Source organism: Pseudoalteromonas sp. ECSMB14103 (genome assembly GCF_000813065.1).
GTDB classification, from domain to species: domain Bacteria; phylum Pseudomonadota; class Gammaproteobacteria; order Enterobacterales; family Alteromonadaceae; genus Pseudoalteromonas; species Pseudoalteromonas marina.
Window position 1 is genome coordinate 57,672 of the sequence record NZ_JWGY01000001.1, and the last position, 57,671, is coordinate 115,342.

Consider the following 57,671-nt stretch of genomic DNA (forward strand, 5'->3'; position numbering starts at 1 on the left):
TCTCCGCGCTTACAAATTTTGTCTATTTCATCGATAAACACAATACCATTTTGCTCTACAGCAAATATAGCCTGCTCTTTTAGCTCTTCTGGGTTTACTAATTTGCCCGCTTCTTCTTCGGTTAGTAACTTAAAGGCTTCCTTAATTTTGAGCTTGCGCTTAGTGCGCTTATCGCCACCCATGTTTTGAAACATGCCCTGTAGCTGGTTGGTCATTTCTTCCATACCAGGAGGCGCCATAATTTCTACGTTTGGTTGTACTTGTGCTAAATCGATTTCAATTTCTTTATCGTCTAGTTGACCTTCGCGAAGCTTTTTACGGAATGTTTGGCGTGTTGATGAGTTTTCATCACGCTGAGTTTCACCGTATTGATCTTTAACAGGTGGTAAAAGTGCATCTAAAATACGATCTTCGGCCGCTTCTTCTGCGCGGTGTTTAAACTTTTTAGTTTGTTGTTCACGTGTCATTTTAATAGACACTTCAACTAAGTCGCGAATGATGGTTTCAACTTCCTTACCAACATAACCCACTTCGGTGAACTTGGTTGCTTCTACTTTAATAAAAGGGGCATTAGCAAGTTTGGCTAAGCGGCGCGCAATTTCCGTTTTACCAACACCTGTAGGACCAATCATTAAAATATTTTTTGGCGTTACTTCTGCACGTAAATCATCGTTTAATTGCATACGGCGCCAGCGATTACGAAGTGCAATAGCAACGGCTTTTTTTGCGTTAGCTTGGCCAATAATATGTTGATCTAACTCGTGAACAATTTCTCTTGGGGTCATAGCAGACATAGCGGTTCCTATTATAATTCTTCAATAGTTTGGAAGTTGTTAGTAAATACGCAGATATCACCTGCAATAGTTAGGCTTTTTTCTACTATTTCACGAGCGCTTAAATCGGTGTTTTCTAATAACGCGGTTGCCGCCGATTGGGCAAAGTTACCACCACTACCAATGGCAATTAAGTCATTTTCTGGCTGAACGACGTCGCCGTTACCGGTGATAATTAAAGAGGCAGTTTCATCGGCTACAGCTAAAAGGGCTTCTAACTTTCTGAGTGCACGGTCACTACGCCAATCTTTCGCCATTTCGACAGCAGCTTTGGTGAGATTACCTTGATGCATTTCTAGTTTGCTTTCAAAACGTTCGAACAGGGTGAAGGCATCAGCAGTACCGCCGGCAAAACCTGCGATTACTTTGCCATTATAAAGGCGTCGAACTTTACGGGCGTTACCCTTCATTACGGTATTACCCAATGAAACTTGGCCGTCGCCACCAATTACAACTTTGTTGTCGCGGCGTACACTTACAATAGTGGTCATGTTATTCCTCATCATCGAGTTGCAGGGGCAACTCGTTAAAAACGATTATGATGAGGTTATATGGGTGAATGGTTTATTTTCAAGTCCAGCCCCAAATTCCGCAGCCGACGACTTTGACACGCTTGAGTTTATTTTTATCACTTTCTGCTTGGCGCTTCGTTTTATAAGGCCCTAAACGTACTTTATACCAAATACCTGTTTCGCCTTTGGTTTCTCTTATTTCAGATATAAGACCAGCAAAGGCTATTTTAGCTTTTAACGATTCAGCCTGTTCATGAGTCCTGAACGAGCCGCATTGCATAACATAAGGACCTTTTTGTTCAATTTCTTTTACTTCTACTTGCACTTCATGGTTTCTGATTTCTTTTATAAATTCAGGCGCACGAGGAACGACCACTTCTATTTTTTCTTTTTCGGCTGGGTTAGTTTGTTTTTCAACAAGCTCGGGGTCGGCATTATTTTTAATAAACCATAATCCATAGGCAAAACCGCCCACAAGCAAAGCTGCAACAATTACCAAAAGATAAGGGAATGGCTTTTTAGCAGGTTCTTTTTTGGTGTTTTTTCTATTTTTTGGTTTTTTATTAATGTAATCGTGCTGTGCCATAGCGTTATTTTGGCCTTAACCTAAATCATATCTATAGGGTCTACATCTAAACTCCAGCGAACTTTTTGTGCAAGTTTACTGGTGCTTAAATAATCAACCATTTGCGCAAGATACTGATGTAATATGCGGCGATCTTGCGCTTGAATGTGCAATTGAAACCGATACATACCCGCAATTCTTTCTAATGGGGCAGGGATCGGACCGAGCAATTGTATACCAGATACCCCGTTAACTGGAACCAAATCTGTCAAAAAGTCGACGACTAGTTTAATACTTAGCCCTTGTGCGCGGACTATAGCCATATTTGTGATGGGAGGTAAGTCGGCGTCATCACGCTCGCTTAACGCAAAGCGTGCAAAATCTTGGTAACCATTATTGACCAAATCTTGTAAAAGAGGATGTTCTGGGAAATGTGTTTGTAATAACACCTGGCCAGGCTCTCCTGAGCGACCAGCACGTCCTGCTACTTGAGTCACTAACTGCGCTAAATGTTCCGTTGCTCTGAAATCGCAGGAATATAGGCCGCTGTCTACGTCTAAAATTATGACAAGGCTTACATCAGCAAAGTGATGACCTTTTGCAAGCATTTGCGTACCTACTAATATGCGCGCTCCACCTAAATTAATTTCGTCTAGGGCTTTTTCTAAACTGCCTTTACGACGAGTTGAATCGCGATCAATACGGGTTACTGGCGTATCAGGAAACTCGTTTGTTAAAAACTCTTCTATTTGTTCAGTCCCTTTGCCATTAGGGAATATTTGCGTGCTCCCGCAATCAGGGCATTGATGAGGTACTTGATGTTGGTCGCCACAATGGTGGCAAATCATTTGACCAATCGCTTTATGGAACGTGGCACTAGTACTGCAACGGTTACATTCACTTAACCAACCACATTCATGGCAAATAAGTGTAGGTGAAAAACCACGACGATTTAAAAATACCATAACCTGTTTACCACGATTCAAATGTTGGCGCATAGTAGCAAGGCTTGCGTGAGCAATACCCGCCTGATCGGGCTGGCCTTTCATGTCGAGTAATTTAAATTGGTTATCGGTTGAGGTTTGAGCGCGCTCAGTCAGGCTTAATAGTTGGTACTTATTATTAATGGCTTTATGCAAGGTTTCGAGCGCTGGAGTAGCACTGCCGAGTATAAGTGGGATTTTATGCTGGAATGCCCGATAAGCTGCTAAATCTCGAGCATGGTAACGAAGGGTATCTTGTTGTTTAAATGATGAGTCATGTTCCTCGTCAACTACAATCATACCGAGCTTTAAAAAGGGTAAAAAAATACTTGAGCGCGTACCTATTACAATAGCGCAACTCCCTTTTTCGCAAAAGCGCCATGTTTGTAGGCGTTCGTTATCGGTAAGTGCAGAGTGCCATAACATGATGGGTGTATCTGGAAAGCGGCGACGAAAACGGTTTACCGTTTGAGGGGTAAGGCCTATTTCGGGGACAAGCACTAAGGCTTGCTCACCTCGCTTTAATACTTCTTCAAGACATTGAAGATAGACTTCGGTTTTCCCACTACCGGTAACCCCTTCTAATAAAAACGTGTTAAAGCCTTTACTTTGATTAATTGCAGTGCAAGCTACGGCTTGCTCTTTATTCAGTGTAGGCTTACTACCCACTGTTGGTGCAGTACTTTGCCACTGATTATCATGTTCTATGGTTTGTGTAACAAGCGCTTTTGCAATAAGGCTATCGATAGTTTTTTTACTAAAGCCGAGTGCTTTAAGCTCGGTTAATGATGATTTACCTGACTGTGCAAGTTGCTTTAATAAGTTAAGTTGAGTTTTTGCTTTGAGTGACGGAAGCTTTGATCCTTTTTCTGTCAGCATAACCATATTGATACTGGTTTTATCCGGTGACTCACCTTGGCGCAGCGCGCTTGGTAGCGCTATATGAATTGTTTCGCCGAGTGGGTAGCAGTAATAGCGAGATGTAAAACTCAAAAGCGCAATGTGCTCAGATGATAAAATAGGCGCGTCATCAATTACTTCGATGATGGATTTTATTTTGTTTTCGGGGACGTCGGTTTTGCTTTTAATAGCTAAAACAACGGCGACTTTTTTTTGGTTACCAAAAGGCACCAACACACGCATACCCGGTTTTAGTGGTGATGTCATGCCATCGAGTTGCTTATCTACTTTATAATCAAAGGTGCGCGGTAAGGGGACTTTTATAGCGACTTCAGCAAAACACATAGCAACTCAACTCATAAAATTAATGATGTAATGTACTAAAAATAACGTTAAAAACCTACTAGCAAATATTGCTTGCTTGAGTGTCTGCCTACTTTTTTAGCAAAACAGTTAATAATAGCTTGTGTGTTTGATGGTAGTTGGATAAAATCCGCGACCAACAAATTTGTTTTAACGACGTATGGTGCCAGACTTCGGGTTTGGAGAGCGATGCGGCCTTAACTAGAGGTTTCTATGAAAGAAGGTATTCACCCTAAGTACGAAGTAATTTCTGCAACTTGTTCATGCGGCAATAAATTCGAAACAAGCTCTACTTTATGTAAAGACATTCACCTTGACGTATGTTCAGCGTGTCACCCTTTTTACACTGGTAAGCAAAAAGTTTTAGACACTGGCGGACGTGTTGATCGTTTCAACAAGCGTTTCGGTGCACTTGGTAGCAAGAAGTAATTTTTGCTGTCTTGTTAAATTAAGCACCTTAGGGTGCTTTTTTTATGCTTTTAATTTAGTTATACCAATTTAATAGTAATAACGTTTCGATTTAAAAAATTAAGTTTTACACGAACGGTGTCAATGTTTTTTAATATAGGACAACTAAATAACAAATTATTTAGCTTATTGCTCGATTTTCATATTTCTCTGCTATGCATAACTATTTCCTGTTCTTATTCTGAATATGCATAAACCTTTACAGACAAACCGCAAATTATTCTCTATATTTTTAATTAGTTCATTTTTTAACTAAGTAGTTAAATGTAGCTAACGTGAAGTTATATGTTTTTAAAGTATGTGAATAAGTCTATTTTTGCTTATTTTTATAGTACTTTATTAAGATATTTTATAAAAAATAATGAAAGAACAAATGTGCCTTTAGAATCCGTTATTGGATGAATTTTTATTTATAAAGTGTCGATATAATTTACAAAAGTTATTGAAAAACCTCTTAAAATTAATCGAACTAGCATATAACAGGATAGACCTGATATTGCTTGGAATTTAAAAATAATAAGGGTATCGTAGCCTAAACTTCACCTCTCACTTTTACTTTAATTGCAGGATACAATCGCGTTATGTCAGACTTTCGTGAACAAGCACTACACTATCATTCGCATCCCGTTCCAGGAAAAATTAGCATTGAACTAACAAAGCCTGCTGAAACGGTAAAAGATCTCGCATTAGCATATAGCCCAGGAGTTGCAGAACCCGTACGTGAAATCGCTGCAGATCCTGCAAACGCTTATAAATACACAGGTAAAGGGAATATGGTTGCGGTTATCACTAATGGTACTGCAATTTTAGGCTTAGGTAATTTAGGCCCACTTGCTTCAAAACCTGTAATGGAAGGTAAGGCGTTACTGTTTAAGCGATTTGCTGGCCTTGATTCTATTGATATCGAAGTGAAACACCGCACTACTGAAGACTTTATTAATACAGTTGCTAATATTGCCGACACGTTTGGCGGAATTAACCTTGAAGATATTAAGGCGCCAGAGTGTTTTGAAATAGAAAAAGCATTGATTGAGCGCTGCAGTATCCCGATATTTCATGATGATCAGCACGGTACTGCCATTGTAACTGCTGCGGGTATGTTGAACGCGCTTGAGGTGCAAGGCAAGTCTATCGAAAATGCGACTATTGTGTGTTTGGGTGCTGGTGCTGCTGCGGTTGCTTGTATGGAGCTGTTAATTAAGTGTGGTGCTTTGCGCGAGCACATTTATATGCTTGACCGTAAAGGTGTTATTCATACTCGTCGTGATGACTTAAATGAATACAAAAAACTTTTTGCTAACAATACAGACAAGCGCACGTTGCAAGATGTTATTGAAGATGCAGATGTATTTGTTGGTGTATCGGGGCCTAATCTATTAGCTGCCGATGATTTAAAATTAATGGCAGAAAAACCAGTTGTGTTTGCTTGTTCAAACCCAGATCCAGAAATTGATCCTGCACTGGCTCATTCTGCTCGAAACGATCTAATTATGGCAACGGGTCGATCAGATTACCCTAACCAAGTTAATAATGTACTGTGTTTTCCGTTTATATTCCGCGGTGCTCTTGATGTACGCGCCAGTGCAATAAATGATGAAATGAAAATTGCAGCTGTAGAAGCGATAAGAAGTATTGCCAAAGAGCCTGTACCTGCTGAAGTACTGACGGCTGCGGGTGTTGATAAGCTGGAGTTTGGTGATAAGTATATTATTCCAAAACCAATGGATCCTCGTTTATTACCACGCATTGCAAAAGCGGTTGCAATAGCTGCTGTAGAGTCAGGTGTTGCACAAATTGATTTACCAGAAAACTATATGGAATAACGACTAAGTCGTAATTTAGATACAAAAAAACCTCAATTAATTGAGGTTTTTTTGTGTCTAAATTACGTTTAGTCTTCGTTTAAAACAGGCACTTCTAGCCCCATTTCTTGCATTATTTTTTTCACTTCTTCAGGCACTTTTTCGGCGTTGTCTTTACGTAAGTCGTCGTCGTTAGGCAAAGGTTGACCGGTAAATGCATGTAAAAATGCTTCACAAAGTAATTCACTATTTGTTGCATGACGTAAGTTATTAATTTGACGACGCGTGCGTTCGTCCGTTAATACCTTTAATACATTTAGTGGGATTGAAACGGTAATTTTTTTTACTTGTTCTGATTTTTTCCCGTGTTCTGCGTATGGGTGAATATACTCACCATTCCATTTAGCCATAAGATGTATCGTCGCCTCAGATTAATAATTGCTCATATGCACTACAATGCATATGAATATGCGTGAAATTCTATCGATTTAAAAAAGATAGTCAAATACTAGTTGTTTAGCCATCTGGAGCTTTAAATGTTTTGACATCTTTAATAAGATAAATTACTCTTTTAGACGTCTAAACATCCAAATTAAATAGGTGACGAATATGAGCGAAAAAAATAAAGCAACCATTGCAGTAAGAAGTGGTGTTGAAGCAGACAAACATCATGGCGCAGTTGTCGCACCTATTTACTTATCAACCACCTATTCGTTTGCCGACTTTGATACAAAGCGTCAATACGATTACGGGCGAAGTGGTAACCCCAATCGTGATATTTTAGCCGAAACCTTGGCTGAGCTTGAAGGCGGCGCACGCGGTATTATTACTGCTACGGGTATGTCTGCCGTTCATTTGGCTACGCAAATCCTGAATCATGACGATACGTTAGTGATCCCACATGATTGTTACGGCGGAAGCTATCGTTTATTTACTTCACTGCAAAAGCGCGGTTTGCTCAAGCTAGAAGTTTTAGATTTAACACAAGCACAAAGTTTAGATAAAATTTTAGCAATTAAACCTAAGCTAATTTGGATAGAAACACCAAGTAACCCATTACTACGCTTAACTGATATTAAAGCAATAACCGATGTTGCTAAACAGTGCGGTGCTTTAGTCGCCGCCGATAACACATTTTTATCACCAGCATTACAAAACCCTATTAAATTTGGTGTTGATATAGTTGTACATTCCACCACCAAGTACATCAATGGTCATTCAGATGTAGTGGGCGGTGCGGTGATTGCTGCTTCACAAGAGCTGGGCGATGAACTGGCATGGTGGGCAAATAATATAGGTATTACAGGTGCGCCATTTGATAGTTATTTAACATTGCGCGGGTTGCGAACACTAAATGTGCGTTTAAAGCAGCATCAAGAAAACGCATTAGCGATTGCTAAATACCTAGAAAAGTCGGAATTTGTTCGCCAAGTTTATTACCCAGGTCTTGAATCACACCCACAGCATGAATTAGCCAAAGCGCAGCAACTAGGCTTTGGTGGCATGGTGAGTTTTGATATTAAAGGAGACGTAAACGATGCTGCGGCGTTTTTAACCAGCTTACGTGACTTTAGCTTGGCAGAGTCTTTGGGCGGAGTAGAGAGCCTAATATGCCATCCTGCAACCATGACCCATGCTGGCATGGAGCCTAAAGCTCGTCTTGAAGCGGGGGTGGGCGATACACTTATTCGAGTTTCAGTAGGTATAGAAGATATAAACGACTTATTAGCTGATTTAGAGCGCGTGTTTCAGCTTGTAAAGCCAGGCAGTAAAGCAAATTTAAACAAAGGAGCAGGCGGTGACATTAAATTAAGTGCCGCTCATCCAGCGCTTTGGTGAACAATATGACACAAACAGTACATAAATTTGGTGGTTCAAGCCTTAGTTCGGCTCAGCGGTATGAGCGGGTTGCGAGTATTATTTTAGAGCATACTCAGCCGGGCGATTGTGTTGTTGTATCTGCGGCGGGAAAAACAACCGATACTTTAGTAAAGTTATGGCAAAGCTATCAGCAACAAGATACGCATGTCGTTGCTGATATATTGCTGCAATTAAATAATCATCAAACTGATTTAATCACACAGTTACTTCATGCAGATCTTAAGCGAACTGCTTTAACGCGTTTGCATAGTGAACTAACAGCGATTAGTGAATTGATAAAAAACCAAGGCTTGAAAGAGGCTCCCTTGCTTGCTCATGGTGAGGTATGGTCTGCACGCTTATTGGCGCTTTACCTTACGCAATTAAATATTAATGCTTGTGACCTTGATGCTCGAACACTTTTTACATTAAATAATGGGCAATTGTTACATACCCAAAATGCGCAGCAATGTGCGAAGTTTATAACCCCAGGCTGCATTAATGTTGTTACAGGCTTTATTGCATCAAGTACGTTGGGTGATACGGTTACACTTGGCCGTAATGGGAGTGACTATAGTGCAACCTTACTCGCTAATTATTGCCATGCTAAGCAGGTGTGTATTTGGACTGATACACAAGGTGTATACAGCACAGACCCTCGCAAAGTTAGTAAAGCGGTTAAATACAATAAAGTATGTAGAGGTCAAGCTAACCTATTAGCGCGATTAGGTAATCCTGTTTTACACGCTAAAACGCTTTCTCCTTTAAGAAGCAGCGATATAAAACTATCTGTTCGTAGTAGTTTTGATGTGCAAGCAACGCCTACAGATATAGTTAAAGAAGGAAATGTAAAACAAAAGCGTTTTATTACCACGTTAAACAACATCGATTTATTAACAGTTGAAAAGCTGGCCGAAGGCGAAGTCGCAGATGTTAGCCAGCTTATTCAACACAGCATTCATCACTTTAGTCAAAATGGTGAAACTTATTTAGTTGTCCCCTCTGCTTCAACATATAAAGTTGTTAGTTATTTTGAGGGTAGAGCAAACATTAGCGAGTCGAGCTTAAATGGCTGTGCGGTTGTAGCGCCTGTTAATGATATTTCAAAATTGAATGTATTGGCTATTGATACGTTAAATGCTCATGCCATCGAGCCCCGCTTTACTCACCAAGACAGTGGATACATTTTACTATTAACGGATCAGGTTATAGATAGCGATATACTCAGTGTTTTACACGATAAGCTTATTAATAAAGGCCAAGAAGTTGCTTTAATAATCGCGGGCCTTGGAAATGTGGGAGAGGTATTTATAGAGCAGCTGTCAGCTCAATTCGAGCGTTTCTCTGATGACTTTACAATTAAATTGGTTGGGTCAATACGCTCTGAAACGTTACTTTTTAATCCCAGTGGTATAAACATTGCTGATTGGAAAACGCATTTTCTCTCACAAAGCAAAGCTTATAATAACCAAACATTACTAAACATAATTAGTGAACTTGATTATGAGCATAAAGTGGTTGTTGATATTACCGCAAGCGAGGCATTTAGCCAGCTATACCCGGAGTTTGTTGCATTAGATTGCCACTTGATCAGTGCTAACAAATACGCTGGAACTGCAGATACAGCATGGTATAAAGCTTTGCGTACGAGTATTAGTGAGCGAAATTTGCATTGGCGCTACAACACAAGCGTAGGTGCAGGCTTGCCTGTTAACTTTGCATTGGCAGATTTGCAAAACAGTGGTGACAAAATCACTCGTATTGAAGGTGTTTTTTCAGGCACGTTATCGTGGTTATGCAGTAAGTTTGACGGAACAATACCATTTTCTGATCTGGTGCTTGAAGCACAAAAGATGGGGTTCACAGAGCCCGATCCGCGTGAAGATTTATCAGGACGTGATATGCAGCGTAAACTGCTTATACTTGCCAGAGAGCTTGGTTTAGAACTCGACCTTGATGATATAAGCTTATCAGCACTCATGCCCGAAACGCTTGCTATAGGAAGTTGGGACGACTTTTTAGCTAATGAATCCACACTCAATGACTTTATTGACGCTCATGCTGCAAATGCCAAAGCACAAAGTTCCGTACTTCGTTACACGGGTTTACTTGAAATTACGGAAAACAAAGTAACCGCTCAAGTAGGTATTACTTATACTCCTATTGGTGATGCGTTAGCTAATTTAACACCTGGCGATAATATTTTTGTCATTAATAGTAAGTGGTATAGCGCTAACGCTCTTGTGATTCAAGGGCCTGGTGCGGGTAAGGAAGTAACCGCGGCGGGTATTCATTCTGACTTATATTGGCTGGTACAAAATATAAAATAAAGGTTACAAGGGCCTTGTATCAATCCGCAATAATACCTAATCATTTTGCGGGGCTAAACGTGTCGCTACATGCGTTAAAAAATTCTTATTTAGAACAGCTAAATTTGGTATCAACTAAAAACGGCAGCCAATGGCTGCCGTTCTTTATTTAAAACAGTTCTTCTTCTGTTTTAGTGTCTTCTTCAAATATATCTGTTGGTTGAGACATTACGTATTTTGTGGGGGCGGTGCCTTTGTCAAAATACTCAAAGCGACTGGTGTAATCATTTTTATGACTTAATAAACCGGTTTCTAAATCAATCCGAATAGACACTAAACCTTCTGGCGGCTCTATGGGGGCTTCAGGTTTACCTTCAAGCGCAACTTTCATAAACTCAACCCAAGCTGGCTGTGCTGTTTTAGCGCCAGATTCAGCCCCTGATATTTGCCCGTTATCAAGATTATTATTGTATGAAGTTCTGCCTAGCGGGTTGCCAGGGTTATCAAAACCAACCCATACCGAGGTCATAACATTTCGATTAAAGCCACTAAACCAAGTATCTACAGAGTCATTAGTTGTGCCTGTTTTTCCTGATAGATCACGACGGCCTAATGCTTGAGCGCGCCAACCTGTTCCTGACCAACCCGTTTTATGTGACCAGTTTCCACCTCCCCAAACAGCGCTATGCATTGCTTGAGCAATTAAAAATGCATTTTGTTTTGATATGACCTGAGGGGCACATTTTAATTGTGGCGTATCAGTATTTTGTTGTGGGAATAATCCAGTAGCATTGTCTGGGGTTAATGACTGATCTGAAGTGTCGTCACACACTACTGAAGGATTAGCTTTAAACAAACTGTTACCGTAAGCATCTTGGATTTCTGAGATAAAGTACGGCTCAATCAAATGCCCACCATTCGCAAATGCACTCATACCGCGAGCTAGTTCAATTGGAGTAATTGAAGCACTGCCCAGTGCTAAGGATTCACTGCGGTTGATGTCTGAATTTTTAAAGCCAAATTTTAGTAAGTGATCTGCTGTTCGTTGCAAACCAACACCTCGGAGCAAACGAACTGATATTACGTTTTTAGATTGTGCTAACGCGCGACGAATTCTAATCGGGCCATTGTAAACAGCCGGACTATTCTTAGGTCGCCATGCCACACCTTGGCTTTTATCCCACTGATTAATTGGCGCATCGTTTAAAATTGAGGCGAGCGTATAGCCGTTTTCAAGCGCAGCAGAATAAATAAATGGTTTTATGTTTGACCCCACTTGGCGCTTTGCTTGAATAGCTCGGTTGTATTGGCTCTGTTCAAAGCTATAGCCGCCAACAATGGCTTTAATGCGGCCATCTTGTGGGTCAAGTGAAACAATTGCGCTTGATGCTTCAGGTAGTTGGCTTAGTTCATACTCGTTATTGCTGTTCTTACGCACCCAGATTTGCATTCCTGGCGTTAATATTTCAGTTGCCGTAGTTGGAGCAAAACCTTGGCGATAACGAGTTATGTATTTGCGTGCCCATTTTAAGTTGTCCCAATTCAGGTTTATTTGCTCTGCATTTTTAAGCAATACCGTGGCATTTTTTTCATCCACGTTAATAACAGCAGCTGCTTTTAACGTTCCTATCTCTTTGGCTTCATTGAGTTTAGCTAGTATTTTCTCTTCACTTAGCGCTGATTGTTTTTCAGGATCCCATAAAATAGCGGTTGGGCCTCTAAAGCCATGACGCATATCGTAGCTATGAAGATTATTAACTAGCGCGGTTTGCGCCGCTTTTTGTACTTTAGACTCAACAGAGGTAAATATCTTAAAGCCTGAATTATATGCCTTGTCTATTCCGTAACGTGAAACCATTTCTGCACGCACCATTTCAGAAATGTACGGTGCGTATAAATCTATTTCAGCACCATGAAAGTAAGCGGTAATAGGTTGGCTTGTTGCATCATCATACACGTCTTGTGTTATGTAGTTTTCAGTTAATAAACGACCAAGTACAACATTACGGCGTGCTTTTGCACGGGTAGGGTTGCGAATTGGGTTTAACGCCGAAGGCGCTTTTGGCAAGCCAGCAATCATCGCCATTTGAGCAAGCGTTAAGTCTTTTAACTCTTTACCGTAATAAACTTGAGCGGCAGCTCCAATACCAAAGGCGCGGTTACCTAGCTCGATTTTGTTTAGGTAAAGCTCTAAAATTTCATCTTTAGTAAGTACATTTTCTATGTGTAGAGCGATGAATATCTCTTTTATTTTACGGATATAAGCTTTTTCTCGGGTTAAGAAAAAATTACGTGCAAGTTGCATGGTAATAGTACTAGCACCTTGTTTTTTCTCGCCTGTAGAAATAAGAACAATAGCAGAGCGAACTATACCAATAGGGTCTATACCTATATGGTCATAAAAGCGATTATCTTCAGTTGCTAAAAATGCATCAATTAAAGGTTGTGGGATTTCATCAATAGTGACCGGAATTCGACGTTTTTCACCAAATTGATTGATCAAGAGGCCATCTTTAGTGAATACTTGCATAGGAGTTTGTAATTGCACGTCTTTTAAAACTTGCACACTGGGGATATCAGGTTTAACGTAGTAATAAAGACTGACCAAAGTTATCAGACCGATTAACGTACAAATGATAAAAAATTGTAAAGTTCGTTTTAATAAAATCACTTATATTTCCCTAAATGGACTCCCAATTGCGAGTTTGGACTGATAGTATATATTGATTAAAAAATGAATAATATTTTTTCAGAAAAAAATTATAACTTGTTTATTATTAAAACAAAGGCCAAGTTGCAAACATGCTAAGTCAACTATTTCAAAAGCCGTCGCCAATGATGGTAGGAATTGATATCGGATCGCACTCGATTAAAGCGGTGCTTCTGAGAGAAATTGAAAGTGGATTTCGATTAGAGGCCCTAGCAATTGAGCCCATGCCTAAAGGCGCCATGAGTGAAAGAACGATTCAAGATATTGAAGCGATTGGTAATGTAATAACAAAATTAAAAAGAAAATTACCTAAGTCACTTAAAAATGCAGCAGTGGCGGTGTCAGGGCAAACGGTTATTACAAAAGTAATTTTTATGGATGTGTCGTTGAGCGATGCAGAACTTGAATCTCAAATTGAAATTGAAGCAGATAGTTTAATACCTTACCCACTCGATGAAGTTAGCTTAGACTTCGAAAAGCTCTCTACTAACGAAGCTGACCCGAGTAAAATGAATGTATTACTTTCAGCAGCCCGAACAGAAAGTGTTGAAGCACGTGTTGGCGCATTAGAAGAGGCTAATCTCGATACTAAGATTGTTGATGTAGAAAGTTACGCCTTAAGCCGTGCGATGGACGTTTATTACCAACAACTACCAAGCGATGCCTTCAATAAGTGTGTTGCTGTTGTAGATATTGGTGCCGTACTCATGCTTGTAAGTGTTGTGCAAGCTGGTGAAACTATTTATACACGTGACCAGGTTTTTGGTGGTGATCAATACACAAATAGTATTGTTAACTACTACAACAAAGGGTTTGATGAAGCTGAAATAGGTAAAACATCAGGCGACTTACCACCTAACTATACCTTTGAGGTATTAGCGCCATTTCAAACAGCGTTGCTTCAGCAAGTACGTAGAGCGGTGCAAATGTTTTTAACAACGAGTGGTAAAGAACAAATAGACTACATTGTGCTTACCGGTGGAACTTCTATGATCAAAGGGCTTGATCGCTTATTAATTGAAGAATTAGGTATACACAGTGTTGTTGCAGAACCGTTTGCAAATATGGAAATTTCGCCAAAAGTAGATCGTAATGTTATGCAGCGTCACCGAACACAGTTTGCAATTGCAACAGGTTTGGCATTAAGGAGCTTTTCATCATGCCACATATAAATCTATTGCCTTGGCGAGAACTGCAGCGCGAAGAATCTAAAAAGAAATTTGTAACCATACTAGTTGGAATTGTTTTAGCTTGTTTTTTAAGTATGTACTTATTAAGTATGTTTTACAGTGCATTAAAAGACGGGCAAAACTTAAAAAATAATTACTTAAGTTCTGAAATAAGCATGCTTGATCGAAAGATCAGTGATATTAGAGAATTAGACAAACGAAAAGAAAACCTACAGCAGCGAATGCGATTAATCGAAGAGCTGCAAAGTAGCCGTAACCTTGGCACACAAATTATGGATGAAGTAACAAAAATAGTACCTCAAGGTATTTACTTAACAAAGCTGGAGCGCAGAGGAAACCAGATTTATGTACTTGGCCGAAGTGAATCAAATAACCGTTTATCTACCATGATCCGCCAGGTACAAAGTTCATATTTGCTAGAGCGTCTGACTATGCAGGATATTGTAGCAGGTGATCAGTCTTCGCGTTTACTTAGTGACTTTAGTATGGAGTTTTACGTAAAACCATTTGACGAGATTGGTGAGGTACGTAATGAACCTTGATTTTAAAGCGCTTGGCGAAATAGATTGGAATGAAATTGAGTTAGACAATATTGGTGATTGGCCTGCTGCTGTAAAAGTAATTTGCTGTGCATTTGTTGCTGGGCTCATATTATTTTTTAGCTATAGCCTGTTAGTTTCTGACGAGATTGATAGCTACCATAATGCGGTATCAAAAGAGGTCGACTTAAGAAGTACCTACAGAACAAAATACGCTGTAGCGAGTAAGCTAGATATTTATCGCCAACAAATGATAGAAATGGAAGATAAGTTTTCTCAATTACTTAAGCGGTTACCGACATCAAACGAAATACCAGGCTTACTTGACGATTTATCTTATGTTGGCACAACGAGCGGTTTAACATTTTTAAAAATTGGTTGGTTACCTGAAGTAGAGAAAGAGTTTTATACCGAGCTACCTATCAAAATAGAAGTAGTAGGTACTTATCATGAATTTGGTGAATTTGTTGGCAAAGTTGCTCAGTTACCACGAATAGTTAGTTTGCATGACTTTTCTATTACGTCTTCTGGCGAAAAACAACTAACATTTAGTGTTGTAGCAAAAACTTACCGTTATGAAGAAGGAGTTAAAAAATGAGGCTCCTTCATTTAATGCCGCTATTGGCTGTTGTTGCGTTAGTGGGGTGTAACGACGATACCTCGGAACAAAAAGAATTTATTGATCAGGTAAAAGCAAGCACAACGCCTAAAGTTGAGTCGATTCCTGAACTTACTCAATTTGAGATTTTTGAATATAGTGCAGGTAATTTACGAAGTCCATTTGTGGCACCTCAACCTGAAATAATTCAGAACAAACTGACGCAAATAAAAAACTGTTTACACCCTGACCCAGACAGGCGCAGAGAGCCATTAGAAAAATACCCATTAGATAATTTAGCAATGAAAGGTACAATTGGTTCAAGTGGTCAAGTTTGGGCGCTTATAACTGCTGCAGATGAAACATTACATCGTGTAACGATTGGTAATTATTTGGGTAGTTACGATGGCAAGGTAAAAGCTGTGAGTAACGATTTTATAGAATTAGTTGAATTAATCCCTGATGGGTCTGGTTGTTGGAAAGAGCGCCTGACTAAACTGGAAATGTTAGAGGCGGCAACTGATGGCGCAAATTAATAATAAAAAAGGTAAAAATAACATGCATAAGGATGTTCTTTGGTTTAATCGCATTGCGAGAGCTTTATTTGCAACAGCCGCTTTGGTTTGTGCTAACAATGCTTTGGCAGGACCATTGCTTTACGATGTACGTTATAACCCATTACTTAAAGGTGAAACCGAACTACAGCTTGTTTTCGACGAAGAAATAACTTTAGAACCGCAAATTCAAGTATTTAACAGCCCAGCGCGTATTGAAATGTTTTTTGATACCGCAGAGTTAGAATTAGGATTAAATGACGTTGAAGTTAATCAAGCAGGTATTAGTAGTGTCACCAATGTGTTATCTGAGCAAGGTTTAAAGGTAACAGTTAATCTAGACAGATTAAAAATGTATGAAACAGAAGTTAATAACAACTTAGTTTCAATACGTGTATCGGATAACCCATTAACCGGTTCAGTAACTGAAGATGAAGCCGTTCTGACAGGTGATGTGAGTGGAAACTACATTAACCGCATCCAATCTATTGATTTTAGACGTGGTGAGAAAGGTGAGGCAAAGGTACTTGTATTTTTACAAGACACTCAAGCTGCTATAGAGGTTCACGAAAGTGGCGGCAAAATTTACGCAGATTTTCACCATACAGATATTCTGGACGATCTACTTTATGAGTTGGATGTTTTAGACTTTGGTACCATTGTTAGTACTATCGAAACGTTTAAAGAAGAAGGGCGAAGCCGCGTTGTTATAGAACCTAATGCCGAGTTTACATTCACGTATCAGCAAATAGACAATATTCTTACCCTCACAGTTGAAAAAGATGAAACTCAAAATGCTTACCTAGATGGTGGTAAAGAGTATCAAGGTCGACCAATGACCTTAAACTTTCAAGATATTTCAGTCCGTGCAGCATTACAAATTATCGCAGGCTATAACGACTTTAACTTAGTAACAAGTGATTCCGTTACCGGTAACATTACCTTGCGCTTAGATGGCGTGCCGTGGGACCAAGCACTTGATGTCGTATTACGTATAAAAGGGTTGGACAAGCGCATGGATGGCTCTATCTTAATGGTAGCGCCAGCAGAAGAGCTTGCAGCCCGTGAAGCAAAAGATCTAAAAGCAAAGCAGCAAGTTGAAGATTTAGAGCCGCTTTACAGCGAATATATGCGATTGAATTATGCCAAAGCTGAAGACTTTGCTGACTTACTTAAAACAGATATTAATAGCATCATTACCCCACGCGGAAGTGTGTCGGTTGATCAGCGTACTAACACTTTACTCGTTAAAGATACTGTTAAGAGCATAGAAAATATTAGACGTATGATTGAAACCCTGGACATACCGGTTCAACAGGTTGTTATTGAATCTCGTATGGTAACAGTGCGTGATAACGTAACTGAGGACCTAGGTGTTCGTTGGGGATTTAGCGATCAGCAAGGTAGTGATGGCATATCTGGTTCTTTAGAAGGTGCTGAAACCATTTCAAATGGGGTAATCCCTGACTTAACAGATAGATTAAATGTAAATCTACCTATTACAAACCCAGCGGCCAGTATAGGCCTCCACATAGCAAAACTCGCCAACGGGACATTAATCGATTTAGAGTTAAGTGCGCTTGAAGAAGAGAATAAAGGCGAGATTATTGCAAGCCCGCGTATTATTGCTGCCAATCAGCAAAAAGCGCGCATTGAACAAGGTACTGAAATACCCTATACAGAATCAGCTTCTAGTGGTGCAACAACGGTAAGCTTTAAAAAAGCAGTACTTAGTTTAGAGGTGACACCACATATAACGCCTGATAATAAAGTAATTTTAGACTTAATTATCACGCAAGATACACGTGGCGATACTGTACAAACAGGTACAGGTGAGGCCGTTTCGATAGATACTCAAGAAATTCAAACACAAGTATTAGTAGAAAACGGGCAAACTATCGTACTGGGTGGGATTTTCCAACAGCAGATAATCAACACTACAAATAAAGTGCCTGTGTTAGGTGATATTCCTTATGTTGGTAGGTTGTTTAAAAGCACCAGTGAATTTAATGAAAAGCGTGAATTGCTTATTTTCGTGACACCAAAAATACAAATAGATTAAAATAAGGTACTTTTTTGTTAATCAACGGGTGATTATTTAGTTTAATTGCTCGTTATGTGGCTTTTTATTCTAATTGACTTGAAATACCCCTGCAATTACTGAGATAATCCCCTCCTTAATTTTGGGGCCAGGTCGTTAGGCGGGGTTTTATTTCAAATTTTAGAGTTCGTTTGTACTAAAAGATATGGCTGAGAAACGTAATATATTTCTAATTGGCCCCATGGGGGCTGGAAAAAGCACAATTGGTCGTCACATTGCCGATCAATTACACCTTGAATTTGTTGATTCTGATCAAGAAATCGAACGCCGCACGGGTGCAGATATTGCCTGGGTATTCGATCTTGAAGGTGAAGAAGGCTTTAGACTTCGTGAAGAATCTGTTATTGGCGACTTAACTGAAATGCAAGGTATTGTACTTGCTACAGGTGGTGGTTCAGTAATGAGTAAAGAAGTTCGAAACAAGCTTTCGGCTCGTGGTATCGTTGTATACCTAGAGACACCTATTGAAAAGCAAGTTGCACGCACACAACGCGACAAGCGTCGCCCGTTACTGCAAACAGAAGAAGCACCTCGTGATGTACTAGAGCGCTTAGCAGAAGAACGCGAACCGTTATATAAAGAAGTGGCTGATTTTGTTGTACGCACTGATGAGCAAAGCGCTAAAGTTGTTGCAAATCAAATCATTGAGAAACTAGATTTTTAAAACCAATACATAATAAAGGATTAGCTGAGCATGCTTAAATTAACTGTTAATTTGGACGAGCGAAGTTATCCTATTTATATTGGGCAATCTGCACTTCAAGATAATGGCCGTCTAATTCATCATATTGGTGATTGTCGGCCTATCATCATTACTAATGACACAATTGAACCTTTATATCTACAAGGCTTACTTGATTCATTAGCTGAATTAAATCCTCTTTCCTTTATCATACCTGATGGTGAGCAATACAAGTCACTAGAGTGGTTTGAAAAAATATCCGCTTTTTTACTGCAAAATAATTGTGGTCGCGATACTTGTTTAATTGCATTAGGTGGCGGCGTAGTTGGTGATTTAACTGGTTTTGTAGCTGCATGTTATCAACGTGGCGTGCCGTTTATTCAAATACCTACAACACTTTTATCGCAAGTGGATTCATCTGTTGGTGGAAAAACAGCGGTGAACCATCCGTTAGGAAAAAACATGATTGGGGCTTTTTATCAGCCACAAGCTGTTTTTATTGATACTCAGTCTCTTCATACACTCCCAAAAAGAGAGTTTGCGGCAGGAATGGCTGAAGTTATCAAGTATGGTTTAATATACGATACCGAGCTTTTTACTTATTTAGAGCAAAATGTTGAAAACTTACAGCAGCTAAATGAAACATGCCTGCAGCATATCATTTACAGGTGCTGTGAAATTAAAGCGTTAATCGTTGCTGAGGATGAAAAAGAGCAAGGTCTCAGAGCATTGCTAAACTTGGGGCATACCTTCGGTCACGCAATTGAAGCCCAAATGGGTTATGGTAAGTGGCTTCATGGTGAAGCTGTTGCTACGGGTATGGTGTTAGCTTCTCAGTTGGCTCACACTCGAGGTGACTTAACGCAGCAGGATATAGCGCGTATTGTGGATGTTATTAAACAATATAACTTACCAACTGAAGTACCTGTAGATATGACGAGTGAACAATTTTTATTGCATATGCGCAAAGATAAAAAAAATAAAAAAGGAACTATCCGTTTTATTTTACCCACTCAATTTGGTCAATGTGCACTGGTAGACGATGTATCTGACGATCAAGTCCGAGCATTAATCGAGCACTAAATGCAGTCACAAATTTTACCAAGCCGTGCGGCTTTGGTGGATAGAATCGCACTGCAATTTGAATATGGTCAAAACCTTATTATTTTACTGGGCACATCAGGCCTAGGAAAAAGCTATCTGCTTGAAACCTTTATTACCGATAAATACAACGACTTTAATAAAGCATTTGTACAATCGAGTGCAAAATTGACAGACGCTCAGTTAATGAGCGATCTACTAGAGCAAAGCTTTAACAACCCGTTGGTTGATCATAATTTAAGTTTGTCTGAAAATTTTTATCAGTTACTTAATCAACAACAATCGGGCTCCTGTTTATGGGTTATTGACGGTGGAAGGCACTTATCAGAAGAGTTTTTAATTGAGCTGGAGCTGCTAGCTAAAAATAGCCCAATCACTCTTTATATTATGATTGCCTCAGCTGCAAAGTTGCCGGTTGAACACGCAGTCGAAATTCATCTTGAACGGCTTCCTCTTCATGAAAGTAAGCAGTTAATGGGGTGGTACTTTGAAAAGCTTCCTCACGATGAAGATCCTGTTTTCCAAGCTTTTTTAGCTGAAGCTAATGGTAATCCTAGTTTATTGCTTGCATGGCAACAGGATGAGTACATCGCAGATGTCAAAGTTAAAGATAAAGTATCATGGCGTGTACATTTACTGGTACTTATGTTGCTCATTATGTTCTTAATTATAGGCTTGTTATATAAGTCAGATATGAGTGATTGGTGGCAAAAGCATTATGAGCAAGGCACCATTGAGGTTGATAGCACTGCTATTCCAGTGAGCCAGGCTATTGCACCTATACCTGACACAGTAACAAAAGAAAAAGTAGCCGACATACAGCCTACCGCTGAAGGTGAAAGAAAAAACGATATATCCGCGATCATGCAAAGCTTAAATGCAGGCAACGAGATCAATGAGCCTATTAGCTCTGATACACTCATAAAAGATGAACCTGTTAAAGAGCTTGTGCAATCAAAAGTTAACAATGAGGTTGATGCATCATCAGTGCAACTGCCCATAAACGAAGTTAGCTCATGGTATTCTAAGCAAAATGATTCAAATACGGTGATTCAGTTACTTGCAGTAACACAAAAGCAGGTTGTAGATGATTTTATAGAGCAGTATGCACTCCAATTAACAGCGTACACTTATCAAACTCAAAGAAATGGTAAAACATGGTGGGTGGTGACAACCGGCAGTTTTACAAGCATGAATGATGCACAGCAAGGTATGAAAAACCTACCTGCAAGTATCTTAAAAAATAAGCCGTTTTATAAAAAAATTAGTAAAATAAAACAAGAAATTGCACGAGTTGATCAGTAATATAAATCGCTTTAGTGTAAAATCGCGCAACACCAGATTGAAGTAAAGAACCAATGCAGCAAAAGAGTAGAGCCTTCCTTAAATGGGCTGGCGGAAAATACAGTCTCGTTGATGATATTAACGCGCGATTAAACCAAGCAAGTTCGCATGCTGATACCTTGGTTGAACCTTTTGTTGGTGCCGGTTCCGTTTTTCTAAATAGCGATTTTAAGCATTATATTCTTAACGATATTAATGCTGATTTAATCAACTTATATAAAGAATTAAGAAATTCACCCGATGAGTTTATTAGTGATGCAAAAAAGCTATTCGTTGATTTAAATAACCACCCCGATGCGTACTACGAATACCGAGTTCAGTTTAATCAAAGCCGTGATGTATATGAGCGGTCAATGCTATTTTTATACATGAATCGTTTTGGTTACAACGGCTTATGCCGTTATAACTTAAAAGGCATTTTTAATGTACCATTTGGTAAATATAAAAAGCCTTATTTTCCTGAAAAGGAAATGTACTTTTTTGCTGAAAAAGCACAGCAAGCGACCTTTACATGCTTAGGCTACGATGACGTATTTAAACTAGTTCCTAATAACGCGGTTATTTATTGCGATCCACCCTATGTCCCTTTGAGTAAAACGGCTTCGTTTACTTCTTATGCTAAGGGCGGGTTTAATTTAGATGATCAGGCTAATTTAGCTAATTTGGCAGAAAAAGCGGCGTTTGAAAATAACACCCCAGTGCTTATTTCAAATCACGATACAGTATGGACACGGAAAATATACAGCCAAGCATCACTTGATCAAATTCAAGTCAAAAGGACAATAAGCCCTAAGGGCGGAACTCGTAATAAAGTAGGCGAGTTAATGGCTATGTACTTACCACTAAAACAACCACAGCATAAATTGAAAGCGCAAAAGCGATAAATAGTATTATCGCAATAGCAATGATTGAGGAAATAGAGTGTTCTTGAAAATCTGCGCGGCGCTTTTGTTCTGATTGAACACCAAAAAATGCGGCTAGCACACTTTGCAACGCGCTAATAAAGTGCCGCATTTTCTAGAATAAAGGCTTTAAAGAAGGTGTTTTCTTGCTGTCGTCTGAGCTTGTTAATAACTCAAGTAAATCCAAGTAGTGAAACTGAGCGCTGCGGCTATCACCAGTGATCCAAGAAAACCAAGAAGAGTCTTCTTCAAGTACATGTAAACAGGGTTTACTTGTGTTTATTTCGTGTGTTGATTGCGGAGCACAATTATTAACCGAGCTTAACTCTTGCCCTGAACTTGGCGTAAAATTTACTAACCCAATAACTAATAATGCAGATGCAATTAATATCCCAATTTTAAAAGCGCGCATGATTTGAACCTAATATTTTGTTACTTTTTTAAGCATAACAAAAACTGCTCAAATAACAAACTTGTTTCTAATAAAGACTATTAATTAAATGTCAAAAATAGCCACTTAAGCACTTCAAACGCAACAGTATTACGCCTTAGTTGCTTGGGTAACGTCATCAATTGAGTTACATTAACGTAATATTTTACTCATTGGTGAATCTGCTATGTTTAGCCCAGAACAAAAATACTTAATTGCCCCATCAATTCTTTCAGCTGATTTTGCAAAGCTTGGTGAAGATGTTGATAGCGTTTTAGCCGCAGGTGCAGATGTAGTGCATTTTGATGTAATGGATAATCACTATGTACCTAACTTAACGATTGGACCTATGGTGTGTAAAGCACTAAGGGACTACGGTATCACCGCGCCAATTGATGTGCATTTAATGGTTAAGCCTGTCGATAGCATCATTCCACAGTTTGCAGAGGCGGGGGCTTCAATAATTACTTTTCACCCAGAGGCGAGTGAGCATATTGATCGCACGATTCAATTAATCAAAGATCATGGCTGTAAAGCTGGCTTAGTATTTAACCCAGCGACCAGTTTAAGCTATTTAGATCATGTAATTGATAAGCTAGATACTATTTTACTCATGTCTGTTAACCCCGGATTTGGTGGGCAAAGCTTTATTCCTCATACACTTAAAAAGTTAGCGCAGGCAAAGCAACGAATTGTTGAGTCAGGTCGAGATATTCGACTAGAAGTGGACGGTGGTATTAAGGTGGATAATATCGCTGCAGCAGCTCAGGCCGGTGCAGATATGTTTGTAGCAGGCTCTGCTATTTTTAATCAGCCAGACTACAAAGTAGTTATTGATCAAATGCGTAAGCAACTTGAGAGTGTAAAATAATGCAGTACGATGCGGCATTTTTTGATTTGGATGGCACACTAGTCGATAGTGTATATGACCTATATATCTCAATTAACTTAACATTAAGCGACTTGGCATTCCCTATTGTAAGCCAACGTTTGGTCGAAAGCTGGGTAGGAAATGGTATAGATATGTTGGTAAAGCGGGCACTGAGTGGTGATATGCAGGTTAGTGAGCATTTAGATGAATCACTAACTAATAAAGCCATTGCACAGTTTCATAAGCATTATGAACAACAGGTAGGCCAATACAGCGTGTTATACCAACATGTTGAAACAGGGCTTGCAGCTTTACGTGGTATGCAAAAAGCATTGATAACTAATAAGTCTCGAATTTTTACTGAAAAACTTCTTGATAAGTTAGCACTTACCAATCATTTTGAGCTTATTATTTGTGGCGATGATATGGCAAAAAAACCGTCACCTAAGCCATTATTGTTTGCGTGTAAAAAGCTAAATATTGAGGCCTCTAAAGCAATAATGATTGGCGATTCTAAAAGCGATATACTTGCTGCAAAAGCGGCGGGTATTGATGTAATTGCAGTAGGCTATGGCTATAATCAAGGTGAAAACCTTGCTGATTATAATCCACAGTACCTATGCGATAACTTCTTAGATATAATACCTGTCCTAACACAGCGTTAAATATTAATAATTAAGTAAATAAAGGAAAATCATGAGTAAACCAGTAGTTTTAAGCGGCATTCAGCCAACCGGTGGTATGACAATAGGCAACTATGTTGGCGCTATTAACCAGTGGCTAAAGTTACAGGAAGATCACGAAAGTTTCTTTATGTTGGTTGACTTGCATGCTATCACCGTTCGTCAAGAGCCAGAATTATTACGCTCTCGTGTACTAGATGGCGTTGCATTGTATGCTGCATGCGGTATCGACCCTGAAAAGTCAGCGTTATTTGTTCAGTCTCAAGTGCCAGAGCACGCACAGTTAGCGTGGGTACTTAATTGTTACGCGCAAATGGGTGAACTTAACCGCATGACCCAGTTTAAAGATAAGTCGTCAAAGCATGCTAACAATGTAAACGTGGGCTTATTTTCGTACCCAGTTTTACAAGCGGCCGATATTTTACTTTATCAAGCCGATCAGGTACCAGTAGGCGAAGATCAAAAACAACACTTAGAGCTAACGCGTGACATAGCAACACGCTTTAATAACTTATACGGTGACGTTTTTAAACTGCCAGAGCCTTACATTCCAGAGTTTGGTGCGCGTGTAATGAGCCTACAAGACCCACTCAAGAAAATGTCAAAGTCTGACGAAAATCCAAACGGCTACATTATGTTATTAGATGAGCCTAAAAAGATTGAGAAAAAGCTTAAAAAAGCAGTGACCGATTCAGACGAGCAAGCGCGTATTTACTTTGACCGAACTGAAAAGCCAGGTGTATCTAACTTACTTACTTTATTAAGCGTAGCGACTAAGCGCTCAATAGAAGACTTAGTACCAGAGTTTGAAGGTAAAATGTACGGTCACCTTAAAAAAGATACAGCCGATGCAGTAGTAAGCATGATTGAACCAATTCAAGCTCGCTTTAAAGAAATTAGAGAAGATCAAAATTTACTTGATAACATAATGAAATCTGGAGCTGAAAAAGCCAGTGTACGTGCCGAGAAAACGCTTAAATCGGTATATGATGCATTAGGGTTTATTCCACGCGGATAGGTTTATTGAAATAAAAATGCCGCTTATTAGCGGCATTTTTCATATGGCACATATCAACATGATAGACCCAAATAAAAACAGTAGCGATACTGCTAATTTGTCTGTTTTATCCATTATTCGGCTCCTTTTACAGTTATGTCTTGTGCGTTATTAATGCTCACTAAAGAAACGCTGTAGCCTTTATTTTCAAGTAATGTAAGCAAGCTATCTTGGCCTACAAGGTGTCCAGCCCCAACTAGTACAAACTCACTACTGTCGTTATTAAACATTGCCTCTACTTTTGGTAACCAATTATTATTTCTATCTTTAAGTAGCTGCTTGTAGGTTTCTGGGTCATTTTTCTGAATATTTTCAACCGCTACCTTGTTTAGTGTGTCGGTATCACCTTCTCGCCATGCAGTTAATAATCCTTTAAATATATCATTATAGTTATTTAGCTCTGCTAGGTTACGTTTAATAAAGTCATTTTCGTTACCTTGACCCATTGTTTTAAATAACTCTAACTGAAACTCCACTGTTTCTAAGTAGTTTTTTGTTTTGTTGTCTTTAGTCGCTTTTTTTTCATAGTAAGCATCAACACCTTCTCCCATTAAGTTTTGTTTTTGCAGTTCCATCGACATTAAAACGATACTCACCATGGCTGGGCGAAAGCCATCTAGCTTAGCAAGGTTAGCGCCAAACTCGCTAAGCTTATTTTCGAGTGAAGCCTTAACCTCAGGCTCTAACTTTTCGCTTAACGTTTCATTATTTGTATATGAAAGCGCGCCAAGCATTTGCATTTGAGCATTAGTATCAGCTGGGTCTGGTACTGGCGCTTCAAAAACAATTGTATCGGCTTGTTCATAAGCATGATTAAACTCAACAGGTAATGGCATTTCAGCTTTAGGCAAAATATGTACAGTACCGCCAATAAATAACGAGTTATCTCCTTTGCTTACTTGCCATACTGAACTTTGTGCATGTGCTGTATTTGCTACCAAGCTACAACCAAGTAAAATGCTGGCAGACACTAATTTTTTTGTAAAATTTTTCATGATGATTCCTTAATGTAATTTCTAAATTTATTGTTTTTAGTTAGATAAAATATTGCTGAAATAAGCAGTGATTGACGATGTGACCTTTGAAAGGTTTTTATCTATTTGTGAGTTTATTTTGTCCATTGAAGAGTCAAGCTCCGCTGATATTTTTTCATCTATTGAAGAGAGTAGCGTTTGTGTATCACTATTACTTTTTAAAGACTCTGTAGCGTCTATTTTGGTTGTTTTTTGCTGCTTTACATTTTTTGAGCTAGTTATCATTGGGTTTTCACCAATCATGCATTGCTCAAAACTCCTTTGAGTGTTTTGTTGATTAGTGTCAGCTGCAATAGCTAAAGTAGTATTAAAAGCAGTGGCTAATAGTAAAGTAGATAGACCTTTTTTCATTGTGCTGTTCATAATTAAACCTTTTATATTTTTAATTGCAGCTAATTTAGAATCGCAAATGATTTTTAGTAAGCTGCTTGTTGATGACGGTTTAAAGAATATCGCTGAATTTACTGAGAGTCGCTTATCTAGTTATGAGCAATTAATAGATAAGGTTTTAATCGTATTTAATTGTTTTAATTTAATGGGTTAGCGTAAAACCTTATATTGTTGATATAAGGTTTTAAATGCTTTTTATACACAATAATGAGTTGATGTGGTACGGTTTATAAAAATAAAAATACCTAAAGACTATGAATTATCAAATCGGACCTTGGCAATTTATAAGTAATCGCTGTGTGATTACTTCAAATAACTTAGAAAGGGAATTAGATCCACTTTTAGTAAAGTTATTACTGCACTTTGTAAATAAGCCTCAACAAATAGTTTCCCGCCAAGCGCTAATCGAAAGTGTATGGCAACAAAGCTATGTAGACGATAACGCGATTAACCGAGCTATCTCAGAGCTAAGAAAACAGCTTGCTCATCCAACTGAAAAAGCACCGCTTTTAAAAACGCATTACCGTAAAGGATATAGCCTTACGGTAATACCTGAACAGTTAACACGAGAAAGCGTTACTGAAAAGCCTGTAAACTCAATATCTGACTCGGCTACTGACACTACAAATAGTGATGATTTTACTGCTGCGACTATTTCAAAACCTGTCCCAGAAAAGAACATCAAAACGCTTTTGGCTTATACGTTATTAGTCATCACCTGTATTTTCTCTATTGTGTGGTTGGTACTGTTTTATAAAAGTGAAGGCGCTGGTGATATAGTTAAACAAGTTACGGTAAATAAGGTTGCGAGTACGTGGAATATAGGTAGTGAGGTTCACCCTGAGCTATCTTCAGATAAACACTATTTAGCTTATACCAATGTTGAACCTGAACAGGATTTTAATCGTGCATTTGTTAAGCGACTTTCTGATCAGCGAGAAGTAGAAATTACATACCCTGGTTTTCAGGTATCTATTTTATCGTGGCAGCTAAACCAACATGCTGTGCTATTACAAGCGACAAACTTAAAACAGCAACAATGCGAAATGGTATTAGTTGATTTAAGCCAGTTTCCTATTATTGGAGACGCTAAACTTATAAAAAAATGTGACCTCAGATACACAGGTTATGCGCAATTAGATCAAAATGGTGAGTATATTTATTATACCGAATACAAAAATGAGCAAGATGGCTCAGGGTTATACAAATTTGATTTAGAATTACAAAAGGAGTCGATTGTTATTCCTCCGCCAGGTGTAATGTATGGTGTAATAATGCCGCGTTTATCTCATTCGGGTAATAAAATAGCGTACATACTAAGCCAAAAAGGCCAGCCATTTTCTGTATTTAGTTACGACTTTAACACACGTGAGACTAAGCGATTATTTAAGGCAAAGAGAAGAACCATCAGTTTCGCGTTCGATTGGCTTTCAAATGATAAAGGCGTTATTGTGTTTGAAGACTCTGATCTTTCAAGCATTACGTTTAATGAAAATAATATAATTAAACATACTCTGAATGTTACCCCCGCAATTTCACCTTATTATATTGCAGTTCAGTCTGCTAATAGTCTTTTTTACTCAGCAAATAAAACACAAGCATTTTCATTAATTAAAGCAACAGATACCTTTGGCGACAATCCAGCTTATGAACCTTTGTATAAAAGTGATAATGACGACTACAGTATTGTTGAAGTAATAAATAAAGCTGGGCCAGCGCATGTTTTTGTATCAGAGCGCTCTGGTAGCAGCCAATTATGGATTGCTCAAAATGGGCTAACTAAGCAACTTAGTTTTTTTAATTACGACGATGACTCCTCTACCTATAAATTAAGAGGGTTAAAAGTATCCCCTAATAAGAGGCGTATATTATTAATAAAAAATAAGCGCTTTTCACTTTATGACCTAAGTACGCAAAAATTCTACCCGTTAGAGATGTTAAGTGGGCGTAAAATAGAGAGTTACATTTGGTCAAAAAATAACGAAAGTATTATTTATATTGAGCAGCTTGATTCAAAAAATAGAGTCGTTGAGTTGAACTTGCTAACCCGTGATACTCACGTAATTGAAGACATTAAAGCCAATAAGCTTATTTCAGATAGTGAAGGGAACGCTTACGCAATAACATTTGATCAGTTAATTCGTCTCTCAGATAAGCAAAGCTGGCCATTACCTAAAAATGCCAGAAAGGCGAATGTATATGGAGTAAGCAAAGACTATTTTTATTACTCAGATTCTATCTCAAGAATTGCTAGGCTCAATTTAAAAGAGGGTACCGTGCAAGATACACACGTGGACTTTCGGCCTATCACTTTTGAGGTGAGTTCAGATAACGAAATTTTATTTACGGGTGCTAAATACAAAGATATGCAAATTATACAAATTAGTTGGGATGAATAAAAAGTTTATCAAGGACTAGCAGTTGGGAGCTAAATATAAAAAACACCAAGTAGTTAAATTACTTGGTGTTTTTTTATTGGTATTAAAGCAATGGCTTTAGGTAATGACCTGTGTGCGAGCGTTCACATTCGGCTACTTCTTCAGGCGTACCTGCAATAAGTATCTCACCGCCGCCAGCGCCACCTTCAGGGCCTAAATCAACCACCCAGTCTGCAGTTTTAACCACATCTAAGTTATGCTCAATAACCACGATGGTGTTACCGTGATCGCGCAGGCGATGTAATACAACAAGCAGTTGTTCAATGTCGGCAAAATGTAAGCCAGTTGTGGGCTCATCAAGTATGTACAGTGTTTTACCTGTATCGCGTTTAGAAAGCTCACGGGCAAGTTTTACACGCTGAGCTTCACCGCCAGAGAGCGTAGTAGCTGCTTGTCCTAAGCGAACATACGATAAACCAACGTCCATTAGCGTTTTAAGCTTACGGGCTATTGCAGGTATTTTATCAAAGTAGTCATGCGCGTCTTCAACGGTCATTTCGAGTACTTGGTGAATGTTTTTACCCTTGTATTGTACTTCTAGAGTTTCGCGGTTGTAGCGTGCCCCTTTACATACATCACAGGGGACATATACATCAGGTAAAAAGTGCATTTCTACCTTTATTACGCCATCACCTTGGCAGGCTTCACAGCGTCCACCTTTAACGTTAAAACTAAAGCGACCCACTTTATATCCACGAGAGCGTGACTCTTGTGTACCCGCAAATAACTCACGAATACCCGTAAAAATACCGGTATAGGTAGCAGGGTTTGAGCGTGGTGTACGGCCAATAGGGCTTTGGTCAATATCAATTACTTTATCAAAATGATCAAGACCACTAATTGATTTATACGGTGCAGCTTCTGCTGTGGTTGCGCCGTTTAATTCAGTATGCGCTAGTTTGAATAGCGTATCGTTTATAAGTGTTGATTTACCAGAGCCCGACACCCCTGTTATACAGGTCATTAACCCAAATGGAATTTTTAAATCGACATTTTTAAGGTTGTTACCTGTTGCGCCAAATAACTCAAGCCATTTATCGCCGGTTGGGTTACGCTCTTTTGGTACTTCTATTTTTCGCACGCCTGATAAAAACTGGCCAGTTACTGAGTCTTTGGTTGCTAAAATATCGTCGCGTGTACCTTGTGCGATAATATGTCCGCCGTGCACACCCGCACCTGGGCCAATATCAATAATATGATCGGCGGCGCGAATGGCATCTTCATCATGTTCAACAACAATAACGGTGTTACCAAGATCGCGTAAATGCACTAATGTTTGTAATAGACGGTCGTTATCTCGCTGGTGTAAACCAATTGATGGTTCGTCTAATACATACATAACACCAACAAGACCCGCACCAATTTGGCTGGCTAAACGAATTCGCTGCGCTTCACCACCAGAGAGGGTATCGGCACTGCGCTCAAGCGATAAGTAATTAAGGCCAACATTGATTAAAAACGATAAACGGTCGCGAATTTCTTTAAGAATTTTTTCTGCTATTTGTGCTCTTTGGCCACTTAACGATAAGCTCTCGAAAAAATCCATCGCTTCGCCAATACTCATGGTAGTAATAGCAGGTAAGTTAGTTTGGCCAATAAATACGTGGCGTGCTTCTTGGCGTAAACGTGAACCCTTACAGCTAGGGCAGGCTTGGCTGGTTTGATATTTAGCGAGCTCTTCACGTACCGAGTTTGACTCAGTTTCGCGATAGCGACGGTTCATGTTATTTAACACGCCTTCAAACTCGTGGTTGCGTGTGATTAAATCGCCTCTGTCGTTACGGTAGTTGAAGGCTATTTTTGTACTGCCTGAACCTTCTAAAATAATTTTTTGAGAATCTTTAGCCAGCTTTTCAAACGGTACGTCTAAATCAAATTTATAATGTTCTGCTACTGCTTGTAGCATTTGGAAGTAGTAAAAGCTGCGTTTATCCCACCCTTTTATAGCACCTCCGGCTAAGCTTAACTCTGGGTTATGCACTACGCGGTTAGGATCAAAGTACTGGCGTACGCCTAAACCATCACAACTTTGACACGCACCAGCAGGGTTATTAAACGAAAATAAACGCGGTTCTAATTCGGTCATTGCATAGCCACAGGTAGGGCAGGCAAAGTTGGCTGAAAACAGCATTTCTTCAATACTGCTGTCGTCCATGTAAGCTACATTTGCTACGCCGCCCGACATTTCAAGTGCTGTTTCAAACGACTCAGCTAAACGCTGCTGTTGACCGTCTTTTACCTTAAAGCGGTCAACAACCACTTCAATAGTATGTTTTTTATGAAGTTCAAGTGTCGGCGGATCTGATAAGTCGCACACTTCGCCATCTATGCGGGCACGAATATAGCCTTGGCTTGCAAGCTGCTCAAGTAATTTAACGTGCTCACCTTTACGGTCTTTAACCACTGGTGCTAAAAGCATCAGTTTAGTGCCCTCTGGCAGCGCTAAAACGGTATCAACCATTTGGCTAATTGTTTGTGCGGCTAAAGGTAAATCATGTGTAGGACAACGAGGTTCGCCCACACGAGCAAACATTAAACGTAAGTAATCGTATATTTCGGTAATTGTACCTACGGTAGAGCGCGGATTGTGCGATGTAGATTTTTGCTCAATAGAAATGGCGGGAGACAGTCCCTCAATATGATCAACATCGGGTTTTTCCATCAAGGATAAAAACTGTCTTGCATAAGCAGAAAGTGATTCAACATACCGGCGTTGCCCTTCAGCGTATAAAGTATCAAATGCAAGTGATGACTTTCCCGAACCAGATAGGCCTGTGATAACAATTAATTTATCACGTGGGATGGTTAGGCTGATGTCTTTTAAGTTGTGCGTACGGGCGCCTCGGACTTCAATGTTTTCCATGCTATCTCGTTAATTACCAAAATTATTTACTGAGTATCTCATAATACGCTGCAATATTAATCCTTGATCATGAAAAATCCTTAGCTTTAAGCGATTAATTATTGCCAAGCTTGTGGTAGAATCCTTGTCTAATTTTTTCACATCGTAAGATTTAGCTGATAATGACTGCATCTTCACTTAATTCACGAGAAAAGCGCGCCGCGGTATCGCTAGCGAGTGTGTTTGCATTTAGAATGCTCGGCTTATTTATGCTGATGCCGGTATTAGCGATTTATGGCCAGTCGCTTGACGGTTTTTCACCTATTTGGATTGGCTTTGCTATTGGTGCGTATGGCCTAACGCAGGCTGTGTTGCAAATACCTATGGGCCGTTTGTCAGACAAAATAGGCCGTAAAAAAGTTATTATTGGTGGCTTAGTTGTGTTTGCTATTGGCTCAGTCATAGCCGCATTAGCTGAATCTATCCAAATGGTAACTGTGGGGCGTGCATTACAAGGCATGGGCGCTATTGCTAGTGCTTTGCTTGCATTTGCCAGCGACTTAAGCCGAGACGAACAGCGACCCAAAGTAATGGCGGTTATAGGTATGAGCATAGGCATGAGCTTTGCTTTTGCTATGTTATTAGGGCCTATTGTTGCCGCGTCGTGGGGTGTTGCTGGCGTTTTTTGGCTAACGGCAATACTTGCGGTATGTGGTATTTTTATTATTACGTTTTTAGTGCCCAAAGCGGTTAATAAAGCCCCCAAAGGCGACACGCTTGCAAGCTTTAGCGATATTAAAAAACTGATTAAACACCCGCAGTTAGCACGCTTAAATGCCGGTGTATTACTGCTGCATTTAACATTAACAACCATTTTTGTTGTGTTACCCAGCCAGCTAATAAAAGAAGGCCTAGCGGCAGAACAACATTGGTATTTGTATATTCCAGTCTTGCTTTTAGCATTTCTATTAATGGTGCCCATTATGATTGTGGCCATAAAAAAAGAAAAAGAAAAGCAAGCATTTATGAGTTCTGTAGCGCTGTTAACAGTCAGCATGCTTGCCATGTCAGTATGGATTAATAGTGTGGTAGGAATTGCAATATGTATGTTGCTTTATTTTGTTGCGTTTAACTTTTTAGAAGCAACAATGCCCGCGCTTGTATCGCGCTTAGCGCCTGCTAGCCAAAAAGGGTCAGCCATGGGCGGGTACTCGTCTAGCCAGTTTTTAGGGGCTTTTTTAGGTGGTATTTTAGGTGGTTACGTAGCACAAACAATAAGTACGCAAGCTGTGTTTGCGGCAGCGGCACTTGTTGGGTTAATATGGCTTGTTGTTGCGTGGAAAATGGAAGTACCACCCAAAAGTAAAGTTATTAGTTTAATGACCAAATTAAGTACTGAGGAGCATGCCCAAACACTGGCTTCTCAGTTAGTTGCTTTACCCGGTGTAATAGAAGCAACTGTAGTACGCGACGAAAGCCGTAGCTACTTAAAGATTAATGATAAAGAATTTGACCTAGACCAAGCGCGAAAAGTCGCTGGTTTAATCTAACGTTTATAGGAGATGGTTTCATGGCACGCGGTGTGAACAAAGTAATTTTGGTTGGTAATTTAGGGCAAGATCCTGAAGTTCGTTACATGCCTAACGGTAACGGTGTAGCAAATATTACCTTAGCAACTTCAGACAGCTATAAAGATAAAAACACTGGCCAAATGGTTGATAAAACTGAATGGCACCGTGTTGTATTTTTTGGGAAACTGGCTGAAATTGTGGGCGAATATTGTCGTAAAGGTTCACAAATATACGTAGAAGGTAAACTTCAAACACGTAAATGGACTGATCAACAAGGCCAAGAAAAATACACCACAGAAATCGTTGTTGATGGCTTTACAGGTCAAATGCAAATGCTAGGTGCTCGCGGTGGAGACCAGCAAAGTGGTGGCGGTTACCAAGGCAATCAAGGTGGCCAGCAAAACAGTGGTTATCAAGGTAATCAAGGTAGCCAACAAGGCGGCTATTCACAAAATAATCAAAACCAGCAAGGTAGTTATGCACCACAGCAGCAAGCTGCACCTGCTGCACAGCCTCAATCGGCGCCTGCACCACAGCAAAATAACCAGTATCAGCCACAAGGCGGTGGTTTTGCTCCACAGCAAAATAGTGCACCACAGCAGCAAGGTGGTTTTGCACCTAAGCCTCAAAATGCACCACAAGGCGGCGCATCAAACCCAATGGAACCAACAATAGATTTTGACGACGACATTCCGTTTTAACCAAAGAAAGAATGTTGAAAAAAACATCTAAAGCCGCTATTTAGCGGCTTTTTTATGTCTTTCACTCCATCAATGTTAGCCAATTTTCTCGTGTTGCTAATAATGGTAATTAGCTTAAGTACTGTTTTACATTTAAAGTTAATTGGCTACCTTGTGCTTATGGCTTTTTTGAACAACACTTTAGTGACTAATATTACATGTGGGTGAGTTATGTCTAAGGGGCAGTATTGGTTATTAAGATATTTTAAGCCGATTTGTTTGGTCATGCTTGTTGTATCGCTTATTGGCTTTAACCTCATTTTAAGCAATGCGTTACATTTAAAAGTACATAGCGCTGGCCAGCAGCTCACAAAGCAAGTTTATGAGTTACAATTAAATGCCCCTTTGAATCAAAAAACACTGTCTGTTTTAGCACAAAGCAATGGCTTTATGCTTGCACCTGAGTCGTCTTCCCTCCACTTTAAAAACATTATAAAGCCGCAGCTTGAGGTGTTTTCATATAAAACATTGAACTTAGGCCTTTACCATTCACCTGTGTGGATAATGGAAAGCTACTTATTTATTTTACTTAACCTGGTGATAGTGGGTGCCGCTATTTCATTATACCGTTGGGGAAGCGCTGCTAACTTTAGACAATTAAAACACCGAAGTCGTCATCACAAGCCGACAAAATTGACTAGTAGTATTTCCAATTTAAATGTGGTTAAAAATGTTGAAAGTGAGGAGTTAGCCTCACTATATGCTGCCGCTGAACAGTATCATAGTTTGTTTGTTTTGGTCAGTTGGGAGTGTAAGTTTGACAAAAATACCGACTTAGAAACTAGTTTTAAAGTTTTTATTCTAAAAGGTATTCCAGAGATCAAAAAAGTAGCTGTGAAACTTATTAATCCAGACAAGCTAACTATTATGCTTTACAACGTACCTATTGCAGAGCTTGATCGGTACACGGAGCGTTTGCATAAAATAATTTTTAATGTGTGCCAAAGCCATCAAAAAAATACGACTCGTAAGCATGTTAAATTGGGTGCGTGTAATTTTCGTCTAGGAGCAGATCAATCAAAGGTTTTGCAAATAGCGCAGTCGGCCCTAACGCTTTCAAAAAATAGTATGTTATTACACCGTCACCGGTTGGCGCTGAGCAAAAGCCAAGAAGTGTTATTTTGTAATGAGCAGGTTATAAACAATATTAAGAAAAATAAATTTATGCTGTCTTTTCAGCCTGTTTTCGATCTGATTAGTGGTGATATTATCCAGCATGAGGCGTTAATTAGAGTAAGACACGACATGCATGGATTACTAGCTGCTCAGTATTTTATTAACCAAGTTGAGAGTAAAGATGACGCGTTAATTCTAGATAAGGCGGTATTGTCGCAAATACTAACACTTGTAATGGCAGAGAAGTCGCCTTTGAGCGTAAGTATTAATATGCATCCTAAAAACTGGCTTAACGATAAGTTTTGGAGCTGGTTAACCATGCAAATGGATAAGCTTAATCTAAGCTGTCAATTACAGTTTGAAATGAGTGAGTCTTTTTTTTGCAACAACAAAAATGCGTTATCAACTACGTTAAATACAATAAAAAAACACAGATCTAATATTATTATTGATAATGTAAAAACGAGTGAAAACATTCCTTTGCTTATTCACTGTGAAGAGGTAATAGGCCTAAAGCTAAGCTATGAACTCGTTCACTTAGTTAATGAAAAATCGCATAATCAAAAATGTATTAAAGAGATTGTTGATGCAGGTAAAATGCTAAACCTTCCTGTTTATGCCGTAGGCGTTGAGACTCAAAAAGAGCTCATTATGTTAACTAAATTGGGCGTTGCTGGCGCACAAGGTTTTTATTTTTCGGAGCCTTTACAAGAGCTAACTCAGGCTGTTTTTCATTAAAATATTTAAGCTTTGTAAATTAACGCCTTATGCAATGAGGCTTAACCGAAAAGAAGTATGTCTAAATTAGTTTTCTGTATTTAAGACCCTTTAGCCCCTGCAAGCCACCGGTATGAATCGCAATTATTTTACTACCAGAAGGGAAATAATCTTGCTCTATTAGGTTCCATATTGCGTACATCATTTTACCGCTATAAATAGGCTCTAATGGTAAATTGTGTGTAATATCCATATATTGGCAAAACGCCCATAACTCAGGGGTAAATTTACCGTAACCACCTCCATGAAAGTCGCAAAGTAATTGCCAGTTAGTTTGTGACTGTGCTTTGCAGCTTAGCTCCCGGACTTCATCTATTAAATATTGCGCTTGCTTTAAAACTGCAATTCCTATTATTTGTGTTGCTGTATTACTCCCCTCAATTAACCCTGCTAATGTTCCGCCGCTTCCTGTGGGGCAAATTAGGTAATCGTGTTCTGGTAAACTTTGTGCAAGCTCTGCACAACCAGGTACTGCATAGGTATTTGTCCCGCCTTCGGCAAGAATATACGCATCTGGAAACTTCTCTTGAAGCTCAGCAAGGTATTGTGAATCGTTTCGTAACTTATATTCAATGCGATTAACAACATGAAGCTGCATGCCACACTGCTGTGCAAATTGAATTGTTGGGTTGCTTAGATCTAAGTTAGGCCCGCGAATAATCCCATGTGTTTTTAAACCAAAGATTTTTCCAGCTGCGGAGCATGCATGTATGTGGTTTGAAAACGCCCCACCAAAAGTAAGTAGCTCAGTTTTATTCTGCGACTGCATTTTTAATAAATTATATTTTAGTTTGCGCCACTTATTCCCATTTATTAGAGGGTGAAGCAAATCATCTCGTTTTACTAGTAACTCAATGCCTTTACTTTTTAACCACGGATCATCAATTGTTTGCGTAATAGTGGTTTCATTTATTTTGAAAGATGCAGGCATTTTTTCTCAATTAAAAGGATTAATAAAATACATGACCAATTTTATAGCTTATAAACAAAAGGGGCTATGCAAAATTACGACGGATTGTTGTGTGTAACAGTGCGTTGATTAAATTTTGAGTAGCTAGATTGGCAAACATGTTTTAAAGTTAACCAATTGTAAAGGGAGTTTAGTTATGAAGAAGCAATTTCAAGAAACAATACTTATAAAAAAACAGGTTGGCTTTTCGTTACTGCAGCTAATAATTGTTATTGTCACTTTTGGTGCGTTAGCTGTTTATTTTGCCCCGCGCTTTTTAAACCTTCAAGGTGAGGCACACGCATCCATTCTTGAAACACTGCAAGTATCAATTCAAGCTGAAATAAGCGTTGTGCATGGAAAAGCCATTATAAAAAATGTGCATAATAAAGCTAATGCTAGTATCGAGCTTGATTCAGAAAACATGGTTGATATTGTTTACGGCTACCCTGCTGCAACCGAGGCCGCTTTTAAAGCATTTTTAGATACTAAGTTTGCGAGTGATAATACTGGGGAATTTAATATTACTAGCAACCCACAAGTTGCAAAAGCTATTATTTATCCCAACAGTTATTCTGCAGTAGATAATTGCCGTATTGAATATGTTGAAGCCAAAAAAAACACTAAACAAAATATAATTACTGCGCCCGCTTTAAGCGTATTTACGTCTGAGTGTTAGTACAAAAAATAAGTGTTTATAAGTTTGCTAGTTTATTTGATAACGTTATTTTTAATGGTTAACGGTTAAATAACGCAAATACGCTAGCTTTAATACAAAGTGACACTTAACGGTGATCAATAACCTAAAATAAAATAGTTTCACTGTTAAGTGTAAGTTTATGAATTTAATGAGAATCTAAGCATTGTTTCACAATTTTTCGGCTTTAGAGTAAATGATCAGGTTATTTACTAGCGTGAAACGGGCGAATAGTTGTAAACTAAGATAATAATTGAACAAAGCTTGTGTTTTGCGCTGCAAGTACATAGCATAAGACTTTAATTATAAAAAAATAATAACGACCAAATAATTGCCGCTTTTTGGGACTGGAATATATGCGAATTACTCCTTTATCTCTGTTAATTACAGCTAGTTTGTTAGCAAGTAGTGCATTTGCACAAGACACAGCTACCGTAACTGGAATTGAGTCAGAGATTAGTGTTAAACAGACAGAATACGATAACTCGACAAGAATACTTGATAAACATTTAAAAGAAGAAAGTCAGTTACAAAATCAATTAGAGCTACTTCGTTCTCGTTCAACTGAGCTAGATAAAGAAAAAAACCAAGCGCTCGACGCGATGAACGAAATGTATCGCCGTTTAATTGATGATCCATCAATAAATATTACAAGTGCTCAATCTCGCTATCAACAGGCGGTAGTTGATCACAAGCAAAATAAAGATGATATCTCTATGCAGTTGGCGGCAATTGCATCTCACCGAAAAGATATTGAGCAAATACGAGTTGCTAAGCACACTTTACTAAATACCTTAGAAAGTTTAAAAGAGCAGTTAACAACAGCTCGTGTTGAGCGCTTGCGTAACGAGTTTACGCGTGAAGGTACGCTTGAGGTTAACCATACAATAAACTGTAAGCGCACCGAAACACTTGCAGCCTGTGAGCAACGTGGTCAGCAAATGGGTTTACAAAAAGCAACCAAACGCTTTGTAGATCAAATTTTTGCAAACTTAACCGAAGAGCGCATAGTTGAACCAAAACGCAATTTAGCAGGGGCGCAAGTACAAATTTTAAGTAGCCATGTGGTTAATAGTGCGTTTAGCGGCCAAGGTAATTACAACGTTAACTTAAGCGTTTCAATGCGCGGCGAAGTGAATAGCAGCCGTTTATGTAACCTATTAAGTATAGATAACCGTTATTGTTCAGAATACGGTTCACCGCTAAATACAGCTTACCAGCCAACTTATGGCACTACCTATTCAGATAGTCAGTTAACATTCAGCAATAGCGCGGATAATAACAATACAGTTTCGGTATCGCGTTTAAACAACAAGCCTGTACGCGATTATTCTGTTAAGCAGCCAGTTCAGTCTAAGTCTGATTACACGGTTGTTGAACAAAAAAAAGATCAGTCGGTAGAGTTAACACTTCGCTCTAATGTATACGATGATGAAGTATTCATTAACGGTGTAAGCTTTGGTTCTACTCGTTTAATTACGCGTTTACCAAAAGGTGTGCATGAAATTGAAATTCGTAAATTAGGTTACAAGCCTTACCAAGCACGTGTAAACCTAAATAAAGCGCAAACAATTAATGCTAACTTAGTAAAAAAGCCTAAGTCGATTGCTGCACCGACCTATACTCGCGAGCAACCAGAAACACAAACACGCAGAGTAAGCGAAAATGTTAACGTTTTAAACGCAAATGTAGAAACACCTGTTGTGGTTATTCCTGCTGGCAAATTTAAAATGGGTGATATCAATGGTAACGGATTAGCTAATGAGCGCCCCGTTATTGAAAAAGCCATTGCTAACTCTTTTGCTATGCAAAGCAAGGAAGTGACTGTAGGCGACTATGAAAAATTTGTTGCTAATACGGCGTATAAAACAGAAGCAGAAATAAATAAAGGCTGCGCATATTATTTAAATGGCGAGCCAGTATGGGAAGCGGCTTTAAACTGGCGCAATCCTGGCTTTGAACAGGGCAGTGACTTTCCGGCTGTATGTTTAACTTATAACGATGCAAAAGCATATGCTGACTGGTTATCTGGCCAGACAGGGCAGCAATTTCGTTTACCTAGCGAAGTTGAGTGGGAATATGCAGCTCGTGCAGGTACAGAAACTGAGTACCCTTGGGGTAACGAAATTGGTAAAAACCTAGCTAACTGTGGTTGGTGTGGTAGTGAATGGTCAAACAAGCGCGCAGCACCGGTTGGGTCTTTTTCTCCAAATGCGTTTGGACTTTACGATACGGTAGGTAACGTATGGGAATGGACCGGTAAAAAATCAGGTGAATCGGATGTGGCAGTAAGAGGCGGGGCATGGAACTTTGCACCAAGCCTTGCACGCGTATCAACACGATTAATTTTAGCGCCTGATTTTAGATCAAACTACATTGGTTTTCGCTTAGTTCGCGAGAGATAAATTTATAAGGAAGCATTGCTTCCTTTTTTAACAAATTCACAAAGGCGCTGCACTTTATATTGCTCATCAAAATGAGCATGTTAAAGTGAGGCAGCTAATATAAGAACGTATTTCAAAGGTCATCCAGCCTCATGTTTAAAAAACTCCGTGGTATTTTTTCTAACGATCTGTCGATCGACTTGGGTACAGCCAATACCCTAATTTATGTAAAAGAAGAAGGTATTGTTCTAAACGAGCCTTCAGTTGTTGCTATCCGTCAAGAGCGTGCTGGTGGCCCTAAAAGTGTTGCATCGGTAGGTACCGAAGCAAAACAGATGCTAGGTCGTACGCCGGGTAATATTAAAGCAATCCGCCCAATGAAAGACGGTGTAATTGCTGACTTTTATGTAACAGAAAAAATGTTACAACACTTCATCAAGCAAGTGCATAACAATAACTTTATGCGCCCAAGTCCGCGCGTACTTATTTGTGTACCATGTGGTGCAACGCAAGTAGAAAAACGCGCAATTCGTGAATCTGCAATGGGCGCTGGCGCTCGAGAAGTTTACCTAATTGAAGAACCAATGGCTGCGGCAATTGGTGCGGGTTTACCGGTATCAGAAGCAACAGGCTCTATGGTTGTTGATATTGGTGGTGGTACAACTGAAGTTGCTATTATTTCACTAAATGGTGTGGTTTACTCATCATCAGTACGTATTGGTGGCGATAAATTTGACGAAGCTATTATTAACTATGTACGCCGTAACTTTGGTAGTTTAATTGGTGAAGCAACCGCTGAAAACATTAAGCACCAAATTGGTTCTGCGTTTAAAACAGATGAGCCAATTGAAATCGAAGTACGTGGCCGTAACCTAGCTGAAGGTGTTCCACGTTCATTTACGCTTAACTCACATGAAATCTTAGAAGCGCTTCAAGAGCCTCTAATGGGTATTGTAAGTGCAGTAATGGTTGCCCTTGAGCAATCGCCACCAGAGCTTGCATCAGATATTTCTGCGCACGGTATGGTACTGACTGGCGGTGGTGCACTATTAAAAGATTTAGATCGCTTATTAATGGAAGAAACAGGCATTCCTGTTGTTGTTGCTGACGACCCATTAACGTGTGTAGCACGTGGCGGCGGTAAAGCATTAGAAATGATTGATGTTCACGGTGGTGACGTTTTTAGTTACGACTAATGAAATTAATGTTTGGGCGCACTGTCTCTTTGCAACTGCGACTTTTTGTCGCAGTGCTTTTGAGTATCGTACTCATAGCTGGAGATAGGTACACAGAAGGTGGAACCGTTGTGCGCACCAGTTTAAATACACTGGTTAGCCCGCTTATTTATGTTGCCAACTTACCTTATGAGTTATTTAGCATTGGTGCTAAAAGCTTACACACGCGAGACCAACTCCTTACTGAAAACGAAGCACTGAAAAAAAAGCAAATGCTACAAAGTGAGCAGTTGCAACAGTACCAATTTTTAGCCAGAGAAAACCAAAAGTTACGTGCATTACTTGGTTCGTCAGCAAAACAATCTAATCGTAAAATTATTGCACAAGTATTATCGGTTCACTCAAACCCCTACAGTCATCAAGTTGTTATTAACCGTGGTACTACAGACGGCATAAGCGAAGGACAAGCGGTAATAGACGAAATGGGGGTGGTAGGGCAGCTTACTAAAGTAGGTTCCACTACGTCGCGCGTATTATTGATGACCGATACAACTCACGCAACACCTGTGCGCATACTTAGAAACGACGTACGAACCGTAGTTGAAGGCATTGGTAAAATTAATGTGGTTAAGCTTTCGCATGTTCCACACAGCTTAGATGTGCGTATTGGTGATGTATTAGTGACTTCAGGGCTTGGGGGCACATTTCCTGAGGGGTACCCTGTCGCCATTGTTACAGAGATTAACCGAGATGAAGGTCGTCCATTTGCACAAGTATATGCAGAGCCTATTGCGTTGCTTGACCGTATTCGCTTACTTGTAATTTTATGGCGCAGTCAGCAGGAGCAAATAAACGATGATTAACCGTTATTCATTGTTAATTGCGCTGAGCATATTTTTTGCTTTAATTATGGCGCTAATGCCGTTGCCATTTTCGTTTGAACCATTTAGACCTGATTGGGTCTTATTAGTACTTATGTATTGGTCATTGGCCGTGCCACATCGGTTGAATATTGGTACTGCTTGGGTGGTCGGTTTACTCATTGATTTAGCGTCAGGCTCACCTTTAGGTGTTAACTCGCTGACATTTTCGGTATGTATATTTATTACTGCAAGTAACTTTCAAAAAATTCGTAACTTCTCGCTTTGGCAGCAAAGTTTGTTAATTGGTTTGTTTTTAACGCTGTATCATTTAATGCAGTTTTGGCTAAACCATTTTTTGCTTGGTGTTTACTTTAACCCACAATACTTATGGCCGGTATTTACTGGCATGATTAGTTGGTTTTGGGTGTTTTTATTACTTCGTAAATACCGCAGACATTTTAGGATCAGATAATGAATACTGCCGTATATCTGGCATCAGCTTCTCCTCGTCGTAAAGAGCTATTGGCTCAACTTGGTATCGAATTTTCGCAATTTAGTGTTGATGCAGACGAGAGCCAACTCCCTAATGAACTTCCTCATGCCTATGTAGAGCGCTTAGCGAGGCTAAAAGCTTGCTCAGGTGTCAAGCTTGGTTACACAGACCGGCCAGTACTAGGTAGTGACACAGTAGTTGTTATTGATAATGAATCGTTGTGTAAACCACGCGATGAAGCCGATTTTACGCATACACTTAAACGCTTGTCTGGAAACACTCACCAGGTACTAACCGCTATTGCTTTTGCGACTGAAGATAAAGTGCTTAGCCAAGTTATCAGTACCGATGTGACATTTAAAAAACTGAGCGATGAAGAGATTAAAGCCTACTGGCAAAGTGGTGAGCCGCAAGATAAAGCCGGTGGTTATGGTATTCAGGGGCTAGGTGGTCGCTTTGTTACACATATTGCGGGTAGCTATTTTAGTGTTGTCGGTTTACCTTTATATGAGACTGAACAATTATTACACGCATTTTTAAGAGGGTAGCATGAGTACAGAATTACTGATCAACGTAACACCGAGTGAAAGTCGTGTTGCCCTAATCGAAAACGGTGTGCTACAAGAGATTCAGTTAGAACGAATTGGTAACCTAGGCATTGTTGGCAATATCTATCTAGGAAAAATAAGCCGCGTTTTACCTGGAATGCAGGCCGCTTTTGTTGATATTGGCTTAGAAAAAGCCGCATTTTTACATGCATCAGACATAGTAAACAGTGCCTCCATTGTTGAAGGTGTTGACGATGTACCAATAAAAAAAGTGCAAGATATACGAGAGTTAGTGCGCCAAGGTCAATACATTATGGTGCAAGTGGTTAAAGATCCATTAGGCACGAAAGGCGCGAGACTCACTACCGACATCACTATTCCATCTCGCTACTTAGTATTTATGCCAGACGCAACGCATGTTGGTGTAAGCCAACGGATAGAAACTGAAGAAGAGCGATCTCGACTTAAAAAAATTGTTGCTGAATATGGCGATGAAAATGGCAGTTTTATAGTACGTACCGCGGCTGAAGGTGCAAGCGAAGCAGAGTTAAGGCACGATGCTGGTTTTTTAAGAAAATTATGGGAAAAAATAACCGCACGTCGTAAAAAAACCAGTAAAGCAACCATATTACATGAAGACCTAACGCTTGCCTTTAGAACACTGCGTGATTACGTAGGTGAAGACATGGAACGTATTCGTGTTGACTCAAAGCTTACCTACCAAGAGCTAAAAATATTTACCGAAGAATTTGTGCCGCAACTTTCACAGGTACTAGAGTACTACCCGGGTGAGCGACCTATATTCGATTTATTCGATGTAGAAAACGAAGTGCAAAAAGCGTTGCATCGCAAAGTCACGTTAAAGTCAGGCGGGTACATCATTATTGATCAAACAGAAGCGATGACTACGGTTGACGTAAACACCGGTGCGTTTGTCGGCCATCGCAATTTAGAAGAGACTATTTTTAACACTAATGTCGAGGCAACGTCGGCCATTGCGCGCCAGTTAAGACTTCGTAATTTAGGTGGAATAATTATTATCGACTTTATCGATATGGTCAGCGAAGAGCATAAAAGTCGTGTATTACATTCGTTAGAATCGGCGCTAGCTAAAGATCGCACTAAAACAAATATCAATGGTTTGTCGGCACTTGGGCTAGTTGAAATGACCCGAAAACGCACCCGCGAAAGCTTAGAGCATATTTTATGTGATGTATGCCCGGCATGTTCAGGGCGTGGCTCACAAAAAACAGTCGAAACGGTATGCTACGAAATATTACGTGAAATTGTTCGCGTAAACCGCGCCTACGCAGCCGATAAATTTATGGTTTATGCAGCCCCAGCAGTAAGTGAAGCCTTACTTAATGATGAATACCACAATCTTGCGGAGCTTGAACTATTTATAGGTAAGCAAGTACACATACAAACAGAAAGCTTATACAGCCAAGAACAGTTTGATGTGGTAATGATGTAATGAATGCAAAAGCGGTCTGTTTTTTTTGTTTTAGAAAGTTATGGCAAACCTGCGCCATAATTTTAGTATTACTGGCCGTTATTGTTTCAATATTAAAGTACACACTCCCTTACGCAAATGATTACAAAGGTGATATAGAAACCTACCTAGACGAAAAGTTTGCTATTAGTTTGTCTATTGGCGCTATTTCAGCAAGCTGGCAGGGAAATGGCCCAGCCCTTGTGCTTGAAGATCTATCGTTTAAAGACAACGAAACTGCGCCAATTTCCCTCACTATTGCAAAAACCAGCTTAGAGCTTAATTTATGGGAAAGCATTAAAACCCTGCAGTTAAAGTCTAACTACTTTGTTATAAATGGCTTTCATACCACGGTAAACGTGGCAGACCTGTTTGAAAGCGGTAACCAAGATGATGTTTCGTTTGAGCAAAAAGAGCTTATAGAAGGGCTGTTTTTAGGTAATACCGGTCATTTTGCAATAGAAAACTCCAGTATTAATTTTGTTTTAGACGATAACAAAGAGCGAAAACTCCTACTTGAAAATATCATTTGGCAAAATGAAGAGTCTCAACATTTAGGTAGCGGAACATTAGCTTTACCAGGCATCACAGTGGGCACCTTTGATGCACGCATTGCTCTCAAAGGTGAAAGCTTAGAAGAAGTTGCTGGCAATATGTATGTCCAAGCCAATAAGGTGGATGTGTCTAATTGGTTGGCGCAATATATAAATACTGAAAAACAACAATTAACTAGCGATATCAATTTACAGGCGTGGTTAAAAATTGAAAAAGGCCTAATTGACGATATAAAAATGCAGTGGCTGCCTAGTTCTGTTACTTGGTTTAAAGAAGCGCAAAGCCAGCAAGTTAGTTTAAGTGAAGGTGGCTTTCATCTTTATCCCGAGCAAGGTAATTGGTTTTTAAAAAGCACTGGTTTAGCGTTTAATAACAATAATACGACATGGCCAAGCTTAGAGTTTGAGGCTCAACTTGGTGAAAATAATCAAATTTGGTTAAATCAAATAGATATAGCGCTACTGGCTAACTTGGCAGCGCTGACAAATTTTGACTCTCTCGACGCGTTTTTAAAACGCAAACCAAGTGGTCAAATACAGCAGGCGTACGTTAATTACGAGAGTAACCAGCAGTGGCAAGTATGGTTTAACGCCAATAACATAGGCTGGCAAGAGCTTAATTCAGTGCCTGCTGCGCAAGGTTTACGCGTAAGCGGTTTATTAAATCAAGATAAAGGCCGTATCAGCTTATTTGGCGAAAACGGCACTTTATTAACTGGCGATAGTTTTAGTGACAACATTAATTATAACCAGCTCAATATAGAATTAGACCTCGCAAAGCAAAATAATAACTGGCGTATTAGCAGTGATAATATTTGGTTTGATAACAATGAGGTAACGCTAGCCGCAGAAATGCAGCTGAGCTTTGGTGATACACCGCGTCTTGATTTATACGCAGAGGCATTTGCAGAGGATGCCAGTATTGCCGGTCATTATTTTCCGTTAAAAGCGATGAGCCCAGAATTAGTTAGCTACCTAAACGGGGCTATAAAAGGCGGTGAAATATCAAAAGCGCAGGTTCTATTTGCAGGGCCGTTATCAGGATTTCCATTTAAAGATGGCTCAGGGCAATTTGATGTACTTGCTCAAATTGACAATGCCACCTATCAGTTCGACCCGCAGTGGCCAGCAGTAACAGATGCAAAGGTAAAGCTACATTTTGCTAATGAACGCATGGACATTTACAGCCAACAAGGCTCTTTGGTTAATTTAGATGTGGGTAATAGCGTTAAAGTTAGCATTAATGATTTAATGAATGCCGATGAGCTGGTGGTGCAAATAGATAAAAAAGCACCGATGGAAAACCTGTACACCTTTTTTAAATCCACGCCCATTGCGAGCCCGTTAGCTGATATTTTTGAGGTAATACAAGGCCAAGGTGAAGCAGATGCCAGCATTGAGTTACTGGTAGGTTCAAAGTTTGAAGGTGGTGCTAGTGTTAGCGGCACTGTTAAGCTAGATGATTTACCTGTATTTATTGCCACACCCGGTATTGCGTTAAATAACTTAACTGGCGTGCTTAACTTTAAAAACGATAATATCGAACTTAAAAATGCCACTGCTACATGGCTTGGGATGCCGCTGGCACTTAATTACAACAGCCAAAGTGAAGCGAGTGACTACAAAGCAAACATAGATATTAATGCACAACTTGATGCCAATACCTTAATCGATAGCGGGCAAGGTATTTTAAAAGGGTCACTAGAAGGGCAAAGTGCAGTTGATATTGGACTTGTGCTTAATTTTACCGAGCAAGGGTTTAATTATCGTGCACAGGTTAAATCTGACCTTGTTGGGTTAACAAGTAAATTGCCAACACCATACAATAAAGCCGAGACACAACCGTGGGTTCTTGATGCGGTTGTTCAAGGCGATGACATTTCAAACCTTATAACTGCACAGGTAAATAAGCAGTTTTATTTTAATGCAATATTAGAAAATGGAAAATCGCAATTTAGTAATGCGCATTTTGTTATCGGTAAGCAAGATTTAGGGCTAAATTCACAAGATTTAAGCGTTTCAATAAACCTAGAGCAAACCGAACTTGTACCTTGGGTTGATCTTATTGATCAAATAATTAGTGCGGCCCAAAACGAGGATGACCCTGAATCACAAGGCATTATGCCACCACTTAATGAGATAGTCGCAAATATTGGCATGCTCGATATTAGCAGTATGGTGTTTAATGACTTTGAAATGCGCCTAGCTCCTGAGCAAAGCAATGTGTATTTAAAATTAAACGCCAAAGAACTGCGCGCAGGTGTATTTATTCCTACCTCGCAGCGCAGCCAGCCTATTCGATTTAACGCTGATTATTTACGGGTGAATTTTGCAGAGCAAATTGAAGCGCCCATCACTGAGGCTGCAAAAGCAGACCCTGACACCGATTTAACGTGGCTGACGAACTTACCGGCTATAGAGTTTGAATGTGCAGATTGTAAAATTACCAATTATCAGTTAGACAAAGTAAGCGCGTCGTTACTTGGTGACGGTAAACGTTTGGTTATTTCTGAGTTGGTTGTTGATAAAGGCGATCATATTTTGCGCACGAAAGGGCAATGGAAAGATGGCACCACACAGTTAAGCGGTGAAGTTAAAAGTGATGATATAGGCGCGTTGTTTGATGAGTTTGATATTACCACGGCTATTAAGGGCTCTAAGGCCACTATAAATTACAATCTTGCTTGGCAAGCCGCACCTTACTCATTTGATGTCCCGAGCCTCAGTGGTGAAATTGATTGGGATTTAGGAGAAGGGCACCTAACAGAAATTAGTGATGGTGGCGCACGGGTTTTTTCGTTGTTGAGCTTAGATTCGTTGGTTCGAAAACTAAAACTTGATTTTAGAGACGTATTTTCAAAAGGGTTTTTCTACAACAGCATGCAAGGTTCTATGCAATTAGAGAACGGTATCGCTTATACAAAAGACACTAAGATGGATGGCGTTCCGGCTGATTTAACCATTAAAGGCTACGCAAATTTAAATACGCTTGATATTAACTACGATCTTGCTGTTGCACCGCAGGTCACCTCAAGTATTCCCGTTATTGTGGCGTGGATGGTAAACCCTGTAACAGGGCTAGCAGCATTGGCACTAGATAAAGTAATACACTCTGCGCGCGTAATTTCTGAAATTAACTTTAAAGTGACTGGCACCATGAGTGAGCCTGTTGTTCAGGAGCTAGATAGAAAAAGCCGTGAAGTTACATTACCACAAGCGGCGCAAAACCAGCCCCAAGCTTCAGTCGATTTAAAACTTAAAGATGCTGAAGTAACCGCAACTAATGACTAATTTAGCGACCCCTAATAACCACAATATACTTGCTTTACAAATGTGTTCTGGTTTAAATGCTGACGACAATATTGCAGAACTTAAAAAAGCATTAAACACACTTCCCGCAACACGGCCATTGCTTGTATGTCTCCCTGAGGCCTTTTTAGTGTTTAGCAAAAGCGGTCACGATACGCTCTTAACAGCTAAACACATCGAGCAATACAAACGTCAAATAAGCCAATTATGTAAACACCATAATATTTGGTTAAACGCAGGCACAATACCAGAGCCATACAATAATACTAAATATTATGCCGCCTCACATTTATATAATAATCAAGGTGAGTGCGTCGCAACGTATAATAAAATACATCTATTTGATGTAAACGTTGATGATAAAACAGGGAGTTACCGCGAATCTGATTTTACCCAAGCAGGAAGTGATGTGGTTGTGGTTGAATCTCCCTTTGGTAAACTAGGTCTAACAGTGTGTTATGATCTGCGCTTTAGTGCCTTATTTACTGCGCTTGCACGTAAAGGTGCTGAAGTTATTTTAGTGCCAAGTGCATTTACAATGGTGACTGGTCAAGCACACTGGCAACCATTATTAGCGGCGCGAGCGATAGAAACCCAATGTTATGTGGTTGCTGCAGCCCAATACGGCACACATGAAAATGGCCGCCAAACGTATGGCCACAGTATTATTATTTCACCCTGGGGTAGTACTTTAAGTAATTTACCCTGTGGTACAGGTTTTATTAGCGCTAACGCTGATTTAGAGCCGTTACAAAAAATTAGACGAGATATGCCTGTGCAGTCTCATCAACGATTTAGAGAGCATTTATTATGAATTCGGTTGAACAGCATTTATTACACGACAGCCAACTAAATAGAGAAGAGCTCGAAAAAACGCTCGCTTACATACATCAGCACAAAGTAGATTACGCCGATTTATACTTTCAATCGAGTCATCACGAGTCGTGGGTACTGGAAGATGGCTTGGTAAAAGAAGGCTCATACAATGTTGAGCGCGGCGTTGGCGTACGTGCCGTAAGCGGTGAGAAAACGGGTTTTTCATATTCGGATGCTATCAACTTAGAAGCGCTCAACAAAGCCGCTACAGCAGCTCGCAGTATTGCCGATGCAGGTGAAGATAAAACGATTAAAGTATTTAGTGATGTATCAGCAAAAATGCAATTTGCACCACATCAACCAATTTCAAGTATGAGCGATAGCGATAAAGTGAATTTATTACGCGAGCTTGAAAACTACATTCGAGAACTCGCTCCCGACGCTGAGCAAGTAATTAGCTCTATGTCAGCAGTATACGAAGAAGTATTAATTGCGGCCAGTGACGGTACATTTGCTACCGATATTCGCCCGCTTATTCGTTTAAACTGCTCAGTATTGCTTGAAAAAAATGGCCGTCGTGAGCGCGGTGGCGCAGGCGGTGGAGCACGTTTAGATTACGGCTATTTTAAAGAGCTGGTAAACGGTAAACCACGTTGGATGGAGTTTGCACAAGAAGCTGTACGCCAAGCTAAAGTCAACCTAGAAGCTATTGACGCGCCAGCTGGCACTATGGAAGTGGTATTAGGAAATGGTTGGCCAGGTGTACTTTTACATGAAGCGGTAGGCCATGGCCTTGAAGGCGACTTTAACCGTAAAGGCGCATCAGCGTTTAGTGGCAAAGTAGGCCAAAAAGTGGCTTCTGAGCTATGTACCGTCGTTGACGATGGCACCATGGCCGATCGTCGCGGCTCTCTAAACGTAGATGATGAAGGCACGCCTGCTGCATATAACGTGCTTATCGAAAACGGCATTTTAAAAGGCTACATGCAGGATAAGCTAAACGCACGTTTAATGGGGGTAAACCCAACCGGGAATGCACGTCGTGAGTCGTATGCGCATTTACCTATGCCACGCATGACAAATACCTATATGTTGGGTGGCGAGCATAGCCAAGCCGATATTATCAGTAGCGTTAAAAAAGGCGTGTTTGCACCTAACTTTGGTGGCGGGCAGGTTGATATTACCTCGGGTAAATTTGTATTTAGTGCATCAGAAGCCTACTTAATCGAAAATGGTAAAATTACGCAGCCAATCAAAGGCGCAACGCTTATTGGTAATGGCCCTGAAGTCATGCAGCATATTTCAATGGTAGGTAACGACTTAGCACTTGATAAAGGCGTTGGCGTGTGTGGTAAAGATGGGCAGAGTGTTCCGGTTGGCGTAGGGCAACCGAGCCTTAAAATTGATCAGCTAACGGTAGGTGGAACAGCTTAAAGGCCTAACCGATAAAGTTTAGGCGCGAAACCGTTCGCGCCTAGCCACTTTATCAGTTAGTTACTTGGTTATTTACTTCGCTTAATGCAATTTTATGCTTCATTTCTTCTTCATACCATAGCGCCATAAAACACTCAGTGAGTTTATGCTCTATGTCCAGTGCCTGCTCGGTTGGGCAAAATAGTGTAAAGCGTGCTCTAAACTCCCCCAATTCGGTTGTTCCAAAGTGTATTTCTGGTGCAGGGCCCGATATTTTTGCATCTAGTTTTCGCTCAATAATCGAGTTGTAACGAGTGGCGAGCTCTTCAAACTCTTCACAGTACATTTTAGCTTTTACCGAGAGCGTGTCGTAAATTGGGTAAGGGTTAAAGCTCTCTTTTCGAACAATAGTAAAGCTATGAGTTGCAAAGCGTTTTACATAATTTAGATTTTTAATCGGGCTGGTGATGAGTTTATTATTAGGTATGTAAATCGTTTTTCTAGAAAACTGATAAGTGTGCATGTCTATTTCATGCATGGTTGTTTTTATCCAGTCTGTTTCTGCTACTTCACCGCAATATTCACCGACTTGCACCCAGTCGCCGACTCTAAATGGGCGTGTGGTGACTAAGTAAAAAAAGCCAATAACACATTGAATAAACTCGCGCGTAGCTAAAACAATGGCAACCGCAAAGGCCGCAATAGATAACGCAAAATTTTGAATTTCAGTCGACCACACAAACAACAGCGACAGCACCAACACAAAATTAATAAAATGCTTAATGTTATGTGCAATGTAGCGAATATCTTTGTCTTTTTTTTCTGCGCGGTTTCTCGCTAATTTATCAACAAGTACTTTTAATCCAAGTGCAAAACTAAGCATAACAATTGAAACAAGAAACGGGTGTAGCAATATATCAGTAATCATAATATCCAGTTGTAGGTATGTTGATAAACACACGCTAGTATATTGAGTTATTTAGCTAATAAGCAAATTTAACCTTAATAAAAAAGCCCCTTTGCACGTATGTGTAAGGGGCTTAAAGTTGTTAAATTAGTAAATAACCTGAACTCTGATTAAGTGATTTATTATCCAAAATTTAGGTTAAATAGCTTAGCGCATAGTAACAAACTCTTCAGATCCTGTTGGGTGCAGTGCAACAACAGCGTCAAAGTCAGCTTTAGTTGCGCCCATTTTCATTGCTACGGCAAAACCCTGAATCATTTCATCAACGGCAAAACCAAGGCCATGTAAGCCAACTACTTTTTCGTCTTCTCCTGCGCAAACTAGCATCATGTTGCATGCTTGGCGGTGCTGAGTTACCGCTGTGTACATAGCTGCAAAGCTTGATTTATACACTTTTACGTTTTCTGCGCCGTACTGAGAAATCGCTTCTTGCTCGGTTAAACCAATGGTACCGATAGGCGGATGACTAAATACGACTGTTGGTACTAGGCTGTAATCCATTTTTAAATCATCAGGGAGTGCTTTATTAAATAAGCGTTCTGATAACGTACGGCCTGCTTTAACTGCAACAGGAGTAAGCTCAATACCGCCTTCAATAATATCACCCACTGCATAAACGTTTTTAGCAGTCGTATTTTGGTACTCATCTACTTTCACATAACCGCTTTCATTTACTTCTACACCGGCTGCTGCAAGGTTTATCTTGTCTGTTGTAGGTGTGCGGCCAATGGCCCAAATAACCTGATCAACATTTTGGCTGTAACCGTTTTCAAAATGAATAGTTAAACTGCCGTCACTTTCTTTGATTACTTCTTTAGGGGAGCATTCAGTATGAAGAGTCGGACCTTCTTTAGCCATAATATCGACGAGCGTGTCAATTATGTAGGGGTCAAATGTACGTAGAGGCTTACTTTTACGCACGAATAAATGTGTTTCTGTGCCTAAACTATGTAATACACCTGCAATTTCTACGGCAATGTAACCTGCACCGATTACAGCTACGCGTTTAGGCTGTTCATTAAGTTCAAAAAAGCCATTTGAATCAATACCATGCTCAGCGCCCGGAATGTTTGGAATAGTAGGGCGCCCGCCTACAGCCACTAAAATATGATCGGCGGTGTAGTGTTCACCATTTACTTCTACTGTTTTGCTGTCAATAAAGGTAGCAAAGCCTTTAATAACGGTAACGCCATTACTTGCTAAACCGTTGTCGTACCCTTTATGAATTCGGCCAATGTAGGCTTCACGACTTTCTACTAGCTTGCTCCAATTAAAGTCTTTTACCTCAACGTTAAAACCGTAATCGGGTGCATATAAGTTAATTGCTTCGGCTACTTGTGCGCCGTGCCACATAACCTTTTTAGGCACACAGCCGACGTTTACACAGGTACCACCCATGTGTTTTGCTTCAATAAGTGCCACTTTAGCACCGCGCATTGCAGCTCTGTTTGCAGAAGCAATGCCACCGCTGCCACCGCCAATTGCAATGTAATCAAAGTGTTGTGTCATTTTAAGTCCTTAGGCGTTGAGTTTTATGCGCATAAGCATAACATTAAGTTTTAAAAATAAAGAGTGTTTAGATGACCTATGTTGAGTAAAAAAACATTCAAATTTACAGCTGTATCGATATAAAGCGACACGCTAAGTCAGTACCAAACAGAATATCTGCAGTACGTAACCGAGCTCGCTTTAGATTGCATTACCTGTAGGCATTTCATTATTACCGCGCCTAAAAGTAGTTATTAATGGCTTTTGAATAGCTAGATTAATAAAAGTATGTTGTTTTTTAACTTTTAGACCCAATCTAAAAATGAAATGCATTAACGCAAAGAGAGTATTTATGAGCAACCCACTAATTGGCCTTGAAGGCTTACCACCATTTTCTAAAATTAAGCCTGAATTTGTAGTACCGGCACTTAAAGACGGAATAGCAAATTGTCGAAAAGCCATCGATGACGTACTTGCGAAAAAGTCATACACGTGGGATGACTTAGTGTTACCACTTGAAGAGGCCGACGATAAACTATCGCGACTATTTTCGCCTGTTTCTCATTTAAATTCTGTTATGAATAACGACGAACTGCGTGAAGCATACGAGCAGTGTTTACCGCTTATTTCTGAGTACTCTACGTTTGTCGGCCAACATCAAGGTTTATACGAAGCGTATAATGCTTTGTACAACAGTGACGAATTTAAAACACTCACCACAGCACAACAAAAATCAATTACTAACGCCTTGCGTGATTTTAAATTGTCGGGTATTGCATTAGCGAGCGAAGATCAAAAGCGTTACGGCGAAATTAGTGCGCGTTTATCTGAGCTTTCATCTAAGTTTGGTAACAATGTAATGGATGCGACTTTAGCGTGGCACAAGCACATTACTGATGAAGCCGATTTAGTCGGACTCCCCGAGTCTGCACTAGCGCTTGCTGCTGACACAGCCAAAAGTAAAGAGCTAGACGGTTGGGTATTTACGCTTGATTTTCCATCTTACTTACCAATTATGACTTACGCTGATAACCGTGAACTTCGTAAAGAAACCTACACCGCATTTAGCACACGCGCATCTGATCAAGGCCCAAATGCGGGTGAGTTTGATAACTCAGACATAATGAAAGAAGCACTTGCACTTCGCCATGAGCTTGCGCAGTTATTAGGGTTTAAAAGCTACGCTGAAAAATCATTAGCAACAAAAATGGCTGAAACACCAGAGCAAGTGTTTTCGTTCTTAGAAGATTTAGCCGCTAAATCTAAGCCGCAAGCAGAGCAAGAAGTGGCAGAGCTCAGAGCGTATGCAGCACAAAAACACGGAATTACAGAGTTAGAAGCGTGGGACTTTGGCTACTACGGCGAAAAATTAAAACAAGAAAAATATGCAATTTCTGATGAAGTACTACGCCCATATTTCCCTGCTGATAAAGTGTTAAGTGGCTTATTTGAAACGGTTAACCGTTTATTTGGCATTAGTGTTAATGAAGTAACCGACTTTGATACGTACCATAAAGATGTGCGCTTTTTTGAAATTGTTGATAGCAATAACACGCTACGAGGACGTTTTTACTTAGATCTTTACGCACGCGATCGCAAACGCGGTGGCGCGTGGATGGACGATTGTATGGGTCGTAAGGTACGCGCTAATGGCGAGTTACAAACCCCTGTAGCTTATTTAGTATGTAACTTTAATAAAGCGGTAGGCGATAAACCAGCTTTGTTCACCCATAATGAAGTAACGACTTTATTCCATGAGTTTGGTCACGGTATTCACCACATGCTGACTCAAGTTGATGCTGCTCCCGTAGCAGGTATTAATGGCGTAGCATGGGATGCCGTAGAGCTACCAAGTCAATTCTTAGAGAACTGGTGTTACGAGGAAGAAGCGTTGAGCTTTATTTCGGGTCATTTTGAAACCGGTGAGCCATTACCAAAAGAATTGCTTGATAAGTTATTGGCCGCTAAAAACTATAACTCAGGCATGCAAATGCTGCGTCAAATTGAGTTTTCGTTATTTGATTTTAAAATTCATAACGATTATGTCGCGGGCGAGCCGTGTCAAATCCAAGCTGTATTAAACGATGTGCGCAGTCGTACATCCGTTGTTCACGCTCCTGAGTTTAACCGTTTTCAGCACGGGTTTAGCCATATTTTTGCAGGTGGCTACAGTGCCGGTTATTACTCGTATAAATGGGCTGAAGTATTATCGGCCGATGCTTACTCTAAGTTTGAGGAGGAAGGAATTTTTAACCCACAAACAGGGCAAGCCTTCATGCAGCATATTCTAGAAAAAGGCGGCAGTGAAGAGCCTATGGAATTATTTAAAAACTTCCGAGGCCGCGAGCCACGCGTTGATGCACTACTTCGCCACAGCGGCATCGCAGCTTAAAAATATGTCGTTTATTAAATTTAACAAAAGCGCCTTTTAGGCGCTTTTTTATTGTTTTTAGATAATAGGCTATAAACGTTAGTAATTTCAGCACGCCGTACTATGCTCTAAGCATGCTCAATTAAACGGATTTGTGTATGGAAAAGTTAGTACTTACCATTGATGACGATAAATTAACCCACCTCATTATTGAAGAGTCTCTAGCTGGGTTTTGTAAACTTCTTCATGCTAAAGAGGGCGAGGAGGGGCTGAGGTTAATAAACGAACATAAACCCGATATTATTCTTCTCGACATAGAAATGCCGGGTAAGTCGGGTTACCAAGTCTGCCAAGAAATAAAACAAAATGCCGATACAAAAGATATTCCGATTATGTTTCTCTCTTCAAAAGAAGCGCTTATCGACCGAGTGAAAGGCTACAGCGTTGGTGCGTCTGACTACATAATGAAACCGTTTAACGCACAGGAGCTAATGGCGCGTATTAAAATACTTTATGCGTATCGTCAGCAATGCGTCAAACTCGAAAGCGACATAAACAAAGCCAATAAAACGGCTGCAATGGCGATGACCGAGTCGGGAGATATGGGTCGAATTATGCGCTACGTTGGACAAAGTTATCATGCCAACAGCTTACAAACGTTGAGTGAGTTCTTCTTAGGGTTTTTTACTCCTCTTAATTTGGATGTAGTGGTTGTATTTTGGTATCAACATAAAAGTGAATTTTACAGCTTACAAGGTGGTGTATGCCCACTAGTGCAGGAGTTATTGGCGCAACATAAAGATGCACAGAGGTTTGTTGATATAGGCGAGAGCACTATTATTAATTACCCAAAACTATCGTTGCTGGTTAAAAATATGCCCGTCGATGAGAGCGAAAAATATGGGCGTTATAAAGATTTGTTTCCTCATATTTTAGAGGTTACCAATGAAAAGGTCGTTACTATGGAAAGAAACGAAAAAAATTACCAGCAAGCTGAACAAATTAGCACGGCACTGGAAGATATAATAAGCCAGTTTAATGCTCAAAATATCACGCAAAGTAATGTAGCAGAGCAGTTTTGTACACAACTAGAGGCATTAAATACAGCTATTGAGCTTCAAAAGAATAATTTAAACCCCGCCGATATTGATTCATGTATATCGCAGCTCGAACATACTATGCAGTTACTGGTGTCTGCCAATAGCGATTTAGCGTTTATAAAATATCAGTTTGAGCAAGTAACACAAAGCCGCAGTGAGTTTTTACAGAGTTTACGCCATAAAGTTGAAGACATTGAGCCTGCAACTAACCAAGACCCTGACATAGAGCTATTTTAGTGCGCTTAAGCTCGCTGGTTGATATACTCTGGCGGTATTTTATCGTCGGAGTGTATTGTGGTTATTCAGTGTGCCTTTAAAGAGTGTCGCCCGTATTTAAATGAATTAGAAACGCGTTTTGGTTTAGTGAATTGGCAACAAAATAGCCAAGGTTTTAGCCTGCACTATGACGATACAGGGCTGAGTTTATTTAAAACTGATGAACCTAAATTAGGTGCCATTAACGTTGATTTTGTTACCGGGGCAGCCGCCCACAGGCGAAAATTTGGTGGCGGTAAAGGGCAAGCTATTGCCAAAGCAGTTGGTCTTAATAAAGGGGCAACGCCTGTGGTACTGGATGCTACCGCAGGTTTGGGGCGTGATGGCTTTGTATTAGCATCATTAGGGTGCAAGGTTATTTTACATGAGCGTCACCCAGTGGTTGCTGCATTGCTGGCCGATGGTTTAAACAGAGCTTACAGCGACAGTGAAATTGGCCCTTGGATGAAAGACAATATGAGCCTAGTGTTTGGCTCAAGCCACACGTTACTTGCCCAATGTGAAAGCATGC

At 39.9% G+C, this 57,671-nt stretch carries 47 protein-coding genes (2 of these 47 cut by a window edge); 33 read left to right on the forward strand and 14 right to left on the reverse strand.

The window, feature by feature from the left end:
- The 4 genes from hslU to priA form a co-directional block, all read right to left on the reverse strand.
- Positions 1-794: the 5' portion of an HslU--HslV peptidase ATPase subunit gene (gene hslU / locus RF53_RS00230; protein WP_006793088.1), read on the reverse strand. Its footprint begins 535 nt before the window's first position; only the first 794 of its 1,329 coding nucleotides appear in the window; its start codon is at positions 792-794; its stop codon lies beyond the left edge, outside the window.
- A gap of 11 nt (positions 795-805) precedes the next feature.
- Entirely contained in the window at positions 806-1,324 is a 519-nt protein-coding gene (gene hslV / locus RF53_RS00235; RefSeq protein WP_006793089.1) for an ATP-dependent protease subunit HslV, read from the reverse strand.
- Between the two features lie 79 nt (positions 1,325-1,403).
- Positions 1,404-1,931 (reverse strand): SPOR domain-containing protein, encoded by a 528-nt coding sequence (locus tag RF53_RS00240; protein ID WP_006793090.1) that lies wholly within the window; start codon positions 1,929-1,931, stop codon positions 1,404-1,406.
- Between the two features lie 20 nt (positions 1,932-1,951).
- The gene (priA, locus tag RF53_RS00245) at positions 1,952-4,138 is read right to left on the reverse strand and encodes a primosomal protein N' (RefSeq protein ID WP_039036258.1); all 2,187 of its coding nucleotides are present in this window, start codon (positions 4,136-4,138) and stop codon (positions 1,952-1,954) included.
- A 231-nt stretch (positions 4,139-4,369) separates the two neighbouring features.
- On the opposite strand from priA, the gene rpmE reads away from it, so the two are divergent.
- Positions 4,370-4,585: a 50S ribosomal protein L31 gene (gene rpmE / locus RF53_RS00250; protein WP_006793092.1), complete on the forward strand. Its 216-nt coding sequence runs from the start codon at positions 4,370-4,372 to the stop codon at positions 4,583-4,585.
- Between the two features lie 620 nt (positions 4,586-5,205).
- On the forward strand, positions 5,206-6,447 hold the full coding sequence (locus tag RF53_RS00255) for a malic enzyme-like NAD(P)-binding protein (protein ID WP_006793093.1): 1,242 nt from the start codon (positions 5,206-5,208) through the stop codon (positions 6,445-6,447).
- A gap of 68 nt (positions 6,448-6,515) precedes the next feature.
- Here RF53_RS00255 and metJ read toward each other — a convergent pair whose 3' ends face one another.
- Positions 6,516-6,836, reverse strand: coding sequence for a met regulon transcriptional regulator MetJ (gene metJ / locus RF53_RS00260; RefSeq protein ID WP_006793094.1), 321 nt, complete (start codon positions 6,834-6,836; stop codon positions 6,516-6,518).
- Positions 6,837-7,035: 199 nt separating this feature from the next.
- On the opposite strand from metJ, the gene metB reads away from it, so the two are divergent.
- Positions 7,036-8,265 carry a cystathionine gamma-synthase gene (gene metB / locus RF53_RS00265; RefSeq protein WP_039036259.1) on the forward strand — a complete coding sequence of 410 codons (1,230 nt, stop codon included), beginning with the start codon at positions 7,036-7,038 and terminating at the stop codon, positions 8,263-8,265.
- A gap of 5 nt (positions 8,266-8,270) precedes the next feature.
- Positions 8,271-10,616 carry a bifunctional aspartate kinase/homoserine dehydrogenase II gene (metL, locus tag RF53_RS00270; protein ID WP_039036260.1) on the forward strand — a complete coding sequence of 782 codons (2,346 nt, stop codon included), beginning with the start codon at positions 8,271-8,273 and terminating at the stop codon, positions 10,614-10,616.
- 148 nt (positions 10,617-10,764) lie between these two features.
- Here the strand turns inward: metL and RF53_RS00275 are convergent, their stop codons facing one another.
- Positions 10,765-13,266 (reverse strand): penicillin-binding protein 1A, encoded by a 2,502-nt coding sequence (locus RF53_RS00275; protein WP_039036261.1) that lies wholly within the window; start codon positions 13,264-13,266, stop codon positions 10,765-10,767.
- A 131-nt stretch (positions 13,267-13,397) separates the two neighbouring features.
- Here RF53_RS00275 and RF53_RS00280 point away from each other — a divergent pair, with 131 nt between their 5' ends.
- From RF53_RS00280 to RF53_RS00320, 9 genes are all read left to right on the forward strand, one after another.
- A complete protein-coding gene (locus RF53_RS00280; protein ID WP_006793098.1) occupies positions 13,398-14,477 on the forward strand; it encodes a pilus assembly protein PilM in 1,080 nt (359 codons plus the stop codon).
- Entirely contained in the window at positions 14,465-15,037 is a 573-nt protein-coding gene (locus tag RF53_RS00285) for a PilN domain-containing protein (protein WP_006793099.1), read from the forward strand. Before RF53_RS00280 ends, RF53_RS00285 begins: the two co-directional genes overlap by 13 nt.
- Positions 15,027-15,632, forward strand: coding sequence for a type 4a pilus biogenesis protein PilO (locus RF53_RS00290; protein WP_006793100.1), 606 nt, complete (start codon positions 15,027-15,029; stop codon positions 15,630-15,632). The genes RF53_RS00285 and RF53_RS00290 overlap by 11 nt, the downstream gene beginning before the upstream one ends.
- Positions 15,629-16,168, forward strand: a complete 540-nt coding sequence (locus tag RF53_RS00295; protein ID WP_006793101.1) for a pilus assembly protein PilP — start codon at positions 15,629-15,631, stop codon at positions 16,166-16,168. The genes RF53_RS00290 and RF53_RS00295 overlap by 4 nt, the downstream gene beginning before the upstream one ends.
- Positions 16,155-18,248, forward strand: coding sequence for a type IV pilus secretin PilQ (locus RF53_RS00300; RefSeq protein WP_039036262.1), 2,094 nt, complete (start codon positions 16,155-16,157; stop codon positions 18,246-18,248). The genes RF53_RS00295 and RF53_RS00300 overlap by 14 nt, the downstream gene beginning before the upstream one ends.
- Positions 18,249-18,432: 184 nt before the next feature.
- Complete coding sequence (gene aroK, locus RF53_RS00305) at positions 18,433-18,951, forward strand: shikimate kinase AroK (RefSeq protein ID WP_006793103.1); 519 nt, start codon at positions 18,433-18,435, stop codon at positions 18,949-18,951.
- 30 nt (positions 18,952-18,981) lie between these two features.
- A complete protein-coding gene (aroB, locus tag RF53_RS00310; protein WP_039036263.1) occupies positions 18,982-20,052 on the forward strand; it encodes a 3-dehydroquinate synthase in 1,071 nt (356 codons plus the stop codon).
- On the forward strand, positions 20,053-21,375 hold the full coding sequence (locus tag RF53_RS00315) for an SPOR domain-containing protein (RefSeq protein WP_039036264.1): 1,323 nt from the start codon (positions 20,053-20,055) through the stop codon (positions 21,373-21,375). It begins immediately after the preceding gene.
- A gap of 53 nt (positions 21,376-21,428) precedes the next feature.
- Positions 21,429-22,298, forward strand: coding sequence for a Dam family site-specific DNA-(adenine-N6)-methyltransferase (locus tag RF53_RS00320; RefSeq protein ID WP_006793106.1), 870 nt, complete (start codon positions 21,429-21,431; stop codon positions 22,296-22,298).
- Here the strand turns inward: RF53_RS00320 and RF53_RS19165 are convergent.
- A complete protein-coding gene (locus RF53_RS19165; RefSeq protein WP_074210163.1) occupies positions 22,243-22,428 on the reverse strand; it encodes a DUF2970 domain-containing protein in 186 nt (61 codons plus the stop codon). The two genes, RF53_RS00320 and RF53_RS19165, sit on opposite strands and share 56 nt — an antisense overlap.
- A gap of 3 nt (positions 22,429-22,431) precedes the next feature.
- Positions 22,432-22,728: a hypothetical protein gene (locus RF53_RS00325; RefSeq protein ID WP_039036265.1), complete on the reverse strand. Its 297-nt coding sequence runs from the start codon at positions 22,726-22,728 to the stop codon at positions 22,432-22,434.
- A 205-nt stretch (positions 22,729-22,933) separates the two neighbouring features.
- Here RF53_RS00325 and rpe point away from each other — a divergent pair, with 205 nt between their 5' ends.
- From rpe to trpS, 3 genes are read left to right on the forward strand one after another with little or no spacing between them, the layout of a single operon-like run.
- Complete coding sequence (gene rpe / locus RF53_RS00330; protein WP_010557964.1) at positions 22,934-23,617, forward strand: ribulose-phosphate 3-epimerase; 684 nt, start codon at positions 22,934-22,936, stop codon at positions 23,615-23,617.
- Positions 23,617-24,282: a phosphoglycolate phosphatase gene (locus RF53_RS00335; protein WP_039036266.1), complete on the forward strand. Its 666-nt coding sequence runs from the start codon at positions 23,617-23,619 to the stop codon at positions 24,280-24,282. The genes rpe and RF53_RS00335 overlap by 1 nt, the downstream gene beginning before the upstream one ends.
- Positions 24,283-24,313: 31 nt before the next feature.
- Entirely contained in the window at positions 24,314-25,318 is a 1,005-nt protein-coding gene (trpS, locus tag RF53_RS00340; protein ID WP_006793110.1) for a tryptophan--tRNA ligase, read from the forward strand.
- A gap of 113 nt (positions 25,319-25,431) precedes the next feature.
- On the opposite strand, the gene RF53_RS00345 is transcribed toward trpS, so the two are convergent.
- On the reverse strand, positions 25,432-26,352 hold the full coding sequence (locus tag RF53_RS00345) for a TraB/GumN family protein (RefSeq protein WP_039036267.1): 921 nt from the start codon (positions 26,350-26,352) through the stop codon (positions 25,432-25,434).
- A 36-nt stretch (positions 26,353-26,388) separates the two neighbouring features.
- Positions 26,389-26,754, reverse strand: coding sequence for a hypothetical protein (locus RF53_RS00350; RefSeq protein WP_039036268.1), 366 nt, complete (start codon positions 26,752-26,754; stop codon positions 26,389-26,391).
- A 281-nt stretch (positions 26,755-27,035) separates the two neighbouring features.
- Here RF53_RS00350 and RF53_RS00360 point away from each other — a divergent pair, with 281 nt between their 5' ends.
- Positions 27,036-29,180: a winged helix-turn-helix domain-containing protein gene (locus RF53_RS00360; RefSeq protein ID WP_039036269.1), complete on the forward strand. Its 2,145-nt coding sequence runs from the start codon at positions 27,036-27,038 to the stop codon at positions 29,178-29,180.
- 82 nt (positions 29,181-29,262) lie between these two features.
- Here the strand turns inward: RF53_RS00360 and uvrA are convergent, their stop codons facing one another.
- Positions 29,263-32,082 (reverse strand): excinuclease ABC subunit UvrA, encoded by a 2,820-nt coding sequence (gene uvrA, locus RF53_RS00365; RefSeq protein WP_010557958.1) that lies wholly within the window; start codon positions 32,080-32,082, stop codon positions 29,263-29,265.
- Positions 32,083-32,243: 161 nt separating this feature from the next.
- On the opposite strand from uvrA, the gene RF53_RS00370 reads away from it, so the two are divergent.
- The 3 genes from RF53_RS00370 to RF53_RS00380 all read left to right on the forward strand — a co-directional run bounded on the left by RF53_RS00370 (position 32,244) and on the right by RF53_RS00380 (position 36,226).
- A complete protein-coding gene (locus RF53_RS00370; RefSeq protein ID WP_039036270.1) occupies positions 32,244-33,611 on the forward strand; it encodes an MFS transporter in 1,368 nt (455 codons plus the stop codon).
- A 20-nt stretch (positions 33,612-33,631) separates the two neighbouring features.
- Complete coding sequence (ssb, locus tag RF53_RS00375; RefSeq protein WP_006793117.1) at positions 33,632-34,333, forward strand: single-stranded DNA-binding protein; 702 nt, start codon at positions 33,632-33,634, stop codon at positions 34,331-34,333.
- 210 nt (positions 34,334-34,543) lie between these two features.
- Positions 34,544-36,226, forward strand: a complete 1,683-nt coding sequence (locus RF53_RS00380) for an EAL domain-containing protein (RefSeq protein ID WP_235420586.1) — start codon at positions 34,544-34,546, stop codon at positions 36,224-36,226.
- A gap of 61 nt (positions 36,227-36,287) precedes the next feature.
- On the opposite strand, the gene RF53_RS00385 is transcribed toward RF53_RS00380, so the two are convergent.
- The gene (locus RF53_RS00385; RefSeq protein ID WP_039036272.1) at positions 36,288-37,196 is read right to left on the reverse strand and encodes a 1-aminocyclopropane-1-carboxylate deaminase/D-cysteine desulfhydrase; all 909 of its coding nucleotides are present in this window, start codon (positions 37,194-37,196) and stop codon (positions 36,288-36,290) included.
- Positions 37,197-37,371: 175 nt separating this feature from the next.
- Between RF53_RS00385 and RF53_RS00390 the strand changes: the two genes are divergently transcribed.
- From RF53_RS00390 to tldD, 10 genes are all read left to right on the forward strand, one after another.
- On the forward strand, positions 37,372-37,893 hold the full coding sequence (locus tag RF53_RS00390) for a type II secretion system protein (protein WP_039036273.1): 522 nt from the start codon (positions 37,372-37,374) through the stop codon (positions 37,891-37,893).
- Positions 37,894-38,267: 374 nt separating this feature from the next.
- Entirely contained in the window at positions 38,268-40,316 is a 2,049-nt protein-coding gene (locus tag RF53_RS00395; protein WP_039036274.1) for a formylglycine-generating enzyme family protein, read from the forward strand.
- A 131-nt stretch (positions 40,317-40,447) separates the two neighbouring features.
- A complete protein-coding gene (locus RF53_RS00400) occupies positions 40,448-41,491 on the forward strand; it encodes a rod shape-determining protein (RefSeq protein ID WP_002958401.1) in 1,044 nt (347 codons plus the stop codon).
- On the forward strand, positions 41,491-42,333 hold the full coding sequence (gene mreC, locus RF53_RS00405) for a rod shape-determining protein MreC (protein WP_006793122.1): 843 nt from the start codon (positions 41,491-41,493) through the stop codon (positions 42,331-42,333). The genes RF53_RS00400 and mreC overlap by 1 nt, the downstream gene beginning before the upstream one ends.
- A complete protein-coding gene (mreD, locus tag RF53_RS00410; RefSeq protein ID WP_006793123.1) occupies positions 42,326-42,805 on the forward strand; it encodes a rod shape-determining protein MreD in 480 nt (159 codons plus the stop codon). Before mreC ends, mreD begins: the two co-directional genes overlap by 8 nt.
- Positions 42,805-43,374: a Maf family protein gene (locus RF53_RS00415; protein WP_039036275.1), complete on the forward strand. Its 570-nt coding sequence runs from the start codon at positions 42,805-42,807 to the stop codon at positions 43,372-43,374. The genes mreD and RF53_RS00415 overlap by 1 nt, the downstream gene beginning before the upstream one ends.
- 1 nt (position 43,375) lies before the next feature.
- A complete protein-coding gene (rng, locus tag RF53_RS00420; RefSeq protein ID WP_006793125.1) occupies positions 43,376-44,848 on the forward strand; it encodes a ribonuclease G in 1,473 nt (490 codons plus the stop codon).
- The gene (locus RF53_RS00425; RefSeq protein WP_039036276.1) at positions 44,848-48,711 is read left to right on the forward strand and encodes a YhdP family protein; all 3,864 of its coding nucleotides are present in this window, start codon (positions 44,848-44,850) and stop codon (positions 48,709-48,711) included. The genes rng and RF53_RS00425 overlap by 1 nt, the downstream gene beginning before the upstream one ends.
- The gene (locus RF53_RS00430) at positions 48,704-49,543 is read left to right on the forward strand and encodes a carbon-nitrogen hydrolase family protein (protein WP_039036277.1); all 840 of its coding nucleotides are present in this window, start codon (positions 48,704-48,706) and stop codon (positions 49,541-49,543) included. The genes RF53_RS00425 and RF53_RS00430 overlap by 8 nt, the downstream gene beginning before the upstream one ends.
- On the forward strand, positions 49,540-50,979 hold the full coding sequence (tldD, locus tag RF53_RS00435; RefSeq protein WP_039036278.1) for a metalloprotease TldD: 1,440 nt from the start codon (positions 49,540-49,542) through the stop codon (positions 50,977-50,979). The genes RF53_RS00430 and tldD overlap by 4 nt, the downstream gene beginning before the upstream one ends.
- 52 nt (positions 50,980-51,031) lie before the next feature.
- Here the strand turns inward: tldD and RF53_RS00440 are convergent, their stop codons facing one another.
- Positions 51,032-51,886, reverse strand: a complete 855-nt coding sequence (locus RF53_RS00440) for a mechanosensitive ion channel family protein (RefSeq protein ID WP_039036279.1) — start codon at positions 51,884-51,886, stop codon at positions 51,032-51,034.
- Positions 51,887-52,072: 186 nt separating this feature from the next.
- On the reverse strand, positions 52,073-53,434 hold the full coding sequence (gorA, locus tag RF53_RS00445; RefSeq protein ID WP_006793130.1) for a glutathione-disulfide reductase: 1,362 nt from the start codon (positions 53,432-53,434) through the stop codon (positions 52,073-52,075).
- Positions 53,435-53,765: 331 nt separating this feature from the next.
- Here gorA and prlC point away from each other — a divergent pair, with 331 nt between their 5' ends.
- The 3 genes from prlC to RF53_RS00460 form a co-directional block, all read left to right on the forward strand.
- A complete protein-coding gene (prlC, locus tag RF53_RS00450) occupies positions 53,766-55,805 on the forward strand; it encodes an oligopeptidase A (RefSeq protein WP_039036280.1) in 2,040 nt (679 codons plus the stop codon).
- A gap of 137 nt (positions 55,806-55,942) precedes the next feature.
- Complete coding sequence (locus tag RF53_RS00455; RefSeq protein WP_039036281.1) at positions 55,943-57,121, forward strand: response regulator; 1,179 nt, start codon at positions 55,943-55,945, stop codon at positions 57,119-57,121.
- 57 nt (positions 57,122-57,178) lie between these two features.
- On the forward strand, positions 57,179-57,671 hold the 5' portion of the coding sequence (locus RF53_RS00460; RefSeq protein WP_006793133.1) for a class I SAM-dependent methyltransferase. 263 nt of this gene lie beyond the right edge of the window; 493 of the gene's 756 nt are visible here — the first part of the coding sequence; its start codon is at positions 57,179-57,181; its stop codon lies off the right edge, out of view.

Coding starts and splice junctions, on each gene's coding strand:
- hslV (WP_006793089.1), bottom strand. CDS start 1,324: ATGACCACTATTGTAAGTGTACGCCGCGACAACAAAGTTGTAATTGGT.
- RF53_RS00240 (WP_006793090.1), bottom strand. CDS start 1,931: ATGGCACAGCACGATTACATTAATAAAAAACCAAAAAATAGAAAAAAC.
- priA (WP_039036258.1), bottom strand. CDS start 4,138: ATGTGTTTTGCTGAAGTCGCTATAAAAGTCCCCTTACCGCGCACCTTT.
- rpmE (WP_006793092.1), top strand. CDS start 4,370: ATGAAAGAAGGTATTCACCCTAAGTACGAAGTAATTTCTGCAACTTGT.
- RF53_RS00255 (WP_006793093.1), top strand. CDS start 5,206: ATGTCAGACTTTCGTGAACAAGCACTACACTATCATTCGCATCCCGTT.
- metJ (WP_006793094.1), bottom strand. CDS start 6,836: ATGGCTAAATGGAATGGTGAGTATATTCACCCATACGCAGAACACGGG.
- metB (WP_039036259.1), top strand. CDS start 7,036: ATGAGCGAAAAAAATAAAGCAACCATTGCAGTAAGAAGTGGTGTTGAA.
- metL (WP_039036260.1), top strand. CDS start 8,271: ATGACACAAACAGTACATAAATTTGGTGGTTCAAGCCTTAGTTCGGCT.
- RF53_RS00280 (WP_006793098.1), top strand. CDS start 13,398: ATGCTAAGTCAACTATTTCAAAAGCCGTCGCCAATGATGGTAGGAATT.
- RF53_RS00285 (WP_006793099.1), top strand. CDS start 14,465: ATGCCACATATAAATCTATTGCCTTGGCGAGAACTGCAGCGCGAAGAA.
- RF53_RS00290 (WP_006793100.1), top strand. CDS start 15,027: ATGAACCTTGATTTTAAAGCGCTTGGCGAAATAGATTGGAATGAAATT.
- RF53_RS00295 (WP_006793101.1), top strand. CDS start 15,629: ATGAGGCTCCTTCATTTAATGCCGCTATTGGCTGTTGTTGCGTTAGTG.
- RF53_RS00300 (WP_039036262.1), top strand. CDS start 16,155: ATGGCGCAAATTAATAATAAAAAAGGTAAAAATAACATGCATAAGGAT.
- aroK (WP_006793103.1), top strand. CDS start 18,433: ATGGCTGAGAAACGTAATATATTTCTAATTGGCCCCATGGGGGCTGGA.
- aroB (WP_039036263.1), top strand. CDS start 18,982: ATGCTTAAATTAACTGTTAATTTGGACGAGCGAAGTTATCCTATTTAT.
- RF53_RS00315 (WP_039036264.1), top strand. CDS start 20,053: ATGCAGTCACAAATTTTACCAAGCCGTGCGGCTTTGGTGGATAGAATC.
- RF53_RS00320 (WP_006793106.1), top strand. CDS start 21,429: ATGCAGCAAAAGAGTAGAGCCTTCCTTAAATGGGCTGGCGGAAAATAC.
- RF53_RS19165 (WP_074210163.1), bottom strand. CDS start 22,428: ATGCGGCACTTTATTAGCGCGTTGCAAAGTGTGCTAGCCGCATTTTTT.
- RF53_RS00325 (WP_039036265.1), bottom strand. CDS start 22,728: ATGCGCGCTTTTAAAATTGGGATATTAATTGCATCTGCATTATTAGTT.
- rpe (WP_010557964.1), top strand. CDS start 22,934: ATGTTTAGCCCAGAACAAAAATACTTAATTGCCCCATCAATTCTTTCA.
- RF53_RS00335 (WP_039036266.1), top strand. CDS start 23,617: ATGCAGTACGATGCGGCATTTTTTGATTTGGATGGCACACTAGTCGAT.
- trpS (WP_006793110.1), top strand. CDS start 24,314: ATGAGTAAACCAGTAGTTTTAAGCGGCATTCAGCCAACCGGTGGTATG.
- RF53_RS00345 (WP_039036267.1), bottom strand. CDS start 26,352: ATGAAAAATTTTACAAAAAAATTAGTGTCTGCCAGCATTTTACTTGGT.
- RF53_RS00350 (WP_039036268.1), bottom strand. CDS start 26,754: ATGAACAGCACAATGAAAAAAGGTCTATCTACTTTACTATTAGCCACT.
- RF53_RS00360 (WP_039036269.1), top strand. CDS start 27,036: ATGAATTATCAAATCGGACCTTGGCAATTTATAAGTAATCGCTGTGTG.
- uvrA (WP_010557958.1), bottom strand. CDS start 32,082: ATGGAAAACATTGAAGTCCGAGGCGCCCGTACGCACAACTTAAAAGAC.
- RF53_RS00370 (WP_039036270.1), top strand. CDS start 32,244: ATGACTGCATCTTCACTTAATTCACGAGAAAAGCGCGCCGCGGTATCG.
- ssb (WP_006793117.1), top strand. CDS start 33,632: ATGGCACGCGGTGTGAACAAAGTAATTTTGGTTGGTAATTTAGGGCAA.
- RF53_RS00380 (WP_235420586.1), top strand. CDS start 34,544: ATGTCTAAGGGGCAGTATTGGTTATTAAGATATTTTAAGCCGATTTGT.
- RF53_RS00385 (WP_039036272.1), bottom strand. CDS start 37,196: ATGCCTGCATCTTTCAAAATAAATGAAACCACTATTACGCAAACAATT.
- RF53_RS00390 (WP_039036273.1), top strand. CDS start 37,372: ATGAAGAAGCAATTTCAAGAAACAATACTTATAAAAAAACAGGTTGGC.
- RF53_RS00395 (WP_039036274.1), top strand. CDS start 38,268: ATGCGAATTACTCCTTTATCTCTGTTAATTACAGCTAGTTTGTTAGCA.
- RF53_RS00400 (WP_002958401.1), top strand. CDS start 40,448: ATGTTTAAAAAACTCCGTGGTATTTTTTCTAACGATCTGTCGATCGAC.
- mreC (WP_006793122.1), top strand. CDS start 41,491: ATGAAATTAATGTTTGGGCGCACTGTCTCTTTGCAACTGCGACTTTTT.
- mreD (WP_006793123.1), top strand. CDS start 42,326: ATGATTAACCGTTATTCATTGTTAATTGCGCTGAGCATATTTTTTGCT.
- RF53_RS00415 (WP_039036275.1), top strand. CDS start 42,805: ATGAATACTGCCGTATATCTGGCATCAGCTTCTCCTCGTCGTAAAGAG.
- rng (WP_006793125.1), top strand. CDS start 43,376: ATGAGTACAGAATTACTGATCAACGTAACACCGAGTGAAAGTCGTGTT.
- RF53_RS00425 (WP_039036276.1), top strand. CDS start 44,848: ATGAATGCAAAAGCGGTCTGTTTTTTTTGTTTTAGAAAGTTATGGCAA.
- RF53_RS00430 (WP_039036277.1), top strand. CDS start 48,704: ATGACTAATTTAGCGACCCCTAATAACCACAATATACTTGCTTTACAA.
- tldD (WP_039036278.1), top strand. CDS start 49,540: ATGAATTCGGTTGAACAGCATTTATTACACGACAGCCAACTAAATAGA.
- RF53_RS00440 (WP_039036279.1), bottom strand. CDS start 51,886: ATGATTACTGATATATTGCTACACCCGTTTCTTGTTTCAATTGTTATG.
- gorA (WP_006793130.1), bottom strand. CDS start 53,434: ATGACACAACACTTTGATTACATTGCAATTGGCGGTGGCAGCGGTGGC.
- prlC (WP_039036280.1), top strand. CDS start 53,766: ATGAGCAACCCACTAATTGGCCTTGAAGGCTTACCACCATTTTCTAAA.
- RF53_RS00455 (WP_039036281.1), top strand. CDS start 55,943: ATGGAAAAGTTAGTACTTACCATTGATGACGATAAATTAACCCACCTC.